Annotated in this window: 46 protein-coding genes and 1 pseudogene (2 of these 47 running past the window's edge); 25 read left to right on the forward strand and 22 right to left on the reverse strand. The window is 73.2% G+C overall.

Annotation, left to right across the window (positions count from 1 at the left end):
- The 4 genes from ACZ7LY_RS08465 to ACZ7LY_RS08480 form a co-directional block, all read right to left on the reverse strand.
- Positions 1–1,099, reverse strand: partial view of a glycine-rich protein gene (locus tag ACZ7LY_RS08465; RefSeq protein WP_471623748.1) — the 5' portion only. It extends 671 nt beyond the left edge of the window; only the first 1,099 of its 1,770 coding nucleotides appear in the window; it begins with the start codon at positions 1,097–1,099; its stop codon lies beyond the left edge, outside the window.
- Positions 1,096–1,920: a hypothetical protein gene (locus ACZ7LY_RS08470; RefSeq protein ID WP_471623749.1), complete on the reverse strand. Its 825-nt coding sequence runs from the start codon at positions 1,918–1,920 to the stop codon at positions 1,096–1,098. Before ACZ7LY_RS08470 ends, ACZ7LY_RS08465 begins: the two co-directional genes overlap by 4 nt.
- Positions 1,921–1,967: 47 nt before the next feature.
- The gene (locus tag ACZ7LY_RS08475) at positions 1,968–2,636 is read right to left on the reverse strand and encodes a signal peptidase I (protein WP_471623750.1); all 669 of its coding nucleotides are present in this window, start codon (positions 2,634–2,636) and stop codon (positions 1,968–1,970) included.
- A 215-nt stretch (positions 2,637–2,851) separates the two neighbouring features.
- Positions 2,852–3,523 (reverse strand): hypothetical protein, encoded by a 672-nt coding sequence (locus ACZ7LY_RS08480; RefSeq protein ID WP_471623751.1) that lies wholly within the window; start codon positions 3,521–3,523, stop codon positions 2,852–2,854.
- A gap of 320 nt (positions 3,524–3,843) precedes the next feature.
- Between ACZ7LY_RS08480 and ACZ7LY_RS08485 the strand changes: the two genes are divergently transcribed.
- Entirely contained in the window at positions 3,844–4,674 is an 831-nt protein-coding gene (locus tag ACZ7LY_RS08485; RefSeq protein ID WP_471623752.1) for a MurR/RpiR family transcriptional regulator, read from the forward strand.
- 339 nt (positions 4,675–5,013) lie between these two features.
- Here the strand turns inward: ACZ7LY_RS08485 and ACZ7LY_RS08490 are convergent, their stop codons facing one another.
- A complete protein-coding gene (locus tag ACZ7LY_RS08490) occupies positions 5,014–5,985 on the reverse strand; it encodes an EamA family transporter (protein WP_471623753.1) in 972 nt (323 codons plus the stop codon).
- A 186-nt stretch (positions 5,986–6,171) separates the two neighbouring features.
- On the opposite strand from ACZ7LY_RS08490, the gene ACZ7LY_RS08495 reads away from it, so the two are divergent.
- Positions 6,172–7,065 carry a LysR family transcriptional regulator gene (locus ACZ7LY_RS08495; RefSeq protein WP_471623754.1) on the forward strand — a complete coding sequence of 298 codons (894 nt, stop codon included), beginning with the start codon at positions 6,172–6,174 and terminating at the stop codon, positions 7,063–7,065.
- Positions 7,066–7,070: 5 nt separating this feature from the next.
- Here ACZ7LY_RS08495 and ACZ7LY_RS08500 read toward each other — a convergent pair.
- Both ACZ7LY_RS08500 and ACZ7LY_RS08505 read right to left on the reverse strand, forming a co-directional pair.
- Positions 7,071–7,906: pseudogene (locus ACZ7LY_RS08500) on the reverse strand (IS5 family transposase).
- Between the two features lie 106 nt (positions 7,907–8,012).
- Positions 8,013–10,883 carry an FAD-binding and (Fe-S)-binding domain-containing protein gene (locus tag ACZ7LY_RS08505; RefSeq protein WP_471623755.1) on the reverse strand — a complete coding sequence of 957 codons (2,871 nt, stop codon included), beginning with the start codon at positions 10,881–10,883 and terminating at the stop codon, positions 8,013–8,015.
- A gap of 452 nt (positions 10,884–11,335) precedes the next feature.
- On the opposite strand from ACZ7LY_RS08505, the gene serC reads away from it, so the two are divergent.
- Positions 11,336–12,454 (forward strand): phosphoserine transaminase, encoded by a 1,119-nt coding sequence (gene serC, locus ACZ7LY_RS08510; protein ID WP_471623756.1) that lies wholly within the window; start codon positions 11,336–11,338, stop codon positions 12,452–12,454.
- A gap of 78 nt (positions 12,455–12,532) precedes the next feature.
- Here serC and ACZ7LY_RS08515 read toward each other — a convergent pair whose 3' ends face one another.
- On the reverse strand, positions 12,533–13,510 hold the full coding sequence (locus ACZ7LY_RS08515) for a lactonase family protein (RefSeq protein ID WP_471623757.1): 978 nt from the start codon (positions 13,508–13,510) through the stop codon (positions 12,533–12,535).
- A gap of 84 nt (positions 13,511–13,594) precedes the next feature.
- Between ACZ7LY_RS08515 and ACZ7LY_RS08520 the strand changes: the two genes are divergently transcribed.
- Together ACZ7LY_RS08520 and ACZ7LY_RS08525 are read left to right on the forward strand one after the other, a co-directional pair.
- Positions 13,595–14,257, forward strand: a complete 663-nt coding sequence (locus tag ACZ7LY_RS08520) for a GDSL-type esterase/lipase family protein (RefSeq protein ID WP_471623758.1) — start codon at positions 13,595–13,597, stop codon at positions 14,255–14,257.
- Positions 14,258–14,308: 51 nt separating this feature from the next.
- The gene (locus ACZ7LY_RS08525; RefSeq protein ID WP_471623759.1) at positions 14,309–15,298 is read left to right on the forward strand and encodes an aldo/keto reductase; all 990 of its coding nucleotides are present in this window, start codon (positions 14,309–14,311) and stop codon (positions 15,296–15,298) included.
- Between the two features lie 491 nt (positions 15,299–15,789).
- Here ACZ7LY_RS08525 and ACZ7LY_RS08530 read toward each other — a convergent pair whose 3' ends face one another.
- Positions 15,790–17,127: an MFS transporter gene (locus ACZ7LY_RS08530; protein ID WP_471623760.1), complete on the reverse strand. Its 1,338-nt coding sequence runs from the start codon at positions 17,125–17,127 to the stop codon at positions 15,790–15,792.
- A 43-nt stretch (positions 17,128–17,170) separates the two neighbouring features.
- Positions 17,171–17,608 (reverse strand): MarR family winged helix-turn-helix transcriptional regulator, encoded by a 438-nt coding sequence (locus ACZ7LY_RS08535; RefSeq protein ID WP_471623761.1) that lies wholly within the window; start codon positions 17,606–17,608, stop codon positions 17,171–17,173.
- 178 nt (positions 17,609–17,786) lie between these two features.
- Here ACZ7LY_RS08535 and ACZ7LY_RS08540 point away from each other — a divergent pair, with 178 nt between their 5' ends.
- On the forward strand, positions 17,787–17,969 hold the full coding sequence (locus ACZ7LY_RS08540) for a ribbon-helix-helix protein, CopG family (RefSeq protein WP_471623762.1): 183 nt from the start codon (positions 17,787–17,789) through the stop codon (positions 17,967–17,969).
- 34 nt (positions 17,970–18,003) lie between these two features.
- Here the strand turns inward: ACZ7LY_RS08540 and ACZ7LY_RS08545 are convergent, their stop codons facing one another.
- The gene (locus ACZ7LY_RS08545) at positions 18,004–19,452 is read right to left on the reverse strand and encodes an NCS2 family permease (RefSeq protein ID WP_471623763.1); all 1,449 of its coding nucleotides are present in this window, start codon (positions 19,450–19,452) and stop codon (positions 18,004–18,006) included.
- 257 nt (positions 19,453–19,709) lie between these two features.
- On the opposite strand from ACZ7LY_RS08545, the gene ACZ7LY_RS08550 reads away from it, so the two are divergent.
- Both ACZ7LY_RS08550 and ACZ7LY_RS08555 read left to right on the forward strand, forming a co-directional pair.
- Positions 19,710–19,991: a DUF2530 domain-containing protein gene (locus tag ACZ7LY_RS08550; RefSeq protein ID WP_471623764.1), complete on the forward strand. Its 282-nt coding sequence runs from the start codon at positions 19,710–19,712 to the stop codon at positions 19,989–19,991.
- Positions 19,992–20,152: 161 nt separating this feature from the next.
- Positions 20,153–22,555, forward strand: a complete 2,403-nt coding sequence (locus tag ACZ7LY_RS08555) for an HAD-IC family P-type ATPase (protein ID WP_471623765.1) — start codon at positions 20,153–20,155, stop codon at positions 22,553–22,555.
- Positions 22,556–22,590: 35 nt separating this feature from the next.
- Here ACZ7LY_RS08555 and ACZ7LY_RS08560 read toward each other — a convergent pair whose 3' ends face one another.
- From ACZ7LY_RS08560 to ACZ7LY_RS08570, 3 genes are all read right to left on the reverse strand, one after another.
- Entirely contained in the window at positions 22,591–23,541 is a 951-nt protein-coding gene (locus tag ACZ7LY_RS08560) for a hypothetical protein (protein WP_471623766.1), read from the reverse strand.
- A gap of 161 nt (positions 23,542–23,702) precedes the next feature.
- A complete protein-coding gene (locus ACZ7LY_RS08565; RefSeq protein ID WP_471623855.1) occupies positions 23,703–26,798 on the reverse strand; it encodes a sacsin N-terminal ATP-binding-like domain-containing protein in 3,096 nt (1,031 codons plus the stop codon).
- Between the two features lie 423 nt (positions 26,799–27,221).
- On the reverse strand, positions 27,222–28,145 hold the full coding sequence (locus tag ACZ7LY_RS08570) for a DUF3027 domain-containing protein (protein WP_471623767.1): 924 nt from the start codon (positions 28,143–28,145) through the stop codon (positions 27,222–27,224).
- A gap of 302 nt (positions 28,146–28,447) precedes the next feature.
- Between ACZ7LY_RS08570 and ACZ7LY_RS08575 the strand changes: the two genes are divergently transcribed.
- From ACZ7LY_RS08575 to ACZ7LY_RS08595, 5 genes are all read left to right on the forward strand, one after another.
- Positions 28,448–29,866, forward strand: coding sequence for an MFS transporter (locus tag ACZ7LY_RS08575; protein ID WP_471623768.1), 1,419 nt, complete (start codon positions 28,448–28,450; stop codon positions 29,864–29,866).
- Between the two features lie 556 nt (positions 29,867–30,422).
- Positions 30,423–30,899, forward strand: a complete 477-nt coding sequence (locus ACZ7LY_RS08580; RefSeq protein ID WP_471623769.1) for a DUF2771 domain-containing protein — start codon at positions 30,423–30,425, stop codon at positions 30,897–30,899.
- On the forward strand, positions 30,869–31,558 hold the full coding sequence (locus tag ACZ7LY_RS08585; RefSeq protein WP_471623770.1) for a futalosine hydrolase: 690 nt from the start codon (positions 30,869–30,871) through the stop codon (positions 31,556–31,558). The genes ACZ7LY_RS08580 and ACZ7LY_RS08585 overlap by 31 nt, the downstream gene beginning before the upstream one ends.
- Positions 31,555–32,412 carry a 1,4-dihydroxy-6-naphthoate synthase gene (locus ACZ7LY_RS08590; protein WP_471623771.1) on the forward strand — a complete coding sequence of 286 codons (858 nt, stop codon included), beginning with the start codon at positions 31,555–31,557 and terminating at the stop codon, positions 32,410–32,412. Before ACZ7LY_RS08585 ends, ACZ7LY_RS08590 begins: the two co-directional genes overlap by 4 nt.
- A gap of 116 nt (positions 32,413–32,528) precedes the next feature.
- On the forward strand, positions 32,529–33,299 hold the full coding sequence (locus ACZ7LY_RS08595) for an SDR family oxidoreductase (RefSeq protein ID WP_471623772.1): 771 nt from the start codon (positions 32,529–32,531) through the stop codon (positions 33,297–33,299).
- A 303-nt stretch (positions 33,300–33,602) separates the two neighbouring features.
- Here ACZ7LY_RS08595 and ACZ7LY_RS08600 read toward each other — a convergent pair whose 3' ends face one another.
- Positions 33,603–33,986, reverse strand: a complete 384-nt coding sequence (locus tag ACZ7LY_RS08600; RefSeq protein ID WP_471623773.1) for a cold-shock protein — start codon at positions 33,984–33,986, stop codon at positions 33,603–33,605.
- Positions 33,987–34,140: 154 nt separating this feature from the next.
- On the opposite strand from ACZ7LY_RS08600, the gene ACZ7LY_RS08605 reads away from it, so the two are divergent.
- Positions 34,141–34,404 carry a hypothetical protein gene (locus ACZ7LY_RS08605; RefSeq protein WP_471623774.1) on the forward strand — a complete coding sequence of 88 codons (264 nt, stop codon included), beginning with the start codon at positions 34,141–34,143 and terminating at the stop codon, positions 34,402–34,404.
- Here the strand turns inward: ACZ7LY_RS08605 and ACZ7LY_RS08610 are convergent.
- Positions 34,380–35,027, reverse strand: a complete 648-nt coding sequence (locus ACZ7LY_RS08610; protein WP_471623775.1) for an HAD family hydrolase — start codon at positions 35,025–35,027, stop codon at positions 34,380–34,382. The genes ACZ7LY_RS08605 and ACZ7LY_RS08610 overlap by 25 nt on opposite strands.
- 77 nt (positions 35,028–35,104) lie before the next feature.
- On the opposite strand from ACZ7LY_RS08610, the gene ACZ7LY_RS08615 reads away from it, so the two are divergent.
- The 4 genes from ACZ7LY_RS08615 to ACZ7LY_RS08630 all read left to right on the forward strand — a co-directional run bounded on the left by ACZ7LY_RS08615 (position 35,105) and on the right by ACZ7LY_RS08630 (position 39,005).
- Complete coding sequence (locus ACZ7LY_RS08615; protein ID WP_471623776.1) at positions 35,105–36,100, forward strand: FecCD family ABC transporter permease; 996 nt, start codon at positions 35,105–35,107, stop codon at positions 36,098–36,100.
- Positions 36,097–37,170: a FecCD family ABC transporter permease gene (locus ACZ7LY_RS08620; RefSeq protein ID WP_471623777.1), complete on the forward strand. Its 1,074-nt coding sequence runs from the start codon at positions 36,097–36,099 to the stop codon at positions 37,168–37,170. The genes ACZ7LY_RS08615 and ACZ7LY_RS08620 overlap by 4 nt, the downstream gene beginning before the upstream one ends.
- Positions 37,167–37,961 (forward strand): ABC transporter ATP-binding protein, encoded by a 795-nt coding sequence (locus tag ACZ7LY_RS08625; protein WP_471623778.1) that lies wholly within the window; start codon positions 37,167–37,169, stop codon positions 37,959–37,961. Before ACZ7LY_RS08620 ends, ACZ7LY_RS08625 begins: the two co-directional genes overlap by 4 nt.
- Before the next feature lie 81 nt (positions 37,962–38,042).
- Positions 38,043–39,005 (forward strand): ABC transporter substrate-binding protein, encoded by a 963-nt coding sequence (locus tag ACZ7LY_RS08630; RefSeq protein ID WP_471623779.1) that lies wholly within the window; start codon positions 38,043–38,045, stop codon positions 39,003–39,005.
- A gap of 18 nt (positions 39,006–39,023) precedes the next feature.
- Here ACZ7LY_RS08630 and ACZ7LY_RS08635 read toward each other — a convergent pair whose 3' ends face one another.
- Entirely contained in the window at positions 39,024–40,079 is a 1,056-nt protein-coding gene (locus ACZ7LY_RS08635) for a hypothetical protein (protein ID WP_471623780.1), read from the reverse strand.
- Between the two features lie 571 nt (positions 40,080–40,650).
- Between ACZ7LY_RS08635 and ACZ7LY_RS08640 the strand changes: the two genes are divergently transcribed.
- Both ACZ7LY_RS08640 and ACZ7LY_RS08645 read left to right on the forward strand, forming a co-directional pair.
- Positions 40,651–43,104: a helicase-associated domain-containing protein gene (locus ACZ7LY_RS08640; protein ID WP_471623781.1), complete on the forward strand. Its 2,454-nt coding sequence runs from the start codon at positions 40,651–40,653 to the stop codon at positions 43,102–43,104.
- A 104-nt stretch (positions 43,105–43,208) separates the two neighbouring features.
- The gene (locus ACZ7LY_RS08645; RefSeq protein ID WP_471623782.1) at positions 43,209–44,852 is read left to right on the forward strand and encodes a DNA repair helicase XPB; all 1,644 of its coding nucleotides are present in this window, start codon (positions 43,209–43,211) and stop codon (positions 44,850–44,852) included.
- Here ACZ7LY_RS08645 and ACZ7LY_RS08650 read toward each other — a convergent pair.
- On the reverse strand, positions 44,804–45,946 hold the full coding sequence (locus ACZ7LY_RS08650; RefSeq protein WP_471623783.1) for a glycosyltransferase 87 family protein: 1,143 nt from the start codon (positions 45,944–45,946) through the stop codon (positions 44,804–44,806). The genes ACZ7LY_RS08645 and ACZ7LY_RS08650 overlap by 49 nt on opposite strands.
- Positions 45,947–46,527: 581 nt before the next feature.
- Positions 46,528–48,795, reverse strand: a complete 2,268-nt coding sequence (locus tag ACZ7LY_RS08655) for a heavy metal translocating P-type ATPase (protein WP_471623784.1) — start codon at positions 48,793–48,795, stop codon at positions 46,528–46,530.
- Positions 48,796–49,048: 253 nt separating this feature from the next.
- On the opposite strand from ACZ7LY_RS08655, the gene ACZ7LY_RS08660 reads away from it, so the two are divergent.
- Both ACZ7LY_RS08660 and ACZ7LY_RS08665 read left to right on the forward strand, forming a co-directional pair.
- Positions 49,049–49,936 (forward strand): hypothetical protein, encoded by an 888-nt coding sequence (locus ACZ7LY_RS08660; protein WP_471623785.1) that lies wholly within the window; start codon positions 49,049–49,051, stop codon positions 49,934–49,936.
- Positions 49,937–50,030: 94 nt separating this feature from the next.
- On the forward strand, positions 50,031–50,756 hold the full coding sequence (locus tag ACZ7LY_RS08665; RefSeq protein ID WP_471623786.1) for a copper homeostasis protein CutC: 726 nt from the start codon (positions 50,031–50,033) through the stop codon (positions 50,754–50,756).
- Positions 50,757–51,081: 325 nt separating this feature from the next.
- Here ACZ7LY_RS08665 and ACZ7LY_RS08670 read toward each other — a convergent pair whose 3' ends face one another.
- On the reverse strand, positions 51,082–53,049 hold the full coding sequence (locus ACZ7LY_RS08670) for a HelD family protein (protein ID WP_471623856.1): 1,968 nt from the start codon (positions 53,047–53,049) through the stop codon (positions 51,082–51,084).
- 325 nt (positions 53,050–53,374) lie between these two features.
- Between ACZ7LY_RS08670 and ACZ7LY_RS08675 the strand changes: the two genes are divergently transcribed.
- Positions 53,375–53,563 carry a hypothetical protein gene (locus tag ACZ7LY_RS08675; RefSeq protein WP_471623787.1) on the forward strand — a complete coding sequence of 63 codons (189 nt, stop codon included), beginning with the start codon at positions 53,375–53,377 and terminating at the stop codon, positions 53,561–53,563.
- A gap of 398 nt (positions 53,564–53,961) precedes the next feature.
- Here the strand turns inward: ACZ7LY_RS08675 and ACZ7LY_RS08680 are convergent, their stop codons facing one another.
- Both ACZ7LY_RS08680 and ACZ7LY_RS08685 read right to left on the reverse strand, forming a co-directional pair.
- Entirely contained in the window at positions 53,962–54,657 is a 696-nt protein-coding gene (locus ACZ7LY_RS08680) for a maleylpyruvate isomerase family mycothiol-dependent enzyme (protein ID WP_471623788.1), read from the reverse strand.
- Between the two features lie 68 nt (positions 54,658–54,725).
- Positions 54,726–56,081, reverse strand: coding sequence for an MFS transporter (locus ACZ7LY_RS08685; protein WP_471623857.1), 1,356 nt, complete (start codon positions 56,079–56,081; stop codon positions 54,726–54,728).
- A 243-nt stretch (positions 56,082–56,324) separates the two neighbouring features.
- On the opposite strand from ACZ7LY_RS08685, the gene ACZ7LY_RS08690 reads away from it, so the two are divergent.
- Both ACZ7LY_RS08690 and ACZ7LY_RS08695 read left to right on the forward strand, forming a co-directional pair.
- Positions 56,325–56,957, forward strand: a complete 633-nt coding sequence (locus tag ACZ7LY_RS08690) for an HD domain-containing protein (protein WP_471623789.1) — start codon at positions 56,325–56,327, stop codon at positions 56,955–56,957.
- On the forward strand, positions 56,954–57,108 hold the 5' end (the start) of the coding sequence (locus ACZ7LY_RS08695) for a GNAT family N-acetyltransferase (RefSeq protein ID WP_471623790.1). The gene runs 355 nt beyond the window's last position; 155 of the gene's 510 nt are visible here — the first part of the coding sequence; it begins with the start codon at positions 56,954–56,956; the stop codon falls past the right edge of the window. Before ACZ7LY_RS08690 ends, ACZ7LY_RS08695 begins: the two co-directional genes overlap by 4 nt.

A 57,108-nucleotide genomic window follows, 5' to 3' on the forward strand; every position in this document is an offset into this window, starting at 1 on the left:
TCTTGACGGGAGACCAACCCCCGTACCCGCCATTGAACTTGGTCCCTGGCTTCGGAGGACCGGAGAGACAGTTCCCCCCGGTGCCCCGCGCCCCGCCCGCCGTCTGGGTGCCGGGGGCGCCCTGCTTGCTGTCCGTGCGGCCGGTGACGGCGGCGCCGCTCTCTCCCCCGCCGCCACCGCCCGCGTTCAGGTCAGTGCGCGGCCGGTTCATGGAGTTGGCGGGCCCGCCCCCTCCGCCACCCGCGATGAGCAGCGGCTTCTCGCCGTCCCACACCGCGCTCATGCCGCCGCCGCTGCCCCCGTAGTTGGGGCCGTACCCGGGGTTGCCGCCTCCGCCGTAGGTGCGCCGCTTCTGGAGGCCGCCTCCCTCACCCGCCATCAGGCGCAGGTGCTTGGCGGCCGGCACGGACAGGTTCCCGGTGGTGTAGCCGCCGCCACCGCCGCCCCGGGTGTACGAGTAGTCGGTGCCGGCGCCACCCGCACCCCACAGCCGTACGTTCACCTGGTGCACGTCCTTCGGCACGACGAAGTCCTGGTCGCCGCCGGTGTACGTGTAACGCAGGCACCCCGCGTAACCCGCCGAAGGGGGACACGGCGTGCCGTTCTTCTCGGTCGTCACGGTGATGGCGGCGGAGTTCTGGGCCTTGTCCTCCACCGTCTGCCGGACACGGAAGTCGAAGATGCCGCCGACCACACCGGCCCCGGTGACCGCGGCGGCCTGCTTCCACCGCCCGTCCGAGTCGACCCGCGCGGAGAAGCCGTCCAGCTTCTTCCATCCCGTACCGCCGGACGCGCGGTAGTACAGCTCCAGCGTGGCCCCGGGCTGTCCGGTGCCGCTGAAGAGGACCGTGCCGGTCTTCGGGTCGGGGACCAGGACCGAACCGTCGGCGGGCGTGCTGATCGCGGGCCGTTCGATGTGCGGGCCGTGCTCGTCGGCGGGGCCGAAGGCACCCGACCGGGCCGTCGCCGTCGAGACGGGGAGGGCGCGGCCGGGGCCGGATGCCACCGCGAGGCACGCGGCGGCCGCGACCGCGCCGGTGGTGAGCAGGGCCCGGTCCCGGGCGCGCCGTCCGGGGTGGCGGGAGTGAAAGCCGTTCATGACTGCGCTCCTTGATGGTCTCCGGCGAGCGAGGCCGTGGCGGTGTCCTCCTCGGCGTCGGTGTCCTGCGTACGGTGGCGCTGCGATGTCCACACCGCCGCACCGGCGACGATCGCCCCCAGCGCCAGCAGGGCGAGGCCCCACATCTCGGCGCCGGTGCGGGCCAGGATGCCGCCCGTCGAGGAGTCGGGCGGTGAGTCCGTCGACGTACCGGCCGGGAAGCCCGAACCGTTGCCGCCGCCCGCCGTGCCCGCGTCCGGTTCCGCGCCCGTGCCCGTGACCGTGACCTTGAGCGTGACGCGCGCCGTCGTGCCGTCGAGGCCGGCCGGCAGACGCGCGGGGACCGTGAACGTCAGCTTCAGGTGGTGGACTTCGCGGGCCGCCATCCGCCGCGTACCGAGGTCCACCGCCGCGCGCAACGCGGTGCCGGGCGCGGCGAGTTCCGTACGCCTCCCCGCGCAGGCGCCGTCCTTCCACGCGACCGAGCACCCCTGGACGCCCGCGAGCAGACCGCCGCCGTCGGTGAGCCGGCCCTCGCCCCACAGGCTCGCCGTCTCCGTCAGCGGACCGCCGGTCCCGGCGATCACGTCCAGGTAGCGGGTGACCCGGTCGCCCGGTTCGAGGCCGGGGGTGTCGGCCGTCCACGCCGTGCCGGGGCCCGACACGATGCGCAGGGTGTCAGGCCCGCCGGGGGCGTCCGCGGCGAGCGCCTGCCCGGCCGCAGGGCCCGCGAGGGCCGCCGCGACGGTGGCCGCCGCGGTGACGGCCCGCCCCGCGCGGCGCCGCCGTGGCGGGCGGGGCCGGATTCGCCTCTGGTTCACAGTGATGCACCTCTTCTCACCCGGGCCACGGGGGCTCCGGTGCGTAGTCATCCGCCGTTCCGCCGCCACGGCAGAAGCCGGCGCACCCCCCACCCCATGAGGCACAGTCCGGCCACCGCCCCCGTCACGGCGAGCGGCCCCGCGTGCGCCACGTTCCGCGCGATGCCCCCGGCTCGCGGGACGACGTGGACGACGCGGGCGTACGTGCCCGGCCCGGACAGGTCGATCTTCCAGGGGTCCATGGCGTCGTTCGCGTCGCCCTTGGTACGGATCACGCGCCCCGCCGCGTACTTCTCGTCCCGCACAACCCGGTGCACGACCGGCTTGCCGTCCTTCGGCGTCCACGGGCGCGGCGGCCGGAACGCGATGATGTCGCCCTCGGCGATGTCCCGCGCCTCGACCGGCCGGGTGACGGCCAGCGAACCGGCCGGCATCACCGGGGTCATCGACGGCGTCAGGATCGGCATGAACCGCACGTCGTAGACCGTCCGCGCGACGCCCGCCGCCAGTACGGCGAGGACGAAGGCGGTGACCAGCAGCGTCGACAGGGCGCGCAAGGCGCCGCGCACCACCCGCCACAGTCCGGTACGCCGATGCCGGGGGCGGCCGGTGTGCCGGGCCGGGCGGCCTTGGTGCCGTTCGGCGACACGCGGCAGTTCCAGGGTCGTCGCCTCGTCGGCCGGCGGGGCGGCCGGGGCGGGGGGCACGTCGGTCACGTTCTCTCGTACTTCCTGCGGGCGGGCCGCCGGGGTGCGTCGGGGGCGGGGCCGGGCCGGCCGAGGGGGAGGTGCGGCCCGGCCCCTGGGCCTCTCGTCCGTCAGGCGGCGGGCCTGTCAGGATGCGGACGAGAGGTCCCAGAGCCTTTCCTCCGGTCGCGGCCGGGTTCGTGCCCGGCCGCGACCGGGAAGGCCCTGGTCCGTCGGCTCAGCGGTCAGTTGCCGCTGTCGGCGCCGCCGTCGGCCGGGGTGCCGGTGCCGGTGCCGGTGAAGGCGAAGCTGATCGAGTCGATCATCTGGCTCTTGACGGCTTCCCAGTTCTTCTCGGTGCCGTTCTTCAGGTAGACGTGCAGGTCGACGGGGAGGTCGTTCTTCTCGAAGCTGCGGAGCGTGCCGCCGGCGGCGGACAGGTCCACGGGCAGGGTGCCCTTCTGGACGATCTCCGCGGCGGACAGACCGCTGGCCACGCGCTTGCCGCCTGCCTCGACGTCCACCAGGAGCTGCTTGGCCAGGCCCTCGTTCTTCGCGTTCTTGGCGTAGTTGACCTTCAGGCCGACGGTGTCGATGTCCTGCTTGCCGCCCGCCGTCAGGTGGACGGTGGTCTGGGCGCCTTCGCCGTCGTTGGCCATCTTGGCGTTGGTGAGCTGCTTCGAGAGGTCGGCCTCCTGGTGGTGGTCGACGAGCAGCGAGACGTCCGTGGTCTTGTCCGGGTCGTCGCCGTTGTGCTCGGTGGTGCCGAAGAGGCCGGACGTCGCCAGGGCGGTGGACGTCGACAGCGCGTAACCGCCGGCGGCGAGCAGGCCGGCGCCCGCCACCAGGGCGACCGCGGCGATCGCCTTCTTCTTCTTCGCCGTCCGCTGCTTGTCGTTCTCAGGCATCTCGGTCATGGGGTTCTTCCTATCTGCGGTGCCAATGGGCGGGAGGCGGCAGGCGGTTGGGAGCGTCTGCCGCCGGATGTGGTGTGCGCCGATGCGCCGCACCGGCCGCGCCGCATTTCATTAGAGCTTCAATGAACGTTGCAGTCAAATTCGTATGCAACGTGCGTTGCGGTCATGGGGGAGGCGGGTGCGCGGGGCGCCGGGCTCGCGGGGCACTGGGCGCGCGGGGCGCACCTAGACTGGGAGGAACGGAATTCCGCGCTTCAGGTGCGGCTGTCTGGGAGGTGAGAGGGTCGCTCCAGGTACGTATCGCGGAGCAGCTCGCGAACATGCCGCGCGGAAGTCAGGCCGCACGCGTCCTCGAGGTGTTGCAGACCAGCCCCGAGTTCGCCTCGTACGCCTCGGCCCGCGACATGGCCCAGCGGGCGGGGGTGAACGCGTCGACCGTCACCCGCGCCGCCCAGCAGATGGGGTTCTCCGGCTGGCCGGACCTCCAGCTCGAAGTCCGCAGTCAGTACCTGTCGGCGCTGTCCGGGCCCGAGGTGCTGAGCGAGCACGCGAGCGCGATGAACGAGACGCCGACGAAAGCGGCGCTGCACCGCGACAGCGACCACCTGGCCAGGATGGCGCGGACGCTCGACGCGGCCGAGGTCAAGGCGTTGGCCGACGCCATCGCCGCCGCGCCGCGCACGCTCGTCACCGCGTCCGGCAGCTTCTCCGCACCGGCCATGGTGCTGTCCTACCTCGGCACGGCCATGGGGTTCGACATCCGGCTCGACACGATGGCCGGTTCCGAGCGGACCACGCAGCTCAATCTGCTGCCTGAGGGCAGTTGCCTGGTCATCTTCAACTTCTGGCGCACTCCTCGTGAGTTGATCGCGATCTCCGAGGCGGCCGGGCGGCGCGGGATCACGGTCTGCCTCGTCACCGACCGGCGGACCAGCCGGCTGGCGCAGACCGCGGGGCTCGTCGTCGCGGTGCCCAGTGAGGGCGCGTCCGTCTTCCCCTCCATGACTCCGGCTGTCGCCATCAGTCATGCCGTTCTCGCGGAGATCGCTGCGGCGTATCCCGAGCGGGCGGCTCGTAGCATCAGCGGGGTCGAGGGTTGGTGGGAGGACATCGACCTCATGGATCGCTCCACGGGCCGCGCAACGCCCTGACCGCCCCTCCATAATACGCAACGCCCGTTGCATCTCCAACTCCGCGCAACACTCCTCCCCGGAGCGGATTCGAACTTCCGGCGCTGCCCCCACCCCCCTCTCCTCAATCGCCGGAGGGGCTGGGAGGTTGACGCCGAGGCCGGCCCCCAGACCCCCAGGGCCGAAGGCCAAGAGCGGACGCTCAGCCCAGCCCCGTAAGGGGCGCGGGGAACTGCGCGATCAGCCACAGCGCACGCTGTAGACGAAGAACCACCAGCCGGGGCTGCCACCTAAGGGGCGCGGGGAACTGCGCGGGAAGACCCACCGGAGCCGCACCCGAGGCCAGACCTCGACGCTCCGTCAGTCGCGGACAGCCGGCCGAACCCCCCGCGACTGCGTACGAACCGCCCCGATACTCGCCCCGATGACCAACCCGACAGCCGCAGCCTGCGCAGCAGAAAGCGCCTGACTCAGCACAAGGAACCCCGCCAGCGCCGCGATCGCCGGCTCAAGCGACATCATCACGGCGAACGTGGACGCCGGCAGCCGCCGCAACGCCATCAGCTCAAGCGTGTACGGCAGCACGGACGACAGCAGCGCGACCGCCGCCCCGAGCCCGACCGTGACGGGATCGAGCAGCCGCCCGCCCGCCTCGGCGACCCCGAGCGGCAGACAGAGCACCGCCGCCACGGCCATGGCGAGCGCAAGCCCGTCGGCCTGCGGGAAGCGACGTCCCGTACGGGCACTGAAGACGATGTACGCCGCCCACATACCGCCCGCCGCGAAGGCGAACGCCACGCCGACCGGGTCGAGCCCGCCGAGCCCCTCGCCCGCGCCGCCGAGCAGGAAGACCCCGCACAGGGCGAGCGCGGCCCACAGGAAGTTGACCGCGCGGCGCGAGGCGATGACGGACAGGGCGAGCGGGCCGAGCACCTCGAAGGTGACCGCGAGGCCGAGCGGGATACGGGCGGTGGACTGGTAGAACAGCAGGTTCATGCCGCCCATGGCGACGCCGAACGCGACGACGGTCCCCCAGTCCGTACGGGAGTGCCCGCGCAGCCGGGGCCGGCAGACGGCGAGCAGGACGATCGCGGCGACGACGAGCCGCAGCGTGACGACGCCGACCGCGCCGGCCCTCGGCATGAGCGTGACGGCGAGCGCCCCGCCGAACTGGACGGAGACGCAGCCGCCGAGCACGAGCCCGACCGGCCCCAGCGCGCCCCACCGGCTCTGCGGCGCCGCCCCTTCGGAGGGCGTGGAAGCAGTGGAAGAGGCGGAGGCGGGCGCTCCGCCGTGGTTCCCCGTACTGGTCTCGGTCTGCGGGCCGCTCACGGTCCACCCCTCTCGTCGCTCCCGGCCGCCCCGGACCCGGTCCCGTCGATCGACCGCCCCGAAGTTCAGCACACTGCACTACATGGGGCATTCTACTGAACTGCGTAAGCCCCGTACCCCACCACGCTAGAACCGTCCGCCGCGCCCTGTGAAATGCCTTCTGCGCTCCCGTTATGCTCCGCAGACATGAGCCGGGACCCCGCCAGCACCCCTTCCGCGTCCGTCGAACTGCGCCACCTGCGCTGTTTCCTCGCCGTGGCCGACGAGGGCAACGTGACGCGGGCCGCCGCCCGCCTGCGCCTGACCCAGCCCGCCGTCTCCCGCACGCTCGCCGCGCTGGAGGACGCGCTCGGCGTGCGGCTCGTCGACCGTTCCACGCACCATCTGGCGCTGACGCCTGAGGGCCGCGCGTTCCAGGAGAAGGCGGCGGTCGCGGTCGCCGCGTTCGAGGACGCGCTCGCCGCCGCCCGCACCCCGCGCCGCCCGCTGCGCCTCGGTCACGCCTGGTCGGCGGCCGGCGCGTACACCACTCCCCTGCTGCGCCGCTGGCGCCAGGAGCACCCGGACGTCCCCCTCGAACTCCTCCGCGTCGACGACCGCACCGCCGGGCTGACCCGGGGCGCGGTCGACGTGGCGCTGCTGCGCGGGCCCGTGGACACGCCCGGCCTGGTCACCGAGCTGCTGCACCACGAGGAGCGGGTCGCGGCCCTGCCCGGCGACAGCCCGCTCGCCGCCCGCGACCGCCTCACGCTCGCCGACCTCGCCACGCAGGTCATCGCCCTGAACACGGTCTCCGGTACGACGACGCTCGCGCTGTGGCCCGCCGCCGCCCGGCCCACGACGACGCTCACCGTCGCCAACACCGACGACTGGCTCGCCGCCATCGCCGCGGGCCAGGCGGTCGGCGTCACCTCGACGGCGACCGTCGGCATGCATCCGCACCCGGGCGTCGCCTACGTCCCGCTCACCGACGCGCCGCCCGTCCCCGTCTCCCTCGCGCACCGCGCGGCCCCGGCCCACCCGAGCGTCCCGGCGCTGATCGCGCTGGCCCGCGAGGTCATCGGGGGCGGCGGGGCTTAGAGGCCCTAACAAAGGCGTTGAACGTGTCGGTGGGTGATGAGGCAGGTGGCAAGTCCGAGGAAGGCTTCGTGGATGTCGTCGCGTCGTTCCCAGCGGACGCGTAGGCGCCGGAAGCCGTGCAGCCAGGCGATGGTGCGTTCGACGACCCAGCGATGAACGCCGAGGCCGGAACCATGCGGAACACCACGGCGGGCGATCAACGGCTTGATGCCCTGGGCCCAGACGAGGCGACGGTACTTGTCGTGGTCGTAGCCCCGGTCGGCCAGCAGCACGTCAGGCCGTCGCCGTGGCCGTCCGACCAGGCCGGCAACGGACGGGACCCTCGCGAGCAGGGGCAACAGCTGGGTGACGTCGTTGCGGTTTCCGCCGGTCAGCGACACGGCGAGCGGAATGCCCTGCCCGTCGACGAGGACGTGGTGCTTGCTGCCCGGCCGTCCTCGGTCGACCGGGCTGGGTCCGCTTTTGGGCCTCGTCGGGCGGCCCTGACATGACTGGAGTCGATCACCGCCCTCGACCAGTCCAGTTTCTTCGCGACCCGCAGCTTCTTCAGCAGCACCAGGTGCAGCTGGCCCCAGACACCGGCCTCGTTCCACGCGGCCAGACGCCGCCAGCAGGTCATCCCGGACCCGAAGCCCAGCTCCTGGGGCAGGTACTCCCACTGGATCCCGGTATGCAGGACGAACAGGATCCCGCACAGGGCCTGCCGGTCCGGCACCCGCGGACGGCCCTCCACCTGTTTCGGCGCTGGCTCGGGCAGCAACGGCTCCACCAGCGACCACAGTTCATCCGACACGATCCACGGCCGCGACTGACGTTTCCCCACGGCCAGACCAACGACCATCCGAACCGAAAGTCACATGATCAACAACTTCTGTTAGAGCCTCTTAGGGCCTCTCCTTCGGATCAGGCCGGGGCCGCGGGCTGCCCCGAAGGCAAGGCCCCGGGCGTCATGGGCCCGGCGGATCGTCGTCCAGGGCGCGGGCCAGCACCTCAGCCAGATGCAGTCCCCGTACCCCGCCGAGCTGCGCCATCTGCGTACGGCAGGAGAAGCCGTCCGCCAGAGCCACCGCGTCCAGGGCCGCGTCACGCAGCGACGGCAGCAACTGCTCCTCCGCGCACGCCACCGACACCTCGTGATGGCGGGGCTCGAAGCCGAAGTTCCCGGCGAGGCCGCAGCACCCGCCGCTCAACTCGCCGCCCAGGCCCACCCGTTCACGCAGCCGCCGGTCCGCCGCGTCGCCGAGGACCGCGTGCTGGTGGCAGTGCGTCTGACCGACCACCGGCCGCTCCACGCGCGGGGGCTCCCAGTCGGGCGCGTACCGCTCCAGCGCCTCGGCGAACGTGACGACGCGCTCCGCGAGCCGCTTCGCCCGCGGGTCGTCCGCCAGCAGCTCGGGCAGGTCGGAGCGGAGCGCCGCCGCGCACGACGGCTCCAGGACGACGACCGGCGCGTCCGTGGCGAGCACGGGCGCCATGAGGTCGAGCGTGTGCCGCAACACCTGCCGGGCCGCGTCGAGTTGACCGGTCGAGACGTACGTGAGTCCGCAGCACACCCGCGACGGCAGCTCCCGCAGGGCGCCCGCGCCCGGGCTACGGCGCGGGGGCAGGACGACGCTCGCCCCGGCCGCCTCAAGGACCCGTACGGCGGCCTGCCCCACCTGCGGCGACAGATGCTCGGTGAACGTGTCGGGCCACAGCACGAGCAGCGGCCCCGCCCCGGCCCGCACCCGCGCACGCGCCCGGCGCGCCGACTCCCGCCGCCACCGCGCGCTGAACGTCCGCCCCGCGATCCGCGGGATCTCCCGCTCCCGCGCCACCCCGCCGAGCCGCTTGCCGACGTCCGCCAACACCGCGACCTTGGCAAGGGAGTTGAGCAGCGCGGCGGTGCGCGTCCGGTCCACGAGCCGCAGCCACGCGGGCAGCCGTCCCATCGTGAGGTGCGCCATCGGGCGGCGCCGCCCCGCGTAGTGGTGGTGCAGGAACTCCGCCTTGTACGTGGCCATGTCGACGCCCACCGGGCAGTCGCTGCGGCAGCCCTTGCACGACAGGCACAGATCGAGCGCGTCCCGCACCTCCTCCGAGCGCCAGCCGTCCGTGACGATCTCCCCGGCGAGCATCTCGTGCAGCAGCCGCGCCCGGCCGCGCGTCGAATGCTTCTCCTCGCCCGTCGCCCGGAACGACGGGCACATCACCGACGCCGAAGGGGCCTGCTCCGTACGGCACTTGGCGACGCCGACGCAGCGGCGGACGGCGGCCGAGAAGTCGCCGCCGTCGTGCGGATAGCCGAACGCGACGTCGACCGGGCGGCGCGGCAGCACCGCGAACCGCAGGTTCTCGTCCAGGCGCGCGGGACGCACCAGCATGCCGGGGTTGAGCACGTCCGCCGGGTCCCAGACGCCCTTCACGCGCTCGAAGAAGGCGACGAGGTCGCTCCCGTACATCTTCGGCAGGAGTTCGGCGCGGGCCTGCCCGTCGCCGTGCTCACCGGACAGAGAACCGCCGTGCGCGACGACCAGCGCGGCCAGCTCCTCGGAGAACCGCCGGAACCGCGCGACGCCCGCCTCGCTCAGCAGATCGAAGTCGATGCGTACGTGGATGCAGCCGTCGCCGAAGTGCCCGTACGGGGTGCCGCGCAGCCCGTGCTCGGCGAGCAGCGCGCGGAACTCCCGCAGATACGGGCCGAGTTGAGCGGGCGGTACCGCGCAGTCCTCCCAGCCGGGCCACGCCTCGGAGCCGTCCGGCATCCGCGTCGCCGTACCCGACGCGTCCTCGCGCACCCGCCACAGCGCGCGCTGCGCCTTCGCGTCGTCGACGACCAGCGCGTCCGTGACATCCGCCGCGCGTACGATCCGGTCCGCCGCCGCGCGGGCCTCGGCGCGGGTGTCGCCGCCGGTCTCCACGAACAGCCACGCGCCGCCCCGGGGCAGGCCCGCGCCCGGCGGCACGAGATCGGCGGCCATGCCCTCCACGGTCAGCGGGCCGTGCGGCAGCAGGCCCGCGGCGGCCTCGGCGGCGGCGCCCTCGTCGGCGTACCCGAGCACGGCGAGCGCCTTCGCGCGCGGCGCCCGTACGAGTGTGACGGTGGCCTCCGTGACGACGCCGAGGGTGCCTTCGCTGCCGCAGAAGAAACGGGCGAGGTCCGTGCCGTTCTCCGGGAGCAGGGCGTCCGCCGCGTACCCGGAGATCCTGCGCGGCAGGCCCTCGTACGCCGCGAAGCCCGTACGCAGCAGCGCCAACTCCCCTTCCACCAGGGCTTGCAGGCCGTCCGGGGCGCCGGACCAGCCCCGCGCGATACGGGTGAGGCCGCCGGTGGGGGTGGCGACGCGCAGGGCGGTGACGTTGTCGGCGGTGGTGCCCCAGGCGACGGAGTGGGAGCCGCAGGAGTTGTTGGCGATCATGCCGCCGAGGGTGCAGCGGCTGTGTGTGGAGGGGTCGGGGCCGAAGCGCAGGCCGTGCGGGGCCGCGCGCTCCTGGAGGCGGTCCAGGACGACGCCGGGCTGCACGCGGGCCGTTCCCGTCGCCGGGTCCAGGTCCAGTACGCGGTTCATGTGGCGGGTCAGGTCGAGGACGAGGCCCGTGCCGGTGGCCTGGCCGGCGATGGAGGTGCCGGCGCCTCTCGGGACGAGGGGGACGGAGTGCTCCGCGCACAGGGCGAGGGCGGTGCGTACGTCTTCCTCGTCCTTCGGGGCGAAAGTGCCCGCCGGGACCCTTCTGTAGTTGGAGGCGTCCATCGTGGTCAGGGCGCGGGCGGTGGTGCTGAAGTCGGTGTCGCCGCGGGTCTGCTGGCGCAGGGCCTTCTCGAACTGTTCCTCAGCCATCTCTCCAGCATGCCAGCGCCTCCGGCGGGGGGCCGGATCATCAACACCCTGAACGTTGTTCTTCATCTGCGGCCCGGTGGGGGCTGATCGCGCAGTTCCCCGCGCCCCTGGGTAGGTGGGTGGCTCCGGCCGGTGGGTGACCTCGACTCGCGTCGTGGTTGCTCGCGCAGTTCCCCGCGCCCCTGGAGGGGCGACTGCGTCGCCACCTCCCCCCTGGGGAAGCTGCACGAAGTGCATGCTTCAGGGGCGCGGGGAACTGCGCGAGACGCCCCACCGGCCCGCAGATGACCACGCACGGTCGTGCCCCGATAGGGGCGCGGGGAACTGCGCAAGACGTGCAGTACAAGGGGCCCGGCCGGGGAAGTATCCGAGGCATGATCTCGGGTGGGGGCATGTCTCATCGGGCGGACAGGGGCGCGGGCCCACCCCACACACCCGCTACCCTCGCTACCGTGGCTGAGATCCAGATTCCCGCTGACATCAAGCCCGCCGACGGACGTTTCGGCGCGGGCCCCTCCAAGGTGCGCACGGAGGCGCTGGACGCCCTGGCCGCCACCGGCACGTCCCTCCTGGGCACGTCCCACCGCCAGGCCCCGGTCAAGAACCTCGTGGGCCGCGTCCGCGAGGGCGTGCGGGACCTCTTCCAGCTCCCGGAGGGCTACGAGGTCGTCCTCGGTAACGGCGGCTCCACCGCGTTCTGGGACATCGCGACCCACGGCCTGATCGAGAACAAGTCGCAGCACCTGAACTTCGGCGAGTTCTCCTCCAAGTTCGCCAAGGCGTCCAAGCTGGCCCCCTGGCTGGCCGAGCCCACCGTGATCGCCTCGGACCCGGGCACGCACCCGGAGCCGAAGGCCGAGTCCGGCGTCGACGTCTACGGCCTCACGCACAACGAGACGTCCACCGGTGTCGCCGCCCCCATCAAGCGCGTCGCCGGCGCCGACGAGGGCGCCCTCGTCCTCGTGGACGCGACGTCCGGCGCGGGCGGCCTGCCCGTGGACATCGCCGAGACGGACGTCTACTACTTCGCCCCGCAGAAGTCCTTCGCGTCCGACGGCGGCCTGTGGATCGGCGTGTTCTCCCCCGCCGCCATCGAGCGCGCCGAGCGCGTCCACGCGTCGGGCCGGCACATCCCGGAGTTCTTCTCGCTGCCCACGGCGATCGACAACTCCCGTAAGAACCAGACGTACAACACGCCCGCGCTCGCCACCCTGTTCCTGCTCGCCGAGCAGCTCGACTGGATCAACGGGCAGGGCGGTCTCGCCTGGTCGACGGCGCGTACGAAGGACAGCTCGTCGCGCCTGTACGGGTGGGCCGAGGAGTCGAAGTACGCGACGCCGTTCGTCACGGACGCCGCCAAGCGTTCGCAGGTCATCGGCACGATCGACTTCGACGACAGCATCGACGCGGCCGCCGTCGCCAAGGTGCTGCGCGCCAACGGCATCGTGGACACCGAGCCGTACCGCAAGCTCGGCCGCAACCAGCTCCGCATCGCCATGTTCCCGGCGATCGACCCGGCCGACGTCCAGGCGCTGACGGCCTGCGTCGACCACGTCATCGGCAAGCTCTGACCGCACGGCGCACCGCCGCGAGGGGCCGCCCCGGGAACGCCCGGCGGCGGCCCTTCGCGCGTACCGCCCCGAGCGCGCTCAGCGCCTCCTGCGCATCAGGCGCCCCACGCCGAACAGCACGATGAGGACGGCCGCCGCGCCGACCGCGCCCGCCTTCCCGGTGAAGCCGCCCCCGTCCGCGCCGGAGTCCGCCGTGCCCGGGGAGCCGTCCGACGAGCCCGCGTCCGCGCCGCCCTCGACCTCCACCGGCTCGACCTTGCTGCCCCGCCCCTCACTCCCGTACAGGAGCGTCTTGCCGTCGTTCGTGTACGTGACGGACTCGCCCTGGGGTTGCAGCGGCACGTTCAACTCGCCTACGCGCTTGGGCTTTCCGTCCTTCCACGCGTACGCGATACCGCCGAAGTAGCCGCGTACGGCGAGCCGGCGGCCGTCCGGGGAGAACGCGGCGTCCGTCGCCCACAGATCGATCTCCGCGACGCGGCGGAAGGTGTTCGTGGCGGCGGGATCGAGCGTGGCCGGGCCCTCGTAGAGACCGCCGCCGTCCTCGCTCTTCTGCACGATGTAGACGCGGCCGGTCTTCGGGTGGACCATCAGCGACTCGGCGTTGCGCGGGCCGTCCGCGTACTTCACGACGTACTGCGTGGCGCGGACGCTCTGGTCGACGAGCTTCTTCGGCTCGGGCAGCTTGTAGATCCACACGTGATCCCACTTGCCGCCGAGATTGTCGCCGATGTCGCCGACGTACAGGTTCCCGTCGGGGCCGAGCGAGATCGCCTCCACGTCGCGCGGGCTGCCGATGCCGGTGAGCGTGATCCGGGCGCGGGTCTCGCCGGTGCGGCCGTCGATCGCGTACAGGTACGGGCCGTCGTCGCTGTCGTTGTGCGTCCAGTAGACGCCCGGGTGGGCGCGGGAGGCGGCGAGGCCGCTGGACTCCGTGATCCTCGGGTCCTTGATCGTGAAGCCGTCGGCGCCGGGGTCGGCGGCGGACGCGGGCGCGGCGGCGCCGAGCGCGAGGACGGCGGCGGCGGGGAAGGCGGCGGCCCGGTACGAACGCATGCGGCAAGCTTGCCACCCCGCCCCGACGGGGAGGTGGCCAGCCTCACATCGCCCGGCGCGGCGCCCATCCACGATGATGAGCGGATGCTCAGGTTCATGTTCGTCGGCGACTCGATGACGATAGGCAGCGCGGGCGAGCACACCTGGCGCCACCGCTTCTGGCGGCATCTGCGCGCCACGGGCACCGACGCCGAGATCGTCGGCCCGCGCACCGCCCTGTACGGCGGCACCCACGACTACGCCGACCCCGCCTTCCCGCAGGCGCACCTCGCGGGCTGGGGCGAGGGCTGGCAGCACATGGCGCCGGTGATCGCGGACGCCGTCGCGGCGACCGGCGCCGACACCCTGCTCATCTCGCTCGGCCTGATCGACCTGGGCTTCTACACGGACGCCGAGCAGACCGCGGCGAACGTCCGCCGCTTCATCGCCGCCGCCCGCACCGCGAACCCGGCCGTCCGCATGGTCATGCTCCCCGTCATCCCGAACGTACGGGCCGAGACGGACGCCCCCTTCGACGCGCAGGTCGACCGCTTCAACACCCTGCTCGCCAAGACGGTCGCCGACCTCGACGAACCCCGCTCCCCGCTCCTGCTGGCCTCGGCCCCGCCCGCGTACTCCCTGGCCGACGACACGTACGACGGCACCCACCCGAACGCCTCCGGCGAACACAAACTGGCCGCGGCCTTCGCGGACGCGCTGCACCAGGCGTGGGCGGTGGGCGGCCCGTACGCCCTGACCCGTGCCTGACGGCGGCGCGCGCCCTTGCTTCGAGTGCGCTCCAGCGCTTTGGGTGGGGGCATGAAGTACACACAGCTCGGACGTACGGGACTCAAGGTCAGCAGGCTCGTCCTCGGCACGATGAACTTCGGGCCGCACACGGGCGAGGCCGACAGTCACGCCATCATGGACGCGGCGCTGGCCGAGGGCATCAACTACTTCGACACGGCGAACGTGTACGGCTGGGGCGACAACAAGGGCCGTACCGAGGAGATCATCGGCACGTGGTTCGCGGGCGGCGGCGGGCGCCGGGACAAGACCGTCCTCGCCACGAAGGTGTACGGGAACATGGCCGGCGACGGTGACGTGTGGCCCAACCACGACCGGCTCTCCGCCGTGAACATCCGGCGGGCGGTCGAGGCGAGCCTGCGCCGGCTCCAGACGGACTACATCGACATCTACCAGTTCCACCACGTCGACCGGCGCACCCCCTTCGAGGAGATCTGGCAGGCCGTCGACGTCCTCGTCCAGCAGGGCAAGATCCTCTACGCGGGGTCGTCGAACTTCCCCGGCTACAAGATCGCCCAGGCCAACGAGACCGCCGCCCGGCGGGGCAGCCTCGGCCTGGTCAGCGAGCAGTGCCTGTACAACCTCGCGGAGCGGCGCGCCGAGATGGAGGTCATCCCGGCGGCGCGGGAGTACGGGCTCGGGGTCATCCCGTGGTCCCCGCTGCACGGGGGTCTGCTCGGCGGGGTCCTCAAGAAGGAGGCCGAGGGCAAGCGGCGGCGGGACGGGCGCAGTGCCGCCGCGCTGGAGCACACGGGGGTGCGGGAGCAGGTCCGGGCGTACGAGGATCTGCTCGGCAAGCACGGGCTCGCGGCCGGTGAGGTGGCTCTGGCGTGGCTGCTGACCCGGCCCGGGGTGACGGGGCCGATCGTCGGGCCTCGGACCCGGGAGCAGTTGGACTCCGCCGTGCGGGCGGTCGGGCTGGAGCTTGACGCGGAGCTGCTGGCGGGGCTGGACGAGATCTTCCCGGGGCCGGGGCCGTCGCCGGAGGCGTTCGCCTGGTAGGCGGTTCGCTCTGGCGCGGGGCGCTTATCGGCCGATCGAGGCCACGGCGACTACGACGAACATCAGTACGAGTACTCCGGCCATGATCCGGTTCCGCGTCTTGGGGTCCACGCCCTTGAGCGTAACGCGCTGGCCGCGCCCTTCGTCGCCGGGTGCGGCTCGGGTGCCTGAACGCGCAGTTCCCCGCGCCCCTGGGGTGGGTGGGTTACCGCGACTCTCGTCGTGGCTGGTCGCGCAGTTCCCCGCGCCCCTGGGGAGTTCTCCGGCGAGGCCCTGCTGACCTGAACGTTGCGCAGTTCCCCGCGCCCCTGAGGGAGCGGGGCTTCGCCCCAGCTCCCCAGGGGGAGGGTGCGACGCAGTCGCCCCTCCAGGGGCGCGGGGAACTGCGCGAGAAGCCCCACCCACCCGCGGACGACGTACGACCCAGGGGCGCGGGGAACTGCGCGATCAGCCACCCAACTGGCGGGAGATTGAGGGCCGCCCCCCGCCGGTCAGGCCAGCGCTGGGGACGGGGATTCCCGGGGCACGAACTGGACGTGGGGCTCGCCGCGGCGCAGGTCCACCTTGAGCCGCAGATTGGCCGCCCGCGCCAGCATGAACCCGACGCCGACAGCCGCCCCCGCGCAGATGAGCCCCCCGAGCATGAAGCTGACCCGCACCCCGTACGCGTCCGCGAGCCACCCGAACAACGGCCCGCCCAACGGCGTACCCCCGGTGAAGACCATCATGAAGAGGGACATCACCCTCCCCCGCATCTCCGGATCCGTCCCCATCTGCACCGTGGAGTTCGCGGTGACGTTGACCGTGAGCCCGAGGATGCCGAGCAGCACGATCAGCGGGGCGAAGGCCCAGACGCCCGGCGCCCACGCGGCGACGACCTCGAGCGCGCCGAACCCGATCGCCGCCCCCACGAGCACCCGCAGCCGCGTCGACCGGCGCCGCGCGGCGAGCAGCGCACCGGCGAGCGAGCCGATGGCCATGAGCGTGTTGAACAGACCGTACTGGCCGACCCCGCCATGGAAGACGTCGTTGGCGTAGGCGCTGAGCCAGATCGGGAAGTTGAAGCCGAAGGTGCCGACGAAGCCGACGAGGACGATCGGCCAGATCAGCTCGGGGTGCCGGGAGACGTACCGCAGGCCGTCGCGGAGCTGCCCCTTGCCGCGCGGGGTGAGCTTGGTCTTGTGCAGCTCATGGGTGCGCATGAGCATCAGGCCGGCGAGCGGCGCGAGGAAGGACAGCCCGTTGGCGAGGAACGCCCAGCCGGGCCCGACCGCGGCGGTGAGCGCGGAGGCGACGGCGGGCCCGATGAGCCGCGCGGACTGGAAGTTCGCGGAGTTCAGCGAGACGGCGTTGCGGACCTGGTCGGGGCCGACCATCTCGGAGACGAAGGACTGCCGGGTGGGGTTGTCGACGACGGTGACGAGCCCGGTGAAGAAGGCGGCGACGTAGACGTGCCACACCTGTACGTTGCCGGAGAGCGTCAGCGCGGCGAGGAAGAGGCCGGACAGGCTCATGGCGCCCTGCGTGCAGAACAGCAGGCTGCGCTTGGCGAACCGGTCGGCGATCACACCCCCGTACAGGCCGAACAGGAGCATCGGCAGGAACTGCATGGCGGTGGTGACACCGACGGCCGCGGAGGACCCGGTGAGGGAGAGCACCAGCCAGTCCTGGGTGATGCGGGCCATCCAGGTGCCGGTGTTGGAGATGACGGCCCCGGTGGCGAACAGCCGGTAGTTGCGTACCTTCAGGCTGGCGAACATCGAGGGCTTACGGGTCTTCTTCGTAGGGGTAGGTGCGGGGGCGGAGTGTGCTCCGGGTCCCGTACTCAATGCGGGTTCGCCTCCTCGGCGGTCGTCTGGCTCCGGCCTTCGTTCACAGATGGGCGAGCTTCTCCAGGACGGGCGCGGCGGCGCGCAGCTTCGCCCAGTCGTCCTCGTCGAGCCCGGCGGCCAGGTCGGCCAGCCAGGCGTTCCGCTTGCGGCGGCTCTCCAGGAGCATGGTCTCGGCCCGCTCGGTGGAGGTGACCACCTTCTGCCGCCGGTCCTCGGGGTGCGGCTCCAGCCTGACCAGGCCCTTGGCCTCCAGGAGTGCCACGATGCGGGTCATCGACGGCGGCTGTACGTGCTCCTTGCGGGCGAGTTCGCCCGGGGTGGCGGAGCCGCAGCCGGCGAGGGTGCCGAGCACCGACATCTCGGTGGGGCTCAGCGACTCGTCGACGCGCTGGTGCTTGAGTCGACGGGACAGGCGCATCACGGCGGAGCGCAGCGAGTTCACGGCGGCCACATCGTCGCCATGGGAGAGGTCCGGCATGTTCGTTAGCATAACTCATTACCTCGTCTAACGACTACCACCGGAGCACCGCGTGGCGCGTGATCCGCGACACCGGGGGTGCGCACGCGACGGGAGATAACCGTTTCATCACTCAAACGAGTGAGGCGGATCCGGAAAGTGACACAACCGGCCACGACACACCGCGACGCTGTTCCGCATGGGATCGACTGTGCTCAGCCTGCGGATAGACGGTGAGCTGCTCGACCGGCTCAAGGGGCATGCGGCGAAAAGAGGAATGAGCGTCCAGGACTACGTGGTCCGGACGCTCGTGCGGGACGACTTCGACGAACGCTTCAAGTCGGCGGTCGAAGAGACGCAGCGGTTCTACGGGGCCGCCTGAGCAGCCCCGTAGAACGCGCGGGTCACCAGGGTGCTCAGGTCAGGCCGAGGGCCGGCATGAGGTAGTAGAAGGCGAAGACCGCCGAGACCGCGTACATGGCGACCGGCACCTCCTTGGCCCGGCCCGCGACCACGCGCAGCACGGTGAAGGTGATGAAGCCCATGCCGATGCCGTTGGTGATCGAGTACGTGAACGGCATCATCAGCATCGTCACGAAGGCCGGGATGGCGATCGTGTAGTCGCCCCAGTCGATGTCGCGGATGCCGCCCGACAGGATCAGGAAGCCGACCGCGAGCAGTGCCGGGGTGGCCGCCTGCGAGGGGACCATCGTGGCGACGGGCGTGAGGAACAGCGCGAGGGTGAACAGACCGCCGGTGATGACGTTGGCGAAGCCCGTACGGGCGCCCTCGCCGACGCCGGCCGTGGACTCCACGAAGCAGGTGGTGGCCGAGGACGAGGACGCGCCGCCCGCGGCGACCGCGATGCCGTCGATGAACAGGACCTTGTTCATGCCCGGCATCTGACCCTTGTCGTCGGTCAGGTTCGCCTCGTCGCTGATGCCCATGATCGTGCCCATCGCGTCGAAGAAGCACGACAGCAGCACGGTGAAGACGAACAGGATGCCGGTCAGCACGCCGACCTTGTCGAAGCCGCCGAACAGCGAGACCTTGCCGACCAGGCCGAAGTCGGGCGTGGCGACGGGGTTGCCGGGCCACTTCGGGGTGGTCAGGCCCCAGGACGGCACCTTGGCGACGGCGTTGACGATCATCGCCACGACCGTCATGACGACGATGGAGATGAGGATCGCGCCGGGCACCTTGCGCACGAGCAGCGCGAGCGTCAGCAGCACGCCGAGCACGAAGACGAGCACCGGCCAGCCGTTGAGGTGGCCGTCGCCGCCGAGCTGGAGCGGCACGGTGGTGTGGGCGGCGTCGGGCATGCGCGAGACGAAACCGGAGTCGACGAGGCCGATCAGCAGGATGAACAGGCCGATGCCGATGGCGATGCCCTTGCGCAGCCCGAGCGGGACCGCGTTCATCACCCGTTCGCGCAGTCCGGTCGCCACGAGCAGCATGACGACGAAGCCCGCGAGGACGACCATGCCCATCGCGTCGGGCCACGACATGCGCGGCGCGAGCTGGAGGGCGACGACCGTGTTCACGCCGAGGCCGGCGGCGAGCGCGATCGGCACGTTGCCGATGACGCCCATCAGGAGCGTGGTGAACGCGGCGGTCAGCGCCGTCGCGGTGACGAGCTGGCCGTGGTCGAGCTGGTGCCCGTACATGTCCTTCGCGCTGCCCAGGATGATCGGGTTCAGCACGATGATGTAGGCCATCGCGAAGAAGGTGGCGAAGCCGCCGCGGATCTCGCGGGCGACGGTCGAGCCGCGCTCGGAGATCCTGAAGTACCGGTCGAAGCCGTTCTTCGGGGCCATGGGCGGCTCGTCGTTGACATCGACCGGGGCGGTGGCCGAAGTGGACATGGGTGACCTCAGCGGTATTCAGCGGTGGGCGGGATCGGCGGCGATCCGCGGCGGGGGACAACGTGATCGAGTGTGGCCGTCGCATCCTCGCCAGCAGGTCTCCCCGCAGCTCTGTCTGGCGTTTCATACGAACAGAAGTGGCCATACTCAGGCGGTTTCAGTATGAACATATGAAGGCGAAATCGCTATCTCCGCGCGTAGACCCTTGGGGTACGGGCCCTCTGCCGCCCCCGGGCGCCGCCTCGTAAGCTGTGCGCATGGCGAAGTGGACACCCCAGCACGAGGCGCCGGACCCCCTGGAGGGGCCCGTGGTCGCCACCATCACCGGCGGCACGATCCTCTGGTTCGTCCTCTTCCTCGTGCAGGTGCCCTTCTACGGCTGGTTCTCCGACCACGGCCACACGTGGTGGGTCTGGACCTGCCTGGCCGGCGGCTGCCTCGGCCTCATCGGCGTCTGGTACGTGCGCAAGCGGGACGCCGCCATCAAGCGCGCGGCGTCCGCTCCGGCGTCCCCGTCCGCCCCGGCCCCGGGCGCCTGACCCGGGCGGCCCTCCGGCGGAGCTTTCGGCGCCCCGGCGCCCGGCCCGCGCGGGGCGCCCCGCACCCCCGTACACCCCCGGGAGGAACCGGGTCCTCCGCAGGTCGGATCTTTGGGCCGCCCGAGGGGTGAAGGGCATAAATCGCCCGTACTGTCGTTCCCATGACGCACATCGACGCGGGCGCGGAACTGGACCCGGTGCACCCGGTGCCCGTCCCCGGCCGGGCCACGGGACTGACCGGCACCGAGGTCGCGGAGCGCATCGCCCGCGGCGAGGTCAACGACGTGCCCGTGCGCAGCTCGCGCTCGCTCGCGGAGATCGTCCGCGCCAACGTCTTCACCCGGTTCAACGCGATCATCGGCGTGCTCTGGCTGATCATGCTGTTCGTCGCGCCGATCCAGGACAGCCTCTTCGGCTTCGTGATCATCGCCAACACCGGCATCGGCATCTTCCAGGAGTGGCGGGCCAAGAAGACCCTCGACTCCCTCGCCGTCATCGGCGAGGCCAAGCCGACCGTACGGCGCGACGGGAGCGCCACCGAGATCTCCACCTCCGAGATCGTCCTCGGCGACCTCATCGAGATCGGGCCCGGCGACAAGATCGTCGTGGACGGCACCTGCGCCGAGGCCGACGGCCTGGAGATCGACGAGTCGCTGCTGACCGGCGAGGCGGACCCGGTCGTCAAGCGGCCGGGTGACGAGGTCATGTCGGGGTCGTTCGTCGTCGCGGGCGGCGGCGCGTTCACCGCGACGAAGGTCGGCCGGGAGGCGTACGCGGCACAGCTCGCGGAGGAGGCCAGCCGGTTCACGCTCGTCCACTCCGAGCTGCGCTCCGGCATCTCCACGATCCTCAAGTACGTGCAGTGGATGATGATCCCGACCGCGCTCGGCCTCGTCATCAGCCAGCTCGTCGTCAAGCAGAACGACCTCAAGGGCTCCATCGCGCGCACGGTCGGCGGCATCGTGCCGATGGTCCCCGAGGGGCTCGTGCTGCTGACCTCGGTCGCCTTCGCCATCGGTGTCATCCGGCTCGGCCGCAAGCAGTGCCTGGTGCAGGAGCTGCCGGCGATCGAGGGCCTGGCCCGCGTCGACACCGTCTGCCTCGACAAGACCGGCACGCTCACCGAGGGCGGCATGGACGTGTCGGACCTCAAGCCGCTCGGCGACGCCGAGGAGAGCCGCGTACGGGAGGTGCTCGGGGCGCTCGGGGCCAGCGACCCGCGGCCCAACGCCTCCCTCCAGGCCATCATCGACGCCTACCCGGACAGCGAGGGGTGGCGCTGCACCGAGGCGCTGCCGTTCTCGTCCGCGCGCAAGTACAGCGGCGCCGCGTTCAGCGAGCCCGACGGCACCGCGAGCTCCTGGCTGCTGGGCGCCCCGGACGTCCTGCTGCCCGCCGGGCACCCCGCGCTCAAGGACACCGAGGAGCTGAACCGGCAGGGGCTGCGCGTCCTCCTGCTCGCCGGTGCGGGCGCCGGGGACCTGGACGCCCCGGACGCCGCCCAGGACGCCACGCCCGTCGCGCTCGTCGTCCTGGAGCAGCGGCTGCGCCCCGACGCGGGCGACACCCTGCGCTACTTCGCCGAGCAGGGCGTCAAGGCCAAGGTCATCTCCGGGGACAACGCGGTGTCGGTCGGCGCCGTCGCCGGCAAGCTCGGCCTCGCCGGCGCGGAGAACACCGTGGACGCCCGCTCCCTGCCCAAGGAGCCGGCGGCGATGGCGGACGCGCTGGACGAGGGCACCGTGTTCGGGCGGGTGACGCCGCAGCAGAAGCGGGACATGGTCGCCGCCCTCCAGTCGCACGGGCACACGGTCGCCATGACCGGCGACGGCGTCAACGACGTGCTCGCCCTCAAGGACGCCGACATCGGCGTCTCCATGGGCTCCGGCTCGGAGGCCACGCGCGCGGTCGCGCAGATCGTGCTGCTGAACAACTCGTTCGCCACGCTGCCCTCGGTCGTCGCGGAGGGCCGCCGCGTCATCGGCAACATCACGCGCGTGGCGACACTGTTCCTGGTCAAGACCGTCTACTCGGTGCTGCTCGCGCTGCTCGTGGTCTGCTTCCAGGTCGAGTACCCGTTCCTGCCCCGGCACCTGACGCTGCTGTCGACGCTGACCATCGGCGTGCCCGCGTTCTTCCTGGCGCTCGCGCCCAACAAGGAGCGCGCGAAACCGCACTTCGTACGGCGCGTGATGCGGTACGCGATCCCCGGCGGGGTCGTCGCGGGCGTCGCCACGTTCATCACGTACATGATCGCCCGGCACTACTACACGGGCACGGACGCGCTCGGCGCGGAGACCAGCTCGGCGACGCTGACGCTCTTCCTGATCTCGATGTGGGTCCTCGCCATCATCGCCCGCCCCTACACGTGGTGGCGGGTGTGCCTGGTGGCGGCGATGGGGCTGGCGTTCCTGGTGGTGCTCGTGGTGCCGTGGCTCCAGGACTTCTTCGCCCTGAAGCTGGTCGGCGCGCCGATGCCGTGGACGGCGGTCGGTATCGCGGCGGTGGCGGCGGCCGCCCTTGAGTTCCTGTGGAAGTGGGTCGGCCGCCGCTTCCCCGCGTAGTCCCTACCGGGACGGCTGACGGGGTCGGTGCTGCGTCAGCGGACGTCGATGAAGTCGGCGACGGAGGTCACACCCGAGGTGGTGGACGTGCCGGCGAACTTGTAGCGGAAGTAGCCGTCGACGGACGCCTTCACCGTGGTCTTCAGGTTGCCCCTGGAGTCCGAGGTGACCGTCTTGACGTCGGTGTACGTGCTCGCCGACTTCTTGCGGAACTGCAGAGTGACCTTCTGGCCGGTGTAGCCCGCGTACTTGGCGGTGTCCCAGTTGGCGCGGGTCAGGGCGCCGGACACCGTGATGGTCTTGCCCTTCTTGACGGGCTCGGGGGTGGCGTTGGCGGTGAGCTTGGAGTAGCGCTGGAAGGCGATCTTCTTCAGCAGGCCGTCCTGCTCCGCGATGCCGACCTTGCTCCAGTCGGCGTTCTCGCTGTCGATGTCCTGGCCGTTGGGGGCGATGGCGATGCCGTCCGCGATCCACTTGGCACCGGCGTCGCTGTTGAGCAGGTCCGCCTTCGGGCTGACCGTGATCGTGTCGGTGCAGGTGGCGGTCGTGGCCGAGATCAGGTTGCAGGAAGCGCCGTTGGTGAAGACGGCGTTGCCGTCGTTGCTGCTCTCCCAGTGCAGGACCGTCATCAGGATGAAGTCGTCGGCGAAGATGCCCGCGTCGGCGCCGTGCGTGACGGTGTAGCTGACCGGGACCTTCACCGCGTTGGACGTGCCGGCGACGATCGGCTTGCCCTTGTTGACGGCGAGCTTCGAGAACTTCAGGTCCAGCGCGTAGGCGTCACCCGGGTCGGTCGCCAGGGCGCGGGCGCCGCTCTTGGCGGCCGGAGCGTCGGCGGTGTGCTTCTGGACCAGCTTGACGAGGTCCTTGCCGCCGGCCGGGCCGGACCAACTGTGAGAGTCGGCCTGAGCGCCCGGGACGGCGAACGCGGTGAGGGCCAGGGCGCCGGAAACCGTCACGGCGGCCGCGGTGGCACGAATGCGCATGTGTTCCCCAGTGGTGGAGAAGGGGCCCGTGGTGCTGACGCTGTCACGCGGGCCCAAGTGAACGAGGGGTCTGTTGACCCGCTCGATAGACCCGCGACCCGCGTGACTGGTTGTACGTCCGATGATGATTTTGTGATTGGTTTACGAAACCGCCCCCGCCGTCAGTCGAACCAGCGGTCCCGCGCCAACTCCGCCGTCCGCGAGGGATCTTCGAGCAGCGCCGCCACCTCGAACCGCCGCGGCCACTGCCCCGCCGCCCACGCGAGCCCCGCCGCGACCCCTTCGAGCGTCGCCGCGTGCACCGTGCCGTCCGGGCCGCGCCGCCAGTCCACCTCGACGCCGCCGACGACCAGCTCCCCGTGCTCCACGTAGACGGCGGGGGCGGCCGCGCCGAGCAGCGCCCGCACCGCGTCCGGCACCGGATGCTCCTCGCCGTCCCCGACGGGCCCCGCGTCCACGGCCTCGCTCAGCCGCCGCACCTGGAGCAGTTCGGCGAGGTCGGCGGCGTACGCCGGGGCGACGGGCAGCAGGGCGCGGCCCGCGGCGAGCGGCAGCAGGTCGGGCGCGTCGGCGACCAGCGCGTCGGCCGCGTCCACGATGGTGACCTCGCCGTCGACCACGGCCCGCAATTCGTCGGGCAGCGTCACCTGTTCGGGGTCGAGGCCGGCCAGCGCGCCGTACAGGGCATGCAGTTGGGCGGCGCCGACCGGGCGGGCCGGGTCGGCGAGCCGGTCGAGGAGTTCGGCGGCGCCGCCCGGCTCGTCCAGCAGGGCGGCGACCGAGGTCCGTACGCCGAGCGCGCGCAGCACCTGCTCGTCCTCGAACCCGGCCGCGTCGGCGGGCTCGTACAGGCCGGTCAGGAGCGGGTCGCCGCCCGCCGCGCGCAGGCCCGCGGGGCGGCGGCCGCCGAGCACGGGGTGGCCGCGCAGCCACCAGGCCGTGTAGGGGCGGACGGTCTCGTGGGTGCCGTCGGGCAGCAGGACCCGTACGGGCTGGGTGAGGGCGTCGCGCAGCGGCGGGCGGGAGAGCAGGGCGAGCGCCTGCGGCCAGCGGTCCTCGTCGACCAGTTCCAGATCGCGTACGGCGACGAGTTCCGTGGCGACGGGCGGCACCGGCGTGTCGGGGAGGCGGTCGAGGGCGTCCTCGCACCACACGTCGACCGCGTCGAGCAGGCCCGGGTCGTCGGGCTCGGGGAAGGCGGAGTCGTCGGGGTAGCGCGGCTCCAGCTCGTCGGGGTCGAGGACGACGTCGGTGGCGCGGACCAGCGCGAACGTGGCGAGCACCCCGCAGGCGGCGAGGGGCTGTTCGCCCCAGCGCTCGGCAAGTTCCTCGTCCACGTACGGCAGTTCGCCCTCGCGGAGCACGGCGGCGACGGGGCTGCCGGGGAGCAACAGTTCGGCGGCAGGCGCGAGTTCGCCCTCGTCGTCGGGGAGGGCGAGGGCGCCGAGCCAGGGTTCGTCGCCGACGCCGAGGTGGGCGTCGCGGACCAGGCCGAGGACGACGTCGGCGAGTTCGTCGGGGCCGAGGGCGTCCTCGTCGTCCCAGGCCGGTTCGTCGTCCAGGGACGCGGCGACCGCCGCCCGCACCTGAGGCGTCGTCAGGACCGCGCGCGGGGTGGCCGGGAGCGCGCCCAGCTTCTCCAGGAGGGGGTGGGCGGCGTCGGCGTGCGCGACCTTCAGGCCGAGCCGGGCCAGCGCCTCGCCGGGTACGGAGGGTCCGTCGGCGGTGGGCAGCAGCACCTGGCGCGGCCCGATCACCGTGCGGCCTCCGGCGAGCGGCACGGGCAGCCCCGACAGACGGTCCGGGTCCACGCCGGCCAGCGATTCGTACAGGCCGTGCCACCAGTGCGGGTCCTTCTCCAGACCGGCGAGGCGGTCGACGGCCTCGGTCAGCGGGAGCCGGGCGACGCCCAGCGTGCGCAGCTCGACGCGCCGCTCAAGACCGGCGGGCAGCAGGCTCGGCAGCACGTCCGCGAGGACCCGTACGGTGTCGGCGCCCGCGCCCTCGACGACCTCCGCGTCCCTCGGGCGCAGCGCGGCCGGGCGGTCGTCCTCGTCGTCGGCGGGCGGCAGCGCGGGCGGCAGGAACGCGGTGCGGGGCAGCCGTTCGAGGACGGCCGCGCGCAGGGCGCCGTCCAGTTCGCCGCGCCCGAGCGGGCCGGGGACGAGGTCGAGGACGCCGGTGGACACGGGCTGCCACGCGCCGAGCAGGTCGGCGTAGGCGTCGGCGGCGCGCTCGGTGAGGAATCCCGTCAGCGGGCCCGGCGCGACGTGCCGGCGGGCCGTGTCCAGCGGGAACGACGCGATGAGCAGCGCGGGCACGCCCAGCGGTTCGTCGCTCGGGGTCGGCGCGTGCAGCACGGGCGCGCTGCGCGGGCGGGCCGGGGCGCCGTCCGCGTCCACGGGAACGGCCCAGGTCAGCGACCAGTGCGGGCGCAGGCGTTCCTCGACGGGGCGGTCCGCGAGCAGGCCGGCGGTGAGCGGGCCGCTGCGGGAGAGCGTGCGCCAGCGGGTGGTCCCGGCGGCCGTGTCCTCGATGACGGCGTACGGGGGCTCGTCGCGGCGGCGCAGCACGCGGGTGCCGGCGTCGGTGGTGACGGTGACTTCGCTCAGGCCGGGCAGCGCGAGCAGCAGCGCGTCGTCGACGGCGTCGAGCAGCCGGGCGGTCAACTCCCGCGCCGCCGCGTCGCGCAGCGGCAGGATCACGACCGTGTCGTACGTGTCGGGGGCCTGGCCCTGCGCGGCGAACGGCAGCCGCAGCAGCGGTACGTGGCCGTCGCGGCGGCGGAGTTCGTCGCCGAGGGCGGGGCTGTGCCGGGCGGTCTCCTCGGCGGCGAGGCGGGCCTCCGTCAGCGACCAGCGGACGCCTCCGGTGCGGCCGACGACGGCGGGTTCGTCGGTGACGGCGAGGACCGCGGCGAAGCCGACGCCGAAGCGGCCCACCGCCGTGTCGGCGTCCGCGCGTTTCGCTGACGCGCGCAGGGTGGCGAGGGATTCGACGCCGGACGCGTCCAGGGGGGTGCCGGTGTTGGCCGCGGCCAGTACGCCGTCCTTGAGGGTGAGGGCGAGGCGGCCCGGGGTGCCGGCGCGGGCCGCGGCGTCGGCGGCGTTCTGCGCCAGTTCCACGATCAGGCGGTCGCGGTAGCCGCCCAGGGCGAGGTCTTCCTCGGCGTTGGCGTCCTCGCGGAAGCGGGCGGCGCTCGTGGCCCAGGCGTCCAGTACGCCGCGGCGCAGTCTGGCGGTGCCGAAGGGGTCCATACCCTCTGGGGCCGGGTGGGCTGCGGCTTTGCTGGCGCTCACGGTCTCTCCCTCCGGGGGCGCGGATTGATCGCCCCGCACGCTATCGTCCCCGACACGCCCCTCCGCCTCCCCAGCGCCCTCGGGTGAAGCCCCGCGCCCCTGGGGAGTTCTCCAGGTGAGGCCCGCTGCCCTGAACGTTGCGCAGTTCCCGGCGCCCCTAGGTAAGTGGGTGGCCCCGGCCGGTGGGTTACCTCGACTCTCGTCGTGGCTGGTCGCGCAGTTCCCCGCGCCCCTGGAGGCGGGGCTTCGCCCCAGCCTCCCCCGATAGAGGTAGCGCACGAAGTGCGCACCGAAGGGGCGCGGGGAACTGCGCGAGAAGCCCCACCCACCCGCAGACAACCGACAACCCAGGGGCGCGGGGAACTGCGCAGAAGCGGGGAGTCAGGAGTGGCCGAGGTCGTCGGTGGGGTCCGCATGCGAAGGGACGGAACCGGAATCCGGGTCAGGGCGGAGCGACATCGCATCGACGACAGTCTCATCCACCACAGGCGGAGCCGGCCGCGGCGGCGTAGGCATGACGGCCGCCTCGGAATGCCCCCCGCACCCGTAGGCGAGGGAGACGACATGCCCGTCAGCGGGAGAGAACTCGTTCGCACACACCCCGAACGCCTGTCCGAGCGACCCCCCGATCGGCGAGAGGAACCCGCACGACACACACGTCGCCGGCGCGGCCTGCGCCATCGGCGTCTTCGCCCCGAAGGACTCCTCCCACCGGTCGGCGGCGACATGAAGCCCGTACCGGGACAGGACGCGCGCCCGGCGCAGACCCAGTTCCTCGGCGACGGCGGCGATGGACCCACGGGTCGGCGCGACGGGCAGGTTCGCGGGCGTCCCCGCGGTGACCTCCGCGTCCTCCGCCTCGACCAGCTCGGCCATGTCCGCGGACAGCGGCGAGTTCGGCGGCGGCGCGTCCTCCCCGGTGAACCCGGGCTCGAGACGCAGATCGTCGGCCTCGGTCGGCAGCAGATCGCCGGGCCCGAGGTCACCGGGCCGCAGCCGCTCGCTCCACGGCACCCACTCGGGCGCGAGCAGCGCGTCGGGCCCGGGCAGCAGAACCGTCTCGTCAAGCGTGACGTACTTGGCGCGGGAGGCCCGCGCGACGGTCACCGCCCAGCGCCAGCCCCGGTAGCCGAACTCCTTGCACTCGAAGAGGTGCGTGACGACGCGGTCGCCCTCGACCACCAGGTCGACATGCTCGCCGACCACGCCGGGCGCGGCGGCCTCCTCGGCTGCGGCGCGGGCGAGGTCGACGGCCTCGGCGCACAAGCGGTCGGGGGTGCGGCTTCGCGTTGTCGCTGCGCTCACAGGTATCGCTTCTCTCCTACGCCGTCTCACGAGTGCGCCGTCCGATGTGCGGGAACGCGGACGGAGCGGACCAGGGGGCCGCGTCGACGTCCGCGCCCGACGTTCCGGGCGCGCCTACGCCATCCATTCTGCGGGATGGCCGAGAGGCGCGCGGCCGAGAACAACCGCCGCGGGCGCGCTACGCACGCTACCTCCTCCCGCGCCCCGCGCCCACACCGACGTACGCGCGGAACCCGACGTGAAAGCAGACCCGCATGGTCATAACGGCACTAGTTCGCCCGTTCACGGGGCACTATGGCTGGGTGGCAGCCGCCAGGTCGTCGTCCGCTTCGTCCCGTACGGACAGTGCGGCGGCGTACGAGGACAGCGGTGCGGGCCCGGTGCGCGGGGCCGTCCGCCGGGTCGGGCGTGCCCTGCGCCTGCCGTTCACGGGCGCGGCGCGCGGCATCAGAAAAGTGACCCACGCGCACGGCGCGGGCGAGTCGGGCCTCGGCAAGCTGATCGAACTGCACGCGGTGAACGGCGCCGGCGATGTCATGATCACGGTCGCGCTGGCGTCCACGGTGTTCTTCTCGGTGCCGACGGACGAGGCGCGCGGGCGCGTCGCGCTGTATCTGGCGATCACGATGGCGCCGTTCACGCTGCTCGCGCCCGTCATCGGCCCGCTCCTGGACCGGCTGCCGCACGGGCGGCGGGCGGCGATGGCCGGTTCGATGCTGGCGCGGGCGCTGCTGGCGCTGGTCCTGTCGAGCGCCGTGGTGGGCGGCGGGCTCCAGCTCTATCCGGCGGCGCTCGGTGTGCTGGTGGCCTCGAAGGCGTACGGGGTGGTCCGTTCGGCGGTCGTGCCCCGGCTGCTGCCGCCACGCTTCTCGCTGGTCAAGGCGAACTCGCGGGTCACCCTCGGCGGTCTGCTCGCCACGGGCGTGGCCGCGCCGGTGGGGGCGGCGCTGCACACGATCGGGCCGCGGTGGCCGCTGTTCGGCGCGTTCGCGCTGTACGTGAGCGGGATGTTCCTGTCGCTGTCGATGCCGGGGAAGGTGGACTCGGCGAAGGGCGAGGCGCGGGCGCGGCTCGTGGCGGACGCGGGGCGGGGGCGCGGGTCCGCGCGGGAGCGGCGGCAGCGGCGGCCGGGGCTGCGGACGGTCGGTACGGCCGTCACGCGCGGGCTCGTCGCCAACGCGTCCCTCAAGTGCCTGTCCGGGTTCCTGATCTTCTTCCTGGCGTTCTTGCTGCGCGAGCATCCGATGACCGGGCAGAGCGCGGCGGTCTCCCTCGGGATCGTCGGGGTCGCGGCGGGCGCGGGCAACGCGCTGGGCACGGCCGTGGGGGCGTGGCTCAAGGCGCGGGCGCCCGAGGTCATCATCGTGACCGTCGTCGCCGTCGTGCTCGGAGTCGCGGTGGCGTCCGCGGTGTTCTTCGGGGCGGTGCTCACGGCGTGCCTCGCGGCGGTGACGGGGTTCGCCCAGGCCCTGTCGAAATTGTCGCTGGACGCGACGATCCAGCGGGATGTGCCGGAGGCTGTGCGGACGTCGGCGTTCGCTCGGTCGGAGACGTTGTTGCAGGTGGCGTGGGTGGTGGGGGGTGCGATCGGGATCGCGTTGCCGTTGAACGGGGTGCTGGGGCTTTCTGTGGCGGCGGGGATCGTTGCACTTGGCTGGGCCACCACGGCTCGGGCGCTACTCGCCTCCGCGAAACGCGACCCGCGCCCCCGAGTGACGTGACCTCCGGTCGCCCTTGGGAAGTTCTCCGGGCGAGGCCCGCTGCCCTGAACGTCCGCGCAGTTCCCCGCGCCCCTAGGGAGTTCTCCAGGTGAGGCCCTGCTGCCCTGAACGTTGCGCAGTTCCCCGCGCCCCTGAGGAGTTCACCAGGTGAGGGCCCGCTGACCTGAACGTTGCGCAGTTCCCCGCGCCCCTCAGGAGCGGGGCTTCGCCCCAGCCCCCAGGGGAGGAGGTGGCGACGCAGTCGCCCCTCCTAGGGGCGCGGGGAACTGCGCGACCAGCCCACCGCCCGGCGAAAGACGAAAAACCACGCCCAGGGGCAGCGCCCCTTCAGGGGCGCGGGGAACTGCGCGAGAAGCCCCACCCACCCGCGGACGAAGTACAACCCAGGGGCGCGGGGAACTACGCGGGCGGCCACCCACCGGACCGGTGACGACCACGCGCGAGCAGCCACTTCGCCTCGTCCGGCGACGAACTCACCGCCAGACCCGCCCACCCGGGGCGCGACACCCGGCGCCCCACCGGGAGGCGCGGGGGGCGGGCCCGATAGCCTTCGGGCATGACCTCCCAGCGTTTCGTAGTGCGCCACAGGCGCACCGTGGCCGCCGTCGGTGCCCTCGGCGCCGGACTGCTCGTCCTGACCGCCTGCGACAAGCCGACCCCGCTGGCCACCGTGACGGTGGGCCGCAGCACGGTGAACTCCGAGGCCTCCTGCTACAACGACGGCGACCCGCTCAAGCCGTCCTCGCTCCAGTCCTGCCTGAAGGACAAGGGCGCCAAGTCCATCAAGGTCGACCCCGACGAGACGGTCCGCTTCGGCGTGGACCCGGCCATCGCCGACAAGGGCTGGACGATCCTGATGAACGGCCGCCCGCTGACGGACTCCAGCAAGAAGACGTACCGCACGGTCCCCGGCAGCGTGTTCTTCAACCAGCAGTACGGCGCCACCGGTGCCGCCACCACCGTGACGGTCCTGTCCGGCGGCGACTCGAAGGCGTACGGCCTGTGGTCGTTCAAGCTGGAGAAGGACTCCTGACGGACACCGCACGCGTCCTCGTCGCCACCGCGGTCCCCGCCGAGCGGGACGCGGTGGCGCGCGGCACGTCCGGACATCCGGCGATCGACGTGATCGCCGTGGGCGTCGGCCCGGCCGCCGCCGCGGCGGGCACCGCGACGGCCCTGACCCGGGCCCACCTCGCGGGCCGCCCGTACACGCTGGTCGTCTCGGCCGGCATCGGCGGCGGCTTCACGGCCCCGCCCGGCTCGGTCCTGCTCGCGGACGCGATCACCGCCGCGGACCTGGGCGCCGAGACCCCGGAGGGCTTTGTGCCGGTCACGGAGCTGGGCTTCGGCACCGTCACCCACCACCCGCCGGCGTCGCTCGTACGGGACCTCGCCGCCGCCACCTCCGCGCTCGTCGGCACGGTCCTGACCGTCTCCACGGTGACCGGCACCGCCGACCGCGCGGCCCTGCTCGCCCAGTCGCATCCCGGCGCGGTCGCCGAGGCGATGGAGGGCTTCGGGGTCGCGGAGGCCGCCGCCGCGCACGGCGTTCCGGTGGCCGAGATACGTACCGTCTCCAACGCCGTCGGGCCCCGCGACCGCGCCGCCTGGCGCATCGGCGAGGCGCTGGCCGCGCTCACCGACGCGTTCGGGAAGGCGGCGCCCGCCCTCACGAGTTGGAGTACGACATGACTGACACGCCCGCTGTGCGCATCGCCTTCTCGCCCTGCCCGAACGACACGTTCGTCTTCGACGCGTGGGCCCACGGCCGCGTCCCCGGCGCCCCGGCGCTGGACGTGACGTTCGCCGACATCGACATCACCAACGGGATCGCCGAGCGCCGCGACCCCGCGTACGACGTCCTGAAGGTCTCGTACGCGGTCCTGCCGTACGTCCTCGGCGACTACGCCCTGCTGCCGTGCGGCGGGGCGCTCGGGCGCGGCTGCGGGCCGCTGGTGCTGACCCGCGAGGCGGGCGTGGACCTGGCCGGCAAGCGGGTCGCGGTGCCGAGCGAGACGTCGACGGCGTATCTGCTGTTCCGGCTCTGGGCGGCGGACACCGTGCCCGGCGGGGTCGGGGAGATCGTCGTCATGCCGTTCCACGAGATCATGCCGGCGGTGCGGGACGGGAAGATCGACGCGGGGCTCGTCATCCACGAGGCCCGCTTCACGTACCAGGACTACGGCCTGCACAAGCTCGCCGACATGGGTGAGCACTGGGAGGCCACGACGGGCCTGCCGATCCCCCTCGGCGCGATCATCGCCCGCCGCGACCTCGGCCCCGAGCGGCTGCGGGCCTACGCGGACGCCGTGCGCGCCTCCGTGCGGGCCGCGTGGGACGACCCCGAGGCGACGCGCCCGTACGTGATGGAGCACGCGCAGGAGATGGACCCGGCCGTCGCCGACCAGCACATCGGCCTGTACGTCAACGAGTTCACCGCCGATCTCGGGGAGGACGGCTACGCGGCGATCCGCGGGCTGCTGACCCGGGCCGCCGCGGAGGGCCTGGTGCCCGCGCTCGCCCCGGACGCGCTCGCCTTCCCCTGAATTGACCCACGGTTCCGGGGCTTTATTGCACCCTTCGCCGGGTCTTTGCGGGCCGTAGATTCGGTGGCGTACCAAGCGGAAGCACATCGCGGAACGTCACAGAAGAGGGTGCGGACATGAGCACAGTCGCCGTCGCGGGGGCCACCGGGACGCTCGGCACGAAGGTCGTCGCCCGGCTCGGCGCGGCCGGTCACACCGTGGTGCCGGTGTCCCGGTCCACCGGGGTCGACCTGCACACGGGCGCGGGGCTCAAGGAGGCGCTGACCGGGGCGGACGTGGTGATCGACGCGGCGAACGCGTTCCCGTCCGATCCGGCCGCCGACGTCGTCGAGACCGTCGCGGGGGCGACGCGGCTGCTGCTGGACACGGCGCGGGACGTGGGAGTCGGGCGGTTCGTGCTCGTGTCCATCTGCAACATCGACGACCCGGCGTTCGACGCTCATCCGTACTACCTCGCCAAGCGGGAGCAGGAGAAGGCGGTGGCCTTGGCGGTGGCGGCGGGTGGGATGCGGGGGGTGGTGGTGAAGACCACGCAGTGGCATGAGTTCGCCACGAATCCGGCGGCGGTCGAGTTCGGGGACGACGAGGTGCGGGTCGCGGACTGGCTGGTTCAGCCGGTGGCGGCGGATGCGGTGGCCGACGTCGTCGTGGAACTGGCGGTTTCCGGGGGCGCGGGGGCGGGTGCGGTGGTGGAGCTTTCGGGGCCGGAGGTCGTGCGGTTGCCGGAGCTTACCCGGCGGGTGCTTGCGGGGCGGGGGGATCGGCGGCCCGTCCGTGTCGTGCCGGCGGCCACCCCCGAACTTGCCTCCGGCGTCCAACTGGCCCCGCCCACGGCGCGGATCGTGGGGCCCACGATCACGGACTGGCTGACTTCCCAGCGGGCCTGAACCCCGGCGCGGGCCCCCGAACGGGGCGAACTGGCACGTCGTCACCTGCGGGTGGGTGGGGGCTGGTCGCGCAGTTCCCCGCGCCCCTAGGTTGTCGATTGTCTGCGGGCCGGTGGGGCTTCTCGCGCAGTTCCCCGCGCCCCTGAAGCATGCACTTCGTGCAGCTTCCCCAGGGGGGAGGTGGCGACGCAGTCGCCCCTCCAGGGGCGCGGGGAACTGCGCGACCAGCCCCCACCGGCCCGCAGGCGATGAAACCGGCGACGAGTGGACCGCCCGCTCAAAAGCTCGCCCCCCGACGGAGAGTCAGACGTCCAACTGGTCCGCGACCGCCCGCAAGAGCCCCGCGATCTTCTTGCCGGCGGCCTTGTCGGGATACCGCCCCCGCTCCAACTGCGGCGTGATGTTCTCAAGGACAGTGGTGAGATCCTGCACGATGGACGCCAGTTCATCCGGCTTCCTGCGCTGCGCCGCCGCAACAGACGGCGTCGGATCGAGCAGCGTCACCGACAGCGCCTGATCCCCCCGCTGCCCCGCGACCACCCCGAACTCCACCCGCTGCCCGGGCTTGAGCGCGTCGACGCCGGCGGGAAGTACGGAGGAGTGCACGAAGACGTCGCCGCCGTCGTCGCGGGAGAGGAAGCCGAAGCCCTTCTCGCTGTTGAACCACTTGACCTTGCCGGTAGGCACGTGAAGTCCTCGTCCTCGTACTAGAAAGAAAAACGCTCTGGACAGCAGTACAGCGGGCCGAGGTCCGACCCGCCGGCACCAAGACTATGGGGCGGGGCGCCGCTGACAAGCCGCCCCCGCATCGTCCCTTCGCGCTGGGAACTACCCTGACGGGGTGCGCGACAAAACCCAAGTCAATTCCCGGTCGGCCGCGACGGGCCCCGGCGACGGCCTCGTACGGGCCGGAGGCATCGTGTTCCTGGTCGGAGCGCTCGCCACGCTCGCCACGATGGCCCCGCTGTTCCTCGGCACCGACCCGTTCCCGCCGGTGTCCTACGCGGTGTGCATGCTGATGGGCGTCGGCTTCCTGCTGGCCGCCGCCGGTGTGCTGCGCGGCATCGCGGCGCAGCGCCGTCAGGCGCGCTCGGCGGCGAGGTAACCGGTCAGCCACGCGGGGAACGCGGTGAGGTCGTCGAGGATCACGTCCGCGCCCGCCGCCCGCAGTTCGTCCGCCGGGCAGGGCCCGGTGGGGACGGCGACGGAGAGCGCCCCGGCCGCGCGGGCACCGCGTACGTCACCGAGGTGGTCGCCGACGTAGACGCGCGCGCCGTGCTCGCGCAGCGCCCGCGCCTTGCCCTCGGCCCACAGGTCGCCGACGACGGCGTCCGCGTCGATGCCGAGGTGGGCGAGGTGCAGCTTGGCGTTGGGCTCGTACTTGGCGGTGACGACGAGGGTCCGCCCGCCCGCCGCGTGGACGGCGTCCATGGTCTCGCGCACGCCCGGCATGGGCAGCGTGGCGTCGATGGCGTAGGCGGGGTACAGCTCGCGGTAGAGGTCGGCCATGGCCGGGACCTGCTCGGCGGGGAACCACTGGGCCAACTCGTCCACGAGCGGCGGGCCGAGCCGGGTGACGGCGAGGTCGGCGTCGACGTACGTGCCGGTCCGCTCGGACAGCGCGCGCCAGGTGGCGTGAATGCCGGGCCGCGAGTCGATGAGCGTCATGTCGAGGTCGAAGCCGACGGTGGGTCCTGTGGGTTCCGGGAGGGCAGCCATGGGGCCCATTGTGCCCGGGCATACGATAGGCCCCCACTCCCTTGGTTAGCCAAGCCTTACCAACCCTGCGAGCGAGAGGCCGTGCCATGCCCGTCGGACGCCGCGCCGTCATGATCGTGGCGGCGGCCGTGGCGCTGGCGCTCGCGGTGCTGCTGAGCCTCGCGGTCGGCGCCCGCGCGGTGGCCCCCTCCGCCGTGTTCGACGCGCTCGTGCACGGCGGCCACAGCGACGCCGCCGAGGTCGTACGGGGACTGCGGGTGCCGCGCACGCTGATCGGGGTGATGGTCGGCGCGGCCCTCGCCCTCGCCGGAACGGTCCTGCAGGGCATCACCCGCAACCCCATCGCCGACCCCGGCATCCTCGGCATCAGCCAGGGCGCCTCCGTCGGCGTCGTCCTCGCCATCGCCTACCTCGGCGTCCACACCCTCACCGGGTACGTGTGGATCGCGTTCGCGGGCGCGGGCATCGCCTCCGTCGCCGTGTACGCGATCGCCTCGCGGGGCCGGGGCGGCGCGACGCCGGTCAAGCTGGCGCTCGGCGGCGCCGCGATCAACGCGCTGCTCGTCTCCGTCACCACCGCCGTCCTCACCACGAAGGCGTCGGCGCTGGACGAGTTCCGGTTCTGGCAGGTGGGCTCGCTGTCGGGCCGGGACGCGGCGCTCGTCGCCCAGGTCTGGCCGTTCCTGCTGGCCGGAGCGGTGCTGGTGTGCTGCGTGGCGCGGGGCCTGGACGCGCTGGCGCTCGGCGAGGACGTCGCCCGGGGCCTCGGGCAGCGGGTCGCGGCGGTACGGATCGTCGGCGGGCTCGGCGCGACCGTGCTGACCGGGGTCGGGGTGGCCGCCGCCGGGCCCATCGCGTTCATCGGGCTCGCCGTGCCGCACATCGCGCGCGCCCTCGTCGGCTCCGAGCACCGCTGGCTGCTGCCGATGGCGGCGCTGACCGGGCCGGTGATGCTGCTGGTCTCCGACACGGTCGGCCGGGTGATCTTCCCGCCGAGCGAGGTCCCGGCCGGGGTGATGACGGCCCTGATCGGCGTCCCGTTCCTCGTGGCCCTCGTCCGCAGGAAGGCGGTCCCGGCATGAGCGGCACCTCCGTACGGACCATGGGAAGCGTGCGGCCCGCCGGGTACCGGGTGGTGCGGGCAGGGCGGGCGCGGTTCCTGCTGCACCGCAGGTCGGCCGTGGTCGCGGGGGTCCTCGCAGTGCTGCTCGCGGCGGTCTGTGTCGCGTACCTGTGCGTCGGCGAGACGTTCGTCGGGCCCGCCGAGGTCTTCAAGGTGCTCACCGGGCAGCCCTCCCCCGACGAACTGGTCGTCGGCACGCTGCGCGAGCCGCGCCTCGCGGTGGGGCTGCTGGTGGGGGCCGCGTTCGGGGTGGCGGGCGGCCTGATCCAGACCGTCGCCCGCAACCCGCTGGCCAGCCCCGACATCATCGGTGTCAGCCAGGGCGCGAGCGCGGTCACGGTCGCCGCGATGACCTTCGGCCTCACCTCGTACGCCGTGCTGCCGTACGTGTCGATCGCGGGCGGTGTCCTCGCGGCGGCCCTCGTCTACGCCTTCGCGTGGCGGGGCGGGCTGCACGCGACCCGGTTCGTGCTGATCGGCATCGGGTTCGCCATCGCCCTGCGCTCGGTGACCACCCTGTTCATGACCAAGGGCGACTACCTGGTCGCCCAGCAGGCGCAGATCTGGATGACCGGCTCGCTCAACGGGCGCGGCTGGGCCGAGGCGACCCCGCTGGCGTGGACGCTGCTCGCGCTCACCCCGTGCGTGGCGTGGGCGGCGCGGGCGCAGCGCTCGGCCGGCCTCGACGACGACACGGCGGTCGCGCTCGGCGTGCGGCTCGGCCGGGTCCGGCTCGGTCTCGCGGCGCTCGGGGTCGTCCTCGCCTCCCTGGCGACGGGCGCGGCCGGGCCCGTGGACTTCGTGGCGCTGCTCGCGCCGCAGATCGCCCGCCGCCTGACCCGTACCGCGCAGATCCCGCTGCTGTGCTCGGCGCTGCTCGGCGCGGTGATCGTGGTCCTCGGGGATCTGCTGGCGCGCCGTCTGTTCTCCCCCACCGAGCTGCCGGTCGGCGTGCTGACGGCGGCCGTGGGAGCCCCGTACCTGATCTGGCTGATCATCCGCTCCCGTCGCCCCGGAGGCACCTCATGAGCCGGCTCACGGCCCGCGCCCTCACGCTCGCCTACGACGACCGCACGGTGGTCGAGAGCCTGGACCTGAGCGTGCCCGACGGGCGGGTCACGGTCATCGTCGGCCCGAACGCGTGCGGCAAGTCGACCACCCTGCGCGCCCTCGGCCGGCTGCTCAAGCCGGCGGGCGGGCAGGTCCTGCTCGACGGCAAGGCGCTCGCCGAGCTGCCCACGAAGAAGATCGCGCAGCAGGTCGGGCTGTTGCCGCAGTCGCCGTCGGCGCCCGAGGCGATCACGGTCGCCGACCTCGTCTCGCGCGGCCGCCAGCCGCATCAGCACTGGTGGCAGCAGTGGTCCGACGCCGACGAGAAGGCGGTGACGGAGGCGATGGAGCGTACGGACGTCGCGGCGCTCGCCGACCGGAACGTGGACGAGCTGTCGGGCGGCCAGCGCCAGCGGGTGTGGATCGCCATGGCGCTCGCGCAGGAGACGGAGATCCTGCTGCTCGACGAGCCGACGACGTTCCTCGACATCTCCCATCAGGTCGAGGTCCTGGACCTCGTACGGCAGTTGAACCACGACCGGGGCCGTACGGTCGCGGTCGTGCTGCACGATCTGAACCAGGCGGCCCGCTACGCCGACCACCTCGTCGCCATGAAGGCGGGCCGGATCGTCGCGGAGGGCCCGCCCGCCGAGGTGGTCACCGCCGAGCTGGTACGGGAGGTCTTCGGCCTGGAGTGCGTGGTCGTGCCGGACCCGGTCACGGGCTCGCCGCTGGTGGTGCCCGGAGCGCCGTGGGCCGCCGCCGGGTGAGGCGCGCGCGGGCGGTTTGAGGCGGGCGGGGGCGGGGATCGTTGCGGGGTGCGACGGCCTTCGGGGAAGGGGAGTTCGGGCGTGGGCGGCGGCGGACGGCTCGGGGTGTGCGCGGTGGTGCTCTCTCTCGCGCTCGCGGGATGCAGTGCCTCGTCCGGGGGCGGCGGCGGGGGCGCGGCGAGCCCGGGCGGCGGCGGTACGCACACCGTGCGCACGGCCATGGGTGACGTGAAGGTCGAGAGCCGGCCGCGCCGGGTCGTCGTCCTCGACACCGCCGAGCTGGACTCCGCGCTCACCCTCGGCGTCGTACCGGTCGGCGCGACGCGCGCGGGCGGCGGCTCCGCGTTCCCCTCGTACCTGCCGAAGTCCCGCACCGGCGGGATCACCGAGGTCGGGGACATCGGCAGCCCGGACCTGGAGAAGATCGCCGGGCTCAAGCCCGACCTCATCCTCAGCAGCGAGGTCCGTGACGGGCAGCGCTACCGGCAGCTCAGCGCCATCGCCCCGACCGTCCTCACCGAGACCACCGGCTACCCCTGGAAGCGGAACTTCCTCGTCCATGCCGACGCGCTCGGCAGGACCCGCGAGGCCCACGCCGTCATCAAGCGGTACGAGCGTCATGCGGCGGCCGTGACGAAGGCGCTCGGCGGGGCGGCACGCGCCGGGCGCACGAAGGTGAACGTCGTCCGCTTCGTCGAGGGCGCCGACATCCGGATCTACGGCCGCAAGAACTACATCGGCACGGTCCTCGCCGACGTCGGCCTCGGGCGGCCCGCGATCGTCGACAAGGCGAAGGACGGCTTCTCCTACGACATCAGCCCCGAGCGGATCGACCAGGCCGACGCCGACGTCATCTTCACGTCCACGTACGGCAATCCGTCGCGCGCGAAGGTCACCGAGGCGACGACGAGCGGGCTGTGGCGGCACCTGAAGGCCGTACGGGACGGCAAGGTGTTCCAGGTCGACGACCAGCTCTGGCTCCAGGGCATCGGCTACACCGCCGCCGCCCAGATCCTCGACGAACTCCGCTCCGACCTGACTTGACCTGCGGCACCTCGCACGTCAGACGCGGGGGCGCTGGGAGCGCCAGACCAGATACAGCGCCGAGGCGACGGCCGCGCCGCGCAGCACCCACGGCCAGGTGTCGGCGAGCGCGCCGGTCATGGCGCCGTCAGCGATCGGCTCGCCCCAACGGCCCTGAGTACGGCCCCACAGCCAGACGGCACCGCCCGCCACGCTCAGGCCGGGCAGTCCGAGCACCGCCCACTTGCGCTGGCTCTCCGTCAGACGCCGGGACAGATAGGCGACGCCCCAGCCGGCCACGAGCGCCGGGATGTTGCCGAGGACGGCGCCCGCGACGAGGGACGCGGCGGCGAGCAGCAGCAGCGGGTTGGTCCAGCCGGCGGTGGGGGTCAGGCGCGGGAGGCGGCGCATGCCGGCCAGCCGCCGGGAACGGGCGCCGGCTTCCTCGACACCGGCGTCCTCGTCTTCTTCCTCTTCCTCCTCGGCGTCCTCGTCCACGGCCGGCTTCTGGGGCCGTTTGCGCAGGTCGGGGCCGTCCTTGGGCGGGGGCTTGAGGATGTCCGGGATCTCGACGCCGCCGACGAACCCGGGAACGCTGTCGATCTCGGTCAGCGACTGGGCGCCGGTGCCGTCGACGCGCCACCAGTCGATGTCCGCCATGCCCGAACCGAGTTCGTCGGGGCCCGCGAGATGCGGGGGCGAGGGGACGTCCTGGTCGCGGGGCGCCCGCTCCCCCTCCGGGCGGGGGGTGCGGCGGGGGCGCGGAACCTTGCGGCGCAGGGCGTCCAGGGCGCTGCCGGGGCGCTGTTCGGGGACGGGGCGGGTCAACGGGGCGGCCGGGTCGTCACCCCGTGTCTTCGTACCGCCGCCGTCCTGGGCGTCCCGCACGATGGCGTCGGGCGTGCCGAGGCTGTCCAGCAGGCGGCGGATCGCGGCGGGGCTGTCGACGGTGACCTTGGCTCTGCGGCGGTCGATCTCGCCGCGGAGTTCTGTGACCAGGCGCATGCGGGTGGCGGATGGCATCTGGCGCTGCTGGGCCAGGTCGCCGATCCGGCTCAGGTAGTCGAAGACCAGCTGGTCGCTCTCGATCCCCACGAAGTCCCCTCCGGGGTGGTGCAGTTGACAACGTGACGTTACCCCGATCCGGGGGGTTTGGGTGGCTCCGGCCGGTGGGTTTCCTCGACTCTCGTCGTGGCCGCTCGCGCAGTTCCCCGCGCCCCTGAGGTGGGTGGGTGGCTCCGGCCGGTGGAGATCCTCGACATTCGTCGTGGCTGATCGCGCAGTTCCCCGCGCCCCTGAGGTGGGTGGGTGGCTCCGGCCGGTGGGATTCCTCGACATTCGTCGTGGTTGCTCGCGCAGTTCCCCGCGCCCCTGGAGGGGCGACTGCGTCGCACCCTCCCCCCTGGGGAGCAGGGGCGAAGCCCCGCTTCCCAAAGGGGAAGCTGCACGAAGTGCATGCTTCAGGGGCGCGGGGAACTGCGCGAGAAGCCCCACCCAGCCGCAGGCAAACAGGCAACGCCAGGGGGCACCCCCTCAGGGGCGCGGGGAACTGCGCGGCCAGCCACCACCCACCCGCAGGTGACGAACAGGGCTCGGGGGCAGGTCCGATGGAGGCGCGGGGTGCTGGGAGGCTGGGTGCGGGGAGCGGAGCGCTAACGTGGGGGAGATGAGCGCCGACGACCAGCAGCCCTCCCCCCGCTCCCTCGCGGAAGCCCTGCGGCGGCGATCCGACGCCTCCCTGTCCCGCCTCCTGCGCGCCCGCCCCGACCTGCTGGGCCCGCTCCCCGGCGACATGACCCAGTTGGCGACCCGGGCCGCGACCCGCGCCTCCGTGGTCCGCGCCCTGGACCGCCTCGACCGTTTCACGGCCCAGGTGGCGCAGGCCCTCGCGGTGGCGCCGGAGCCGACCACGTACGAGGGCCTGAGCGCGCTGCTGCCCGGCGACGAAGCCGCCCGCGCCCTGCCCGACGCCGTCGCCACGCTGCGCGAACAGGCGCTGGCCTGGGGCGGTGACGACCAGCTCAGGCTCGTACGGACGGCGCGGGAGCTGCTCGCGCCGGCGCCGCAGCACCCCTCCCCCACGGGCCTCGGCCCGACGGTCGCGGAGGCCACTTCGGGGATGTCACCGACCCGCCTCCAGGAGATCGTGGCCGCGGCCGGGCTGCCCTCGACGCACGACCCGGTGTCGGCGGTGGCGGCGCTGACGGAGCTGTTCACGTCGCCGGAGCGGATGTCGGCGCTGCTGGACGAGGCGCCCGCGGAGTCGGTGGAGGTGCTCAACCGCCTGGTGTGGGGCCCGCCTTACGGCCAGGTCACCGCCCGCCCGGCCGCCCATCTGCGCTGGCTGCTCGACCGGGCGCTGCTCGTGCCGACGACGCCGGGCACCGTGGTGCTGCCCCGGGAGGCGGCGCTGCATCTGCGCGGCGGACGGGCGCACCGCGTGCTGGAGCCGGTGCCGCCGGAGGTCGCGGTCAAGGGCACGCACCGCCCGCAGGTGGTGGACGCGGCGGCCGCGGCGCAGGCGTACACGGCGCTGACGACGGTCGAGGAGCTGCTGAAGGACTGGGACGAGGGCGGTCCGGCGGTGTTGCGGGCCGGCGGCCTGAGCGTACGGGACCTGAAACGGACGGCGGCGGCGCTGGACACGACGGAGCGGACGGCCGCGTTCTGGGTCGAACTGGCCTACGCGGCGGGCCTGCTGGCGTCCGACGGCGAGGCCGACGAGCGGTACGCGGCGACCCCGGCGTACGACGAGTGGCTGCGGCGCCCGCCCGCCGAGCGGTGGACGCGGCTCGCGGCGGCGTGGCTGACGGCGACCCGCACGTCGGGCCTGGTCGGCGGCCGGGACAGCCGGGACCGCACCCTGTCGGCGCTCGGCCCGCATCTGGACCGGTCGGCGGCGCCCGAGATCCGCCACCGGGTCCTCGCGCTGCTCGCCGATCTCCCGGCCGGCGCGGCGCCCGAGCCGGACTCGGTGGTGGAGCGCCTGACGTGGGAGCGCCCGTCGACGGCCTCCCTCGACCTGCGCACGCGGCTGGCCCGCTGGACGCTCGCGGAGGCGGAGCTGATCGGGGTGACCGGGCGCGGCGCGCTGGCGGAGCACGGCCGGACGCTGGCCGGGGTCGCGGAGGGCGCCGGGGCGCTGTCCCCGGCGGAGGCGGCGGTGACGGCGGCCCGCGCGGGCGCGCAGCTCGCGCCGCTGCTGCCGGAGCCGCTGGACCACGTCCTGCTCCAGGCGGATCTGACGGCGGTCGCGCCGGGCCCGCTGGAGCGCCCGCTGGCGGAGGCGCTGGCGGTGCTCGCGGACGTGGAGTCGAAGGGCGGGGCGACGGTGTACCGGTTCACTCCGGGCTCGGTGCGGCGCGCGCTCGACGCCGGCCGGACCGCGTCCGACCTGCATGACTGGCTGACGAAGCATTCCCGTACGCCGGTGCCGCAGCCGCTCTCGTATCTGATCGACGATGTGGCGCGGCGGCACGGGCGGCTGCGGATCGGCGCGGCGAGCGCGTACGTGCGCTGCGACGACGACGCGGTGCTCGGCGAGATCCTCGCGGACAAGCGGGCGCAGCCGCTGCGGCTGCGCAGGCTGGCGCCGACCGTACTGGCGGCGCAGGCCGATCCGGGCACGCTCCTCGAAGGGCTGCGGGCGATGGGGTTCGCGCCGGCCGCGGAGACGCCGGAGGGCGATGTGCTGATCACGCGCGCCCACGCCCACCGCACCCCGCCGCGCACGGCGCCCGAGCCGGTGCCGGACGGGCCCGCGCTGCCGGAGGACGGGCTGCTGCGGGCGGCGATCCGCGCGATGCGGGCCGGTGATCTGGCGGCGACCGCGCCGCGCAAGCCGGTCGCCCCGGCCCGCCCCGGCGACGGCGAGCTGCCCCGCACGTCCGCCGCCGACACCCTCGCCACGATGCAGGCGGCGGTGCTGACGGGCGAGGCCGTGTGGATCGGCTACGTCAACGCGGAGGGCGCGGCCAGCCAGCGCGTCATCGCCCCGATCCGGGTGGAGGGCGGCTTCGTCACTGCGTACGACCACACGGCCGACGAGGTCCGTACGTATCCCCTGCACCGGGTGACCGGCGTGGCGGAACTGGACCAGGAGGCCGACGGCACGCCCTGAGCGGCGCCCGGACGCGACCCGCGTCACGGCGCCGGGGCGGGCTCATGCGGCACACTGGACGTTTGGCCTCACCGGGCCATGCCATGCAGAAAGGGTGCCGCCGCGTGAACGGTCCTCTCATCGTCCAGTCCGACAAGACCCTGCTCCTCGAAGTCGATCACGAGCGGGCCGACGACTGCCGCCGGGCCATCGCGCCCTTCGCCGAGCTGGAGCGGGCCCCCGAGCACATCCACACCTACCGCCTCACCCCGCTCGGCCTGTGGAACGCGCGTGCGGCCGGGCACGACGCCGAGCAGGTCGTGGACGCACTCGTCGAGTTCAGCCGCTACCCCGTGCCGCACGCGCTGCTCGTCGACATCGCCGAGACGATGGACCGCTACGGCCGCCTCACCCTGTCCAAGCACCCCGCGCACGGCCTCGTCCTCACCACCACCGACCGCCCGGTGCTTGAGGAGATCCTGCGTTCGAAGCGGGTCCAGCCGCTGGTCGGCGCCCGCATCGACGCCGACAGCGTCGCCGTGCACCCCTCCGAGCGCGGCCAGATCAAGCAGACCCTCCTGAGGCTCGGCTGGCCCGCCGAGGACCTCGCCGGGTACGTCGACGGCGAGGCGCACCCCATCGAGCTGGCCGAGGACGGCTGGTCGCTGCGCCCGTACCAGAAGCAGGCCGTGGAGGGGTTCTGGCACGGCGGCTCCGGCGTCGTCGTGCTGCCCTGCGGCGCGGGCAAGACGCTGGTCGGCGCGGGCGCGATGGCGCAGGCCAAGGCGACGACGCTGATCCTCGTCACGAACACCGTCTCGGCCCGCCAGTGGAAGCACGAGCTGGTCAAGCGGACCTCGCTGACCGAGGACGAGATCGGCGAGTACAGCGGGACGAAGAAGGAGATCCGTCCCGTCACCATCGCCACGTACCAGGTCCTCACGACCAAGCGGAAGGGCGTCTACCCGCACCTGGAGCTGTTCGACTCCCGCGACTGGGGGCTCGTGGTCTACGACGAGGTGCATCTGCTGCCCGCGCCCGTCTTCAAGTTCACCGCCGACCTCCAGGCCCGGCGCCGCCTCGGTCTGACGGCGACGCTGGTGCGCGAGGACGGCCGCGAGTCGGACGTGTTCTCGCTGATCGGCCCGAAGCGGTTCGACGCGCCGTGGAAGGAGATCGAGGCGCAGGGCTACATCGCGCCCGCCGACTGCGTCGAGGTCCGCGTCAACCTCACCGACTCCGAGCGGCTCGCCTACGCCACCGCCGAGGCCGAGGAGAAGTACCGCTTCTGCGCGACGACCGCGACCAAGCGCAAGGTCACCGAGGCGCTGGTGCGCAAGCACGCGGGCGAGCAGACCCTCGTCATCGGCCAGTACATCGACCAGCTCGACGAACTCGGCGCGCACCTCGACGCGCCCGTCATCAAGGGCGAGACGACGAACGCGGTACGGGAGAAGCTGTTCGAGGCGTTCCGGCAGGGCGAGATCAGCGTGCTCGTCGTCTCCAAGGTCGCCAACTTCTCCATCGACCTGCCCGAGGCGACGGTCGCCATCCAGGTGTCCGGCACGTTCGGCTCCCGGCAGGAGGAGGCGCAGCGCCTCGGCCGGGTGCTGCGCCCGAAGGCCGACGGGCACGAGGCCCGCTTCTACTCGGTCGTCGCCCGCGACACCATCGACCAGGACTTCGCGGCCCACCGCCAGCGCTTCCTCGCCGAGCAGGGTTACGCGTACCGCATCGTCGACGCCGACGACCTCCTCGCCGAGAGCTGACCCCACGCGGCGATCAGCGCGAGCCCGAGCAGGGGGTAGGGCGCGGCCAGCGGCTGCTGCCACCAGGGCAGCCGCAGGTCCAGGTCGCCCTGGTGGGGCAGCAGCCACATCGTGCGGGCGGTGAAGACCAGCGCGAGCGCGTACACCGTACGGCGATGCCCGCGCGCCCACAGCAGGGCGAGCAGCGGTACGCACCACACCCAGTGGTGGGACCAGCTGATCGGCGAGACGAGCAGCGCGGTCAGCGCCGTCAGGACCAGGCCGTGCGCGGGGGTACGGGCATTGCGGGCCGCGTACAGCCCGGCGACCGCCGTCAGCGCGGCCGGGACCGCCCACAGCGGGCCCGGGTCGGCGGTGTGCAGGGCGCGGGCGATCAGCCCCTGAAGTGACTGGTTGTCGACGATCCACGCCTTGCCGACGCGGCCCGTCTCCCACAGCCGCCGCGTCCAGAACTCGGCGCTCGCCGCCGGCAGCACCAGCGCGCCGAGCGCCACCGTGCCGGTGAGGGCGGCGGTCGCGTACGCGGCTTCCCTGCGCCGGCCCGTCAGGAACAGGTGGACGATGAACACGGCCGGGGTGAGCTTGATCCCGGCCGCGATCCCGACGGCGACGCCCTTGGCGCGGGCGCCCTCCGGGCGGGTCAGGTCCCACAGGATCAGACAGGCGAGCGCGAGGTTGATCTGGCCGAACAGCACGGTCTGGAACACCGGCTCAAGCCAGAGCGCGGCGGCCGTGATCGTGCACAGGGCGGCCCTGCTGGGGGGCGTTCCGGCCAGTCGGCCGGAGAGGTGGACCAGGACGCCGGTCAGGGCGATGTTCGCCAGCAGGAAGGCGGCCTTCAGGGCGGGCAGGGGGAGGAGTGCCGTCGGCGTGAACAGGAGCGCGGCGAACGGGGGGTAGGTCGCGGGGAGGTTCCACCGGGTGACGGTGAAGTCGTACAGGCCCGAGCGGGCGAGGGCGGCTGCGCCTTCCGCTCTGTAGACGAGGATGTCCGCCATCTGGGCGTGGGTGGCTGCGGCCAGCGTGACGGTTCCTAGGGCGGAGGCGGCCAGGAGAAGGTACGGGGCGCTTACGCGGGGTGGGTGGGTGATCACACGGGGTCACCCTATCGCGGGGAGGCCCCCACCTGGCCCAGGGTTGAAGGCGACGCCCATCGCGGCGACCCGCGCAGTTCCCGGCGCGCTGGGTGAGTGGGTGGCTCCGGCCGGTGGGTTTCCTCGACTCTCGTCGTGGCTGAGTGCGCAGTTCCCCGCGCCCCTCAGGTGGGTGGGTGGCTCTGCCGGTGGGGATCCTCGACTTTCGTCGTGGCTGAGCGCGCAGTTCCCCGCGCCCCTGGAGGGGCGACTGCGTCGCACCCTCCCCCCGGAGGGAGCGGGAGGGGCGACTGCGTCGCCACCTCCATCGGAGGGAGCTGGGGCGGAGCCCCGCTTCCTCAGGGGAAGCTGCACGCAGTGCATGCTTCAGGGGCGCGGGGAACTGCGCGAGAAGCCCCACCGGCCGGAGGACGACCACGCACGGTCGTGCCCCGAAGGGGCGCGGGGAACTGCGCGATCAGCCACCCACCGGGCGAAAGGTGAACGACTACGCCAGGGGGCAGCCCGCGGGCGCCCCCCACCGGGGCGCAGGTGGAGGGCGACGGGAAGGGGGGCCCGCTGGAAACCCCCGGAGGGAAGCGTCAGGGGCGGGGGGTGAAGCCCCGGAGACGGAGGCTGTTGGCCACCACGAAGACCGACGAGAACGCCATGGCCGCCCCGGCGATCATCGGGTTCAAAAGCCCCGCCGCGGCCAACGGCAACGCCGCCACGTTGTAAGCGAACGCCCAGAACAGGTTGGACCGAATCGTGCCCAGGGTCCGCCGAGCCAGCCGAATCGCATCGACGGCCGCCCCCAGATCCCCGCGTACGAGCGTCAGATCCCCCGCCTCGATGGCCGCGTCGGTCCCCGTCCCCATCGCGAGCCCGAGATCCGCCTGCGCGAGCGCCGCCGCGTCGTTGACGCCGTCCCCGACCATCGCCACGGACCGCCCCTCCCCCTGGAGCCGCTTGACGACGGCGACCTTGTCCTCGGGCAGGACCTCCGCGATGACGTCATCGGCGTCGATGCCGACCTCCGCGGCGACGGCGCGGGCGACGGCCTCGTTGTCCCCGGTGAGCAGGACGGGCCGCAGACCGAGCCCCCGCAGCCGCCGTACGGCCTCCGCGCTGGTGTCCTTGACCGCGTCGGCGACTTCGAGGACGGCGCGGGCCGCGCCGTCCCAGGCGACGGCGATGGCGGTCCGTCCGGCGGCTTCGGCGTCGGCCTTGGCGCGGGCGAGTTCGACGGGCAGGCGGATCTCCCACTGGGCGAGGAGCTGCTCGCGTCCGACGAGGACGGCGTGCCCCTCGACGACGCCCTGCACGCCGAGCCCGGCGATGTTGGCGAAGTCCTCGGGCGCGGGCAACGCCCCGACGCGCTCGGCGGCACCGGCGGCGACGGCCTGCGCGATGGGGTGCTCGGAGGCGTGCTCCAGGGCACCGGCGAGCCGCAGCGCCTCGTCCTCGGTGACACCCTCGGCGGTGTGCGTGGCGAGCAGCGTCATCTTGCCGGTGGTGACGGTGCCGGTCTTGTCGAGGACGATCGTGTCGACCTTGCGGGTCGTCTCCAGGACCTCGGGGCCCTTGATGAGGATGCCGAGCTGCGCGCCGCGCCCGGTGCCGACCATGAGCGCGGTCGGCGTGGCGAGCCCGAGGGCGCAGGGGCAGGCGATGATCAGTACGGCGACGGCGGCGGTGAACGCGGCGGTCCAGCCCGCGCCGTTGCCCAGCCAGAAGCCGAGCGTGGCGACGGCGAGCGCGATGACGACGGGGACGAAGACGGCGGAGATCTTGTCGGCGAGGCGCTGGGCCGCGGCCTTGCCGTTCTGCGCGTCCTCGACGAGCCGGGCCATGCGGGCGAGCTGGGTGTCGGCGCCGACGCGGGTGGCCTCGACGACGAGCCGGCCGCCCGCGTTGAGCGTGGCGCCGGTGACGGGGTCGCCGGCGGTGACCTCGACGGGCACGGACTCGCCGGTGAGCATGGACGCGTCGACCGCGGAGGACCCCTCGACGACCGTGCCGTCGGTGGCGATCTTCTCGCCGGGGCGGACCAGGAAGCGGTCGCCGGTCTTCAGGTCGCCGACCGGGACGCGCTCCTCGCGCCCGCCGTCCCGCAGCACGGTGACGTCCTTGGCGCCGAGTTCGAGCAGGGCCTTGAGCGCGGCGCCGGCCTTCCGCTTGGAGCGGGCCTCGAAGTACCGCCCGGCGAGGATGAACGCGGTGACGCCGGCCGCGGCCTCCAGGTAGATGTTCCCGGCGCCGTCGCTGCGGGCGATGGTCAGCTCGAAGGGGTGCGTCATGCCGGGCTCGCCCGCGGTGCCGAAGAACAGCGCCCACAGCGACCACAGGAACGCGGCCGAGGTGCCGACCGAGATCAGCGTGTCCATGGTCGCGGCGCCGTGCCGCGCGTTGGTGAACGCCGCCTTGTGGAAGGGCCAGGCCGCGTACGTGACGACGGGCGCGGCCAGCGTCAGCGACAGCCACTGCCAGTACGTGAACTGAAGCGCCGGGATCATCGCCATGGCGATCACCGGGACGGCGAGTGTGACGGCGGTGATCAGGCGCTGGCGCAGCGGGCGCAGCTCCTCGGCGCCGTCGTCGGCCGGGGTCTCGCCCTCGGCGGGCGCGGCGGCCGGCGGGGCGGGCTCGTGCGCGGTGTATCCGGTGGCCTCGACGGTGGCGATGAGGTCCGCGACCTCGACCCCGTCCGCGAAGCTGACCTTGGCCTTCTCGGTGGCGTAGTTGACGGTCGCCTCGACGCCGTCCATCCGGTTCAGCTTCTTCTCGATACGGGCGGCGCACGACGCGCAGGTCATGCCGCCGATGGCGAGTTCCACCTGGTCGGGCGGTGCGACGGTGTGCGCCGACATGTGTGCCTCCTGGGACGAGCGTGACGTACGTACCGGCCTACCACCGATCGTACGGGTACCCGGGGCGGGTACCTTCCAACACCCCCCTTTATACCCCTGGGGGGTATCAGACGCAAGGGAGTCCCCCGCCTTGACTTAATACCCCAGGGGGGTATGGTCGCACCTATCGGGAACACACCGCCCTCGCGGAAGCCCACCGCCGGACGCCACCCCGCGCGGACCCCGCGACCAGCCGAGACCCAAGGAGCACGCCATGCGTACGGGACTGAAGATCACCGCGTTCGCCGCCGCCGTCGCCGCCACGTTCGGAACCGCGTACGGGGTGGGGAGCGGGGTCGGACCGGTCGGCCCGCAGGAGCGCCAGACGGCCGGGCACGGCGGGCACGGCGGCCACGGCGGGCACGACGCGATGGCCGGGGAAGGGGCGGGCGAGGGCGCACCGGTCCCGGGCGGGCTCCAGGTCTCCGAGCGCGGCTACACGCTCGACCTCGCGCGCGACCGCCTCCCCGGCCGCTCCGGTGAGCTGCGTTTCACCGTCCGTTCGGACGCCACCGGCAAGCCCGTGACCGCGTACCGCACCGAGCACGGCAAGCAGCTCCATCTGATCGTCGCCTCCCGGGACCTGACCGCGTACCGCCATCTGCACCCGGTCAGGGCGGCGGACGGTACGTGGTCGACGCCGCTGGAGCTGCCGAAGGCGGGCCCGTACCGGGTCTTCGCGGACTTCACGCCGGCCGCCGAGAAGGAGGGCCTGACGCTCGGCGCGGACCTCGCCGTCGCGGGGCCGTACGCGCCGGAGCCGCTGCCCGCGCACACGGCGACCGCGCGCGTCGAGGGCGGCTACGAGGTGCGGCTGACCGGCGCGCTGAAGCCGGGCGAGGCGGGCCGGCTGACGCTGAGCGTGCGCAAGGACGGGCGGCCCGTCACCGATCTGGAGCCCTACCTCGGCGCGTACGGGCACCTCGTCGCCCTGCGTTCGGGGGACCTGGCGTACCTTCACGTTCACCCGCACGAGGGGCGGCCGGGCCCGGAGATCGCGTTCACCGCGACCGCGCCGAGCAGCGGCACGTACCGTCTCTTCCTCGACTTCAAGCACGGCGGCGAGGTCAGGACGGCTGCGTTCACCGTGCACGCGGCGTAGGCTGGGCGGGACATTGGACTAGACCTATACGCCGGGGTCTGGGCTGCCCTTCCGGCCGCCCCGGCGGGTCGACGCGACGGGAGCCTGAGGCCACATGACCAAGCGTGCAGTCCTGGAGGTGATCGCCCTCGACGCCGAGGACGCGACCGCCGCCCAGGCCGGGGGCGCGGACCGGCTCGAACTGGTCACCGACATGGCGGCGGACGGGCTCACCCCGTCGGTACGGACGTTCACGGAGGTCAGCGCCGCCGTCGACATCCCGCTACGGGTGATGCTGCGCGCCGCGGACGGCTTCGCCGCCGGGGACCGGGAACAGGTCGCGGGGCTCGCGCGGGCCGCGCGGGAGCTGCGGGAGGCGGGCGCGCGGGAGTTCGTGCTCGGGTTCCTCGACGCGCACGGCGGGCCGGACCTCGTCGCCGTCGAGCGGATCGTGGCCGAACTGGACGGGTGCCGGTGGACGTTCCACCGCGCGATCGACCGGGCCGCGGACCGTGACGCCCTGCGCAAGCAGCTCGCGGACCTGCCCGGCCTCGACACGTACCTCACCGCCGGTGCGGCCGGGGGCGTCGACGAGGGGTACGAGGTACTGCTCGCGGAGGCCGCGCGGGCGGCGGACGGGGAGCCTGGTTACGGGCAGCAGATCCTGGTCGGCGGGGGGTTGCGGCTCGACCATGTCGCCGGGTTGCGGCGCGCCGGGATCACGGCGTTCCACATCGGCGGGGCGAGCCGGCCCCGGGGGTGGGCGGGGGCGGTCTCCGCGGAGGCGGTTCGCGGGTGGCGCAAAGCGCTGGACGGTCCCCTGGGTGCCGGCGATCAGTGAACGGGGTTTCGCGGTTCCCCGCGCCCCTGAGGGAGCTGGCCTCAGCGCCCACACCCAGCCCCTCCGGCGCTTGAGGAGCGGGGGCTGGGCGGAGCCCCAGAGTGCCGGGTGCGTTGGGGCTGGGCGCGCAGTTCCCCGCGCCCCTGACGGGGCTGGCCTCAGCGCCAACTTCCAGCCCCTCCGGCGATTGAGGAGCGGGGGCTGGGGCGGAGCCCCAGAGTGCCGGGTGCGTCGTGGCTGGTCGCGCAGTTCCCCGCGCCCCTTACGGGGCTGGTCTCAGCGCCGGTCAATCAAGCCCCTCCGGCGATTGAGGAGCGGAGTCCCCTTACTGGGTCAGTTGGGGAGGGAGGGGGGTCGTGTGGGTCACCGTGAGGCCTGAGACCGCTCGGGTCAGGGCCACGTACAGCCGCCGAAGCCCCGTCCGCTCATCCGGCTCCGCCCCCACAACCCCCGCAGGCTCGTCAAGCACCACGTAGTCGTACTCCAGCCCCTTCGCCAGCGACGCCGGCACCAGCGTGAGCCGCACCCGCGCCGACGTCTCCTCACCCGGCGCCAGATACCCGAGCCCCGCCTCGGTGAGCGCCGCGCCCAGCTCCCCGCACCGCGCGTCCGCCGCGATCAGTCCCACGGACCCCTCCCGCTCCAGCGCCTCCCGGCACGCCCCGACGACGTCCTCGACCCCGGCGACCTCCCGCACCGAGAACGCCCCCGGGTTCTCCCGCACCGACGCCACCGGCGTGAGCCCGGGCGCGATGTGCGGCAGCAGCCGGGAGGCGTACGCGATGACGTCCGACGGCACACGGAAACCGGCCGTCAGCTCCTCCACCACCGCCTCCGGCTTCCCCAGATGCGCCAGCGCCTCGCCCCAACTCGCCGTCGCCCAGGGCGTCGTACCCTGCGCCAGATCCCCGAGCACCGTCACCGAACCGGTCGTCGCCCGCCGCCCCACCGCCCGGTACTGCATCGGCGACAGATCCTGCGCCTCGTCCAGCACCACGTGCCCGAGCGAGTGCGTACGCTCGATGAGGTCCGCGGCCTCGTCGATGAGCACCGCGTCCGCCGCCGACCACCGCGCCGACTTCACACTGCGCGGCGGCTTCGCCCACAGCAGCGCCTTCTGCTCCTCGGCGTCGAGCAGCCCCTCCGCGTGCTCCGCGAGGAAGTCCGCGTCCGACAGCAGCCGCAGCACGAGCTTCGCCGGATCGACCGCCGGCCAGAGGGACTTGACCAGCGCCTTCACCGCGCTGTTGCGTGCCACCGCGTCCTGCACCCGGTCGTCCGGCGCCTCACCGGCCCGCTCCATGAGCACCAGCACGGCGTGCGCGACGCGCTGAGGGAGGGCCTCGCGGGCGGCCCCGTACCGCATGTCACGTTCCGTCAACTCGCGGACCATGTCCTCGATCTCGTACGCCGGTACGCGCCAGCGCCGCGACCCGCGCACGACCACCAGGCCCTCCGTCGGCGTACCGACGTGTGACCACAGCGCGCGGCGCACCACCTCGGCCATCCGGGCGTCGCCCTTGACGAGCGCGGTGCGCGGCTCGTCGGCGCCCCGCACCTCGACGCGGGCCACCAGGTCCTCCACGGTCGCCTGCCGCACCTCCAACTCGCCGAGCGCGGGCAGGACTTGCTCGATGTAGTGGAGGAACGAAGCGTTCGGCCCGATGACCAGCGTGCCCGTACGGGCGAGGCGCTCGCGGTGCGCGTACAGCAGATACGCCACCCGGTGCAGGCCCACGGCCGTCTTCCCGGTGCCGGGCCCGCCCTGCACGCACACCGACCCGGCGAGGCCCGCGCGCACGATCTCGTCCTGCTCGGGCTGGATCGTCGCCACGATGTCGCGCATGGGGCCGACGCGGGGGCGTTCGATCTCCTGCTGGAGCAGCTTGCTCGTACGGGACGTCTCCGCCGGGTCGGACAGACGCTCGTCCTCGTACGCGGTCAACTCCCCGCCGGTGTAACCGAATCGGCGGCGCAGCCCGATGTCCATCGGGTCCTTCTTCGACGCGCGGTAGAACGGCTGCGAGACCGGCGCGCGCCAGTCGATCACCATCGGGTCGCCGTCCGCGTCGTGCACGTGCCGGCGCCCGATGTAGAACCGCTCGCCCTCCGCGCCCTCCGCCCGGTCGGCGCCCGGGGCGTGCAGGTAGTCGAGGCGGCCGAAGAAGAGGGGGGTGTGGCTGAGGTCGGCCAGCGCCTTGATCCGGTCGTCGATCTGGCGCTGGAGCACTTCGGCGTTGACCCAGTTCGCGGTGACGTCGCGGATGTCGAGCGCCTGGGCGTCCTCGCGCATGGCGCGCAGGGCGGCGCGCGACGCGGACAGATGGGCGCGCTCGTGATCGAGGGGCGACGCTGACGTGCTCACGGGGGGTGCCTCCGGCTCCGGGTACGCGTACGAGAGGGCCGGCCGGTTCCGACCGGTCGGCGGCGCTCCGGCTTCGGGGGCGAAGGGAGGCGGGGGGAGGCGGGAAGTGTACGCGGGTGCCGGCGGGCGGCGCCAACGCGTTTATGTCCCCTTGATCCCTAGGGGGCGGGTGGGGGCGGCTCCGCCGGAGGTCGTAGCGGGGTTGGTCCCTGGGGGTGATGTGCGGGGAATGCCCGAATCGCATCCTGGAGGCATGACTGCGACGACCTTCACCTCGGTTCCTGCCGGTGCCACTGCGGCGGGCGGCTCCCGCCGGGGGCCTCGTGTCGGTGACGTGGTGCGGGCGGTACGTGTCTTCGTGGGGGCGGCGCTCTCCGTCACCCTCGGCACGACCGACCCCGAGCTCCTCACCAAAGCCGGCGTAGCCCCCAAACACCCTTAGCCCCACTCCGGCCCCCTGAAGTCTCACGCTGAGACCAGCCCCCAAGCCCCCAGGGCCGGAGGCCGCGAGCCGGCAGCCCCGCCAGGGGCGCGGGGAACTGCGCGCTCAGCCACAACGCACCCGGCACTCTGGGACTCCGCCCCAGCCCCCGCTCCTCAAGCGCCGGAGGGGCTGGGAATTGGCGCTGGGGCCCGCCCCATCAGGAGCCCGGCGCCAGCGCCGGAGGGGCTGGGAGTTGGCGCTGAGGCCAGACCCCAGGGCCCCCGGGCCGGAGGCCGGGAGCGGGCGCTCAGACAAGCCCCGTAAGGGGCGCGGGGAACTGCGCGCTCGGCCACGACGCACCCCGCACCCCGGGGCGCCGGCCCCGCCCCGCGCCTCAAGGCCAGTCCGGCGTACCGCTACCCGAAGAGGTTGAGGTCCGTCTCCCTCGCGCCCGCCAGTTCATACCTCGCCCCGATCACCGGCCGCCCGGCGTAGAGCCGCAGGAGCACCCCGGCGCTCCCGAGGAACCGCGCCGGAGGCGACCCCCCGTCGGCGGCGCCGAACCGCACCGGCTCGTCCCACTCGTCGAGATCCGCGTGCAACGCGACATGCCCGCGCCGCCGGCTGACCGCCCCGAGCAGCGCCAGCGCCTCCCCCTGCCCGGCCCCGCCGTACGCCCCGTCCACCCCGAACGCCTCCCGCACATCCCCGGCGTGCACCCACTCCCCGAGCCCGATCGGGTCAAGCCGCCCGTCGGACGCGGCGATCACCCGTCCCGCCTCGCTCATCCCGCGCTCCAGTTCGTCGACGACCTCCTGGTGCGTGAGGGAGGCCCGCTCGGCGATGTCGCGTTCGTTGGACTCGGGGCTGAACACCCCTTTTTCGAAGCGTTGTTCGACGACCCGGGTCAGTACGGCCGCGCAGTGCGCGAGCACATGCCGTACGGTCCAACCGGGGCAGGCCGTGTACCGCTCGAAGTCCTCGTCGGGCCGCGCCCTCAACAGCGGTACCAGCGCGTCCCGTTCGATGGTCAGGAGCCGTCCGGGCAGTTCGGGGTCGCGGTCCTCGTCGCGTACGGGCCGCGCGGCGCCGGAAGTCTTGTCGGAGGTCATGGGCGACACCGTACGGCGCCCGCCGCCCCCAGGGGGAGCGCCGGGCGCCGACGTGTTGCGAGGTCTCGTCACACCCCGGCCCGCTCGGGCACCTCCCCCGCCCCTGACACCGCCCGCTCGCCCCGCATGGTGGCGAGCGTGATCACCCCGGCGACGCCCGCGACAGCCGCGGCGCCCAGGAACGCGGCGCTGAACCCGTCGGTGAGCGCGGGCAGGTCACCGAGCCGGCCGGCGCCCCGCGAGGTGGCGAGCGCGGTGAGCGCGGCGAGGCCGAGCGCGGAACCGACCTGGTAGGTGGTGTTGACGATGCCGGACGCGAGCCCGGCCTGTTCCTGCGGGGCGCCGGACATGGCGGCCATCATCGCCGGGATGTACGCGAGGGACATGCCGGCGGCGGCGACCAGCGAGGCGGGCAGCACATCGACGAGGAACGTGCCGGTCGGGCTGACCGTCGACAGCCATACGAGCCCGGCGGCCAGGACCAGCAGCCCGCCCCCGATCAGCGGCTTCGCCCCGAACCTGGCGAGCAGCCGCGCCGTGACCACCGTCATGAACAGCATCAGCAGCCCGGTCATGGGCAGCAGCGCCGCGCCGGACGCGAACGCGCCGTAGCCGAGGACCTGCTGGAGGTAGAGGTTGAGGAAGTACCACATCGGGATCCAGGCCGCCCCGAGCAGCGCCATGGCGAGGTTGGCGGAGCCGAGCCGGGGCACGCGCCACACCCCGAGCGGCATCAGGGGCGTACGCGCGGCCCGCTGGACGAGCAGGAACAGGACCAACAGCACGCCCGCGCCGATGAGTTGGAGGACGGTCGCGGTCGAGCCCCAGCCCGCTTCCGGCGCGCGGACGACCGCGTACACGGCGAGCGCGAGCCCGGCGGTGACGAAGACCGCGCCGAGGACGTCCACGGCACCGCGGCGCGCGGCGACGGCGGGCAGCAGGCCGGTCGCGGCGAGCGTGGCGAGACCGATGGGGATGTAGATGATGAAGACCCACGGCCAGCTCAGCCACTGGGTGAAGACGCCGCCGAGGAAGACGCCCGCCGTGCCGCCGGCCGGTGCGGCGGCCCCGTACAGGGCCATGGCCTTGCCGAGTTCCTTCGGGTCGCGCCCGAAGAGCATCATCAGCAGGGTCATCGCGGCCGGCGCGATCAGCGCGCCGCCGACGCCCTGCACGGCCCGGCCCGCGACCTCGGCCCACGCGGTCTGGGCCGCCGCCGCGACGACCGACCCGGCGATCAGGACGCTCCAGCCGGCGACGAAGACGCGGCGCGCGCCGAACAGGTCGGACAGCCGGCCGCCGAGCAGCAGCAGGCCGCCGAAGGCGATGACGTACGCGTTGAAGACCCATTGCAGGCCGCCCGGGGAGAAGCCCAGGTCACGCTGCATCTCGGGGAGGGCGACCCCGATGATCGAGGTGTCCATGATGACCATGAACTGGGCGGTGGCGAGCACGAGGAGCGCCCACCAGCGCCGCGGATCCTTGCCGTCACTGTCTTCCGGTCTCCTGGCCTTGCCCATCGCCATGTCCGTCCCTCCCTGCCGGGCCGCGCCTGTGCGCCGCGACCGCTCCGACCGATCGCCGTGATACCCCTGGGGGGTACCCGACGGCGAGGAACGTAACATACCCCTGGGGGGTACACAACAGGGAGGCGCTATGGTCGTCGCATGAGCGAGCTGCGCGAGCACTTCGCCCGCACCCTGCGGGCGGCGACGGCGACACCGGGCCTCGACCCGTACCCGTACGCGGACAACCTCCTGGAGCGCTGGGCCGAGCCGCAGCGCCGCTACCACTCGACCGACCACCTGCGCGCGGTCCTCGACCACGTGGAGACGCTGCGCGCGCACGCCGAGGACGTCGAGCTGGTGCGGCTCGCCGCCTGGTTCCACGACGCGGTCTACCGGCCCGACCGCTCCGAGAACGAGGAGCGCTCCGCCGCCCTCGCCGAACGGGCGCTCACCGAGGCAGGATTGACGCACGATCAGATCGCGGAGGTGGTCCGGCTCGTCCGGCTCACCGTCGGCCACGACCCGGCCGAGGGCGACGCCAACGGCGAGACCCTGTGCGACGCCGACCTCGCCGTGCTCGCCTCCCCCGCGCCCGAGTACGCGGCCTACACCCGGGCCGTGCGCGAGGAGTACGGGTTCGTGCCCGACGAGGCGTTCCGCGCGGGCCGCGCCGACGTACTGCGCCAACTGCTCGCCCTGCCCCGGCTGTTCCGTACGCCCCACGGCGCGGCGCACTGGGAGGCGGCGGCCCGCGACAACCTCACGACCGAACTGGAGTTGCTGACCCCGTGACCGTCCAGGTGCTCACCACCCCCCGGCTGCGGCTGCACGAGCTGACCCGGCACGCGGCGCACAACCTGCACACGGGCGGCGGCGACGGCGGCTTCACCTGGGCCGAGGGCGCGCCGCCCGAGAACACCCGCACCGGCGCCGGCCTCGCCGT

This window comes from Streptomyces sp. NPDC107550 (genome assembly GCF_055639095.1).

Excerpts from the sequence above, each read along its gene's own strand:
- ACZ7LY_RS08610 (WP_471623775.1), bottom strand. The coding sequence starts at position 35,027 with ATGGGCCCCATGGCTGCCCTCCCGGAACCCACAGGACCCACCGTCGGC.
- ACZ7LY_RS08580 (WP_471623769.1), top strand. The coding sequence starts at position 30,423 with ATGACCTCCCAGCGTTTCGTAGTGCGCCACAGGCGCACCGTGGCCGCC.
- ACZ7LY_RS08555 (WP_471623765.1), top strand. The coding sequence starts at position 20,153 with ATGACGCACATCGACGCGGGCGCGGAACTGGACCCGGTGCACCCGGTG.
- ACZ7LY_RS08545 (WP_471623763.1), bottom strand. The coding sequence starts at position 19,452 with ATGTCCACTTCGGCCACCGCCCCGGTCGATGTCAACGACGAGCCGCCC.
- ACZ7LY_RS08675 (WP_471623787.1), top strand. The coding sequence starts at position 53,375 with ATGACTGCGACGACCTTCACCTCGGTTCCTGCCGGTGCCACTGCGGCG.
- ACZ7LY_RS08485 (WP_471623752.1), top strand. The coding sequence starts at position 3,844 with ATGCCGCGCGGAAGTCAGGCCGCACGCGTCCTCGAGGTGTTGCAGACC.
- ACZ7LY_RS08505 (WP_471623755.1), bottom strand. The coding sequence starts at position 10,883 with ATGGCTGAGGAACAGTTCGAGAAGGCCCTGCGCCAGCAGACCCGCGGC.
- ACZ7LY_RS08515 (WP_471623757.1), bottom strand. The coding sequence starts at position 13,510 with ATGCGTTCGTACCGGGCCGCCGCCTTCCCCGCCGCCGCCGTCCTCGCG.
- ACZ7LY_RS08670 (WP_471623856.1), bottom strand. The coding sequence starts at position 53,049 with ATGCGCGAGGACGCCCAGGCGCTCGACATCCGCGACGTCACCGCGAAC.
- ACZ7LY_RS08665 (WP_471623786.1), top strand. The coding sequence starts at position 50,031 with ATGACCAAGCGTGCAGTCCTGGAGGTGATCGCCCTCGACGCCGAGGAC.
- ACZ7LY_RS08655 (WP_471623784.1), bottom strand. The coding sequence starts at position 48,795 with ATGTCGGCGCACACCGTCGCACCGCCCGACCAGGTGGAACTCGCCATC.
- ACZ7LY_RS08550 (WP_471623764.1), top strand. The coding sequence starts at position 19,710 with ATGGCGAAGTGGACACCCCAGCACGAGGCGCCGGACCCCCTGGAGGGG.
- ACZ7LY_RS08685 (WP_471623857.1), bottom strand. The coding sequence starts at position 56,081 with ATGGACACCTCGATCATCGGGGTCGCCCTCCCCGAGATGCAGCGTGAC.
- ACZ7LY_RS08560 (WP_471623766.1), bottom strand. The coding sequence starts at position 23,541 with ATGCGCATTCGTGCCACCGCGGCCGCCGTGACGGTTTCCGGCGCCCTG.
- ACZ7LY_RS08565 (WP_471623855.1), bottom strand. The coding sequence starts at position 26,798 with ATGGACCCCTTCGGCACCGCCAGACTGCGCCGCGGCGTACTGGACGCC.
- ACZ7LY_RS08480 (WP_471623751.1), bottom strand. The coding sequence starts at position 3,523 with ATGACCGAGATGCCTGAGAACGACAAGCAGCGGACGGCGAAGAAGAAG.
- ACZ7LY_RS08520 (WP_471623758.1), top strand. The coding sequence starts at position 13,595 with ATGCTCAGGTTCATGTTCGTCGGCGACTCGATGACGATAGGCAGCGCG.
- ACZ7LY_RS08625 (WP_471623778.1), top strand. The coding sequence starts at position 37,167 with ATGAGCCGGCTCACGGCCCGCGCCCTCACGCTCGCCTACGACGACCGC.
- ACZ7LY_RS08590 (WP_471623771.1), top strand. The coding sequence starts at position 31,555 with ATGACTGACACGCCCGCTGTGCGCATCGCCTTCTCGCCCTGCCCGAAC.
- ACZ7LY_RS08690 (WP_471623789.1), top strand. The coding sequence starts at position 56,325 with ATGAGCGAGCTGCGCGAGCACTTCGCCCGCACCCTGCGGGCGGCGACG.
- ACZ7LY_RS08495 (WP_471623754.1), top strand. The coding sequence starts at position 6,172 with ATGAGCCGGGACCCCGCCAGCACCCCTTCCGCGTCCGTCGAACTGCGC.
- ACZ7LY_RS08535 (WP_471623761.1), bottom strand. The coding sequence starts at position 17,608 with ATGCCGGACCTCTCCCATGGCGACGATGTGGCCGCCGTGAACTCGCTG.
- ACZ7LY_RS08620 (WP_471623777.1), top strand. The coding sequence starts at position 36,097 with ATGAGCGGCACCTCCGTACGGACCATGGGAAGCGTGCGGCCCGCCGGG.
- ACZ7LY_RS08640 (WP_471623781.1), top strand. The coding sequence starts at position 40,651 with ATGAGCGCCGACGACCAGCAGCCCTCCCCCCGCTCCCTCGCGGAAGCC.
- ACZ7LY_RS08540 (WP_471623762.1), top strand. The coding sequence starts at position 17,787 with ATGGGATCGACTGTGCTCAGCCTGCGGATAGACGGTGAGCTGCTCGAC.
- ACZ7LY_RS08615 (WP_471623776.1), top strand. The coding sequence starts at position 35,105 with ATGCCCGTCGGACGCCGCGCCGTCATGATCGTGGCGGCGGCCGTGGCG.
- ACZ7LY_RS08525 (WP_471623759.1), top strand. The coding sequence starts at position 14,309 with ATGAAGTACACACAGCTCGGACGTACGGGACTCAAGGTCAGCAGGCTC.
- ACZ7LY_RS08680 (WP_471623788.1), bottom strand. The coding sequence starts at position 54,657 with ATGACCTCCGACAAGACTTCCGGCGCCGCGCGGCCCGTACGCGACGAG.
- ACZ7LY_RS08660 (WP_471623785.1), top strand. The coding sequence starts at position 49,049 with ATGCGTACGGGACTGAAGATCACCGCGTTCGCCGCCGCCGTCGCCGCC.
- ACZ7LY_RS08595 (WP_471623772.1), top strand. The coding sequence starts at position 32,529 with ATGAGCACAGTCGCCGTCGCGGGGGCCACCGGGACGCTCGGCACGAAG.